Raw genomic sequence first — 57,671 nt, 5'->3', positions numbered from 1 at the left:
AGGCCAACCAGATCTTCGGCGTCCGGCTCAACGTCTGGACCGCCGCACTGGTCTTCCTCGGCGCCCTGATCTACTTCGTACGGGTGCGTGGCCCTCGGGACTACCTGATCCCACTCGGCCCGGCGGGGACGACGACCCCGCCCCCCACGTCCGACCTGTCCCAGGTCGACCTCTCCGAGCGGGAGACCCCCACGCGGGCCGCCGCGCCGGAGGGCTACCGGGTGGTGAGCGAGGAGCAGTACGCGGCCTGGCAGGACACCGGCGTCGTACCGCCGGCGGACGACGATGACTCCGGGCCGGATGACGGCGAGCCGTCCGGCGACGCGGTCGCCGACGACGTCGCGCCGAGCGACGACGAGCCGGCGGACGCGCCGTCCGCCGTTCGCACCGACCGGGCCGACGCCACTGGCGCGCGTCCCGCCGACCGGGACAGCTGAGCGGCACCGATGCGAAGCGCGGTGGTGGTCGGCGCAGGGGTCGGTGGCCTCGCGGTGGCCGGCGCGCTGGCGCGTTCCGGCTGGCAGGTCACAGTGTTGGAACGCGCTGAACGGGTCCGGCCCGAGCCGACCGCTGTGGTGCTCTGGCCCAACGGTGTCCGCGCGCTCCAGGCCCTCGGCCTCGGCGCCGGCCTGGCCGCCATCGCCACCCCGTTGCCCGACGGTGGGGTCCGTCGCCCGGACGGGCACTGGCTCGTGCAGCCCCGGCCCGTTCCGGCCGACCGGATGCCGGTCGTGGTGCACCGGGAGGATCTGCACGACGCGCTGATCGCCGGCCTCGGCGAGCGGGTCGAGTTGCGGACCGGTGTGACGGTTCGCCACGTCCGGGTCGAGCCGGGCGAGCGGCCGGGCGTCAGCGACGGGCGGCACACCATCGAGGCCGATCTGGTGGTGGCCGCCGACGGCACTGACAGCGGCATCCGTCGCCAACTCGCGCCCGAGTCCCGGGTGGTCAGCTCCGGATGCGCCGCCTGGCGGGCGGTCATCCCCTGGTACCAGGCACCTCGGCTCCCCGACGATCAGCCGTTGGCCGGCGAGATTCTCGGCGCGGGTTACCGGTTCGTGGCCGCGTCGCTGGGCGAGCGGGGCTCCTCGGGCGGGTCCACCCGGGGCGGCATCTACTGGGTGGCCACCGCCGCCGGCGCGCCCCGCCCGGAACCACCGGAGACCCAGCTCGCCCTGCTGCGTCGCTGGTACGCGGGTTGGCCCGCGCCGGTCGGCGCGCTGCTCGACGCCACCAACCCGGCCGACCTGGTCCAACAGGAGGTTCGCGAGCTGCGCCCGTTGCCCCGGGCGTACGGCTTTCCGGTCGGGCCCGGTGGGGTGGTGCTGCTCGGCGACGCGGCGCACGCCATGCCGCCGCACCTCGGGCAGGGCGCCTGCCTCGCGTTCGAGGATGCCGCGACGCTCGCGTCGCTGCTGCGGGAGGCTCGGCTGCCCGACGCCGTCCAGACGTACGACCGGGTGCGCCGCCCCCGGGCAGCGACAGTGGTCCGGCAGACCCGGCGGATGTCGGCGGTGCTCCAGACCCGGGGCCGGTTGGCGCTGCGCGCCCGGGACGCCGCACTGGGCACGATCAACTCCCGACTGCTCTCCAGCGCCGCCGCCTCCGCCGCCCAGTGGCGCCCACCGACCTGACCTCGGCCGCGACGCGGGTCGGTGGAGCGGGGCAGCTCAGGGGATGAGGGCGGCGGGTTCGGCGATGCAGGCGGTGCCGATTCGGCGGAAGCCGACCCGCAGGTAGACCCGCGCGATCTCCTCGCTGCCCGCGGAGAGAAAGACCAGCTCGGTGCCGGCGGCGAGGAGTTCCCGGGCCAGGGTGGCGGTGAGCGCGGCGCCCAGCCCGCGTCGTCGGGCGGACGGCAGGGTGGCCACCCCGGCGACCTCCGCGACGTCGTCCACCCGCATCGCCATGCCGCTGGCCAGCGCGCCCTCGGTCGGCGTGCCGGCCAGCGCGGAGATCCGTCGCCCGTCGGCGATCCGGACGCGCTCCTCCTCGAGTGCGGCCAGTTCGAGTTCGGTGACGGCGGCGTCGCGTTCGGCCGGACCCGCCTCGCCGGGAGCGGTGCCGGCGGCGGCGAACGCCACCGCTGCCACGGCACGCCGTGCGGCGACATCGGCGGCAAAACCGGGGGAGTCAGCGGCCAGCACCCGCACCGCCGCGTCGGAGAGCGTCGCCGGGTCGGGCAGCGCGCTCGGGTCGAGCACCATCAGCGGCGCCTCCAGCACGCTGAGCCCCGCCGAGCGGGCCACCGCCAGCAGCTCCGGGGTCGTCTCGTGCACCCACTCGAAGGCCTCCGGCAGGCCCAGCTTCCGCTGGCGCTCGCGGACCGAGACCACGTCGGCCAGCGACGGCGGCTCGGTGGCGTCGATCCGGGGGCGGGCATAGAACGGCCAACCGGCGCCTTCGCGGACGAACAGCACCAACGCGCCATGCTCCTCCGCACCGGCGACGTCGCGGGGCACCGCGTCGTAGAAGCGTTCCAACCGGTCGAAGACGTGCCTGTGTCGCGGATCCACCGCGCGAGACTACACGTCCCAGCCTGTGGACGGTGTGATCAATCTCGGGTGGCCGTGCGACCCCGGCCCTAACGTAGACTCAATAGACCCACGGGCCGACGTCGTCCCCACCATGATCCAACCTGAGTGACGACAGGAGGCCCGGTGGCTCAGCCGTACGCGGACACAGAACAGCCGCACCCGCACAGCCCGCAGGCGTCCCCGACGCCCCACCCCCGTCCGCCCGCCCAGGGTCTCTACGACCCCGCGCAGGAGCACGACGCCTGCGGCGTGGCCTTCGTGGCGGACCTGCACGGCCGGCGTTCACACTCGGTCGTCGCCAACGGGCTCGGCGCGCTCTGTCGGCTGGACCACCGGGGCGCCCGGGGCGCGGAGCCGAACACCGGCGACGGCGCCGGCATCATGATCCAGGTGCCCGACGCGTTCCTGCGCGCGGTGGCCGACGTCGCGCTTCCCCCAGCGGGCGAGTACGCCACCGGGCTGGTCTTCCTTCCCGACGACGATGCCGCCGAGGCGCGTGCCCGCCGGGTCGTCGAGAAGTACGCACTGGTCGAGGGCGCCGATCTGCTCGGTTGGCGGGACGTGCCGATCGACCCGAGTGACCTGGGTGAGACCGCCCTGGCGGCGATGCCCCGGGTCCGGCAGCTCTTCCTGGCGGCGCACCGTCTCACCGACACACCCGACGGGCCGGCCGGCTCCCCGCTGCGCGGCCTCGAGCTGGACCGGGTGGCGTTCTGTCTGCGTAAGCAGGCCGAGCGGGAGACCGCCGAGCGTGGCGTTCCGGCGTACTTCCCGTCGTTGTCCAGCCGCACCATGGTCTACAAGGGCATGCTCACGCCCGACCAGTTGCCGGCGTTCTACCCGGACCTGCGCGACGAGCGGGTGGACAGCGCCATCGCGCTGGTGCACTCCCGCTTCTCCACGAACACCTTCCCGTCCTGGCCGCTGGCGCACCCGTACCGGTTCATCGCCCACAACGGCGAGATCAACACGATCCGGGGCAACCGCAACTGGATGCAGGCCCGCGAGGCGCTCCTGCGCTCGCCGAACGTGCCGGGCAACATCCGGCGGGTCTTCCCGGTCTGCACACCCGCGGCCTCCGACTCGGCGAACTTCGACGAGGTCCTGGAGTTGCTGCACCTGGCCGGGCGGAGCCTGCCGCACGCGGTGCTCATGATGATCCCCGAGGCGTGGGAGAACGACCCGGGGATGGACCCGGCCAAGCGCGCCTTCTACCGCTTCCACGCCAGCCTCATGGAGCCGTGGGACGGCCCGGCGTCGGTGGCCTTCACCGACGGTGAGATCGTCGGCGCGGTGCTGGACCGTAACGGGCTGCGTCCGGGGCGCTGGTGGCAGACCGACGACGGGCTCGTGGTGCTCGGCTCCGAGGCGGGCGTGCTCGACCTCGACCCGGCCCACGTGGTCGCCAAGGGGCGGCTCCAGCCGGGCCGGATGTTCCTGGTCGACACCGTGGCCGGGCGGATCGTGCACGACGAGGAGATCAAGTCCGAGTTGGCCGCCGCCCAGCCGTACGCCGAGTGGCTGCACGCCGGGCTGATCGAGCTGAACGACCTGCCGCCGCGCGAGCACACCGTCTACACGCACGACTCGGTGCGCCGCCGGCAGCAGACCTTCGGCTACACGCAGGAGGAGCTGAAGATCCTGCTGGGGCCGATGGCCCGCACCGGCGCCGAGCCGCTCGGCTCGATGGGTACGGACACCCCGATCGCGCCGCTGTCCACCCGACCGCGGCTGCTCTACGACTACTTCCACCAGCTCTTCGCCCAGGTCACCAACCCGCCGTTGGACGCCATCCGCGAGGAGTTGGTGACCAGCCTGGCGTCGACGATCGGGCCGGAGGGCAACCTGCTCGACCCGGGCGCCGCGAGCTGCCGTCAGATCGTGCTCCCGCACCCGATCCTCGACAACGACGAGCTGGCGAAGATCCTCTCCATCGACGAGGACGGCGACCTGCCCGGCTTCAAGGCGGTCCGGGTCTCCGGGCTGTACCGGATCCGGGAGGGCGCCGCCGGGATCAAGGCGCGGCTGACCGAGATCTGCCGGCACGTCTCCGAGGCGATCGAGGACGGGGTGCGCATCCTGGTGCTCTCCGACCGGGACTCCAACGCCGACCTGGCGCCGATCCCGTCGCTGCTGCTCACCGCCGCCGTGCACCAGCACCTGGTCCGCGAGCAGACCCGTACGCGGGCGGCGCTGATCGTCGAGTCCGGGGACTGCCGGGAGGTGCACCACGCGGCGGTCCTGATCGGCTACGGCGCGGCGGCGGTCAACCCGTACCTGGCGTTCGAGTCGGTCGAGGACATGATCGCCACGGGCGCTCTCGCCGGGGTGGAGCCCGCCGCCGCGGTGCGCAACTACGCGAAGGCGCTCGGCAAGGGCGTCCTGAAGATCATGTCCAAGATGGGCATCTCGACGGTGTCCTCGTACTGCGGTGCGCAGGTCTTCGAGGCGGTCGGCCTGGACAGCCGGCTGGTCGAGCGCTACTTCCGGGGCACCCCCAGCCGCATCGGCGGGGTGGGTCTCGCGGGCGTGCACACCGAGGTGGCCGCCCGGCACGCGCTGGCCTGGCCGCCGGCCGGCACCGCCACCTCCGACCGGTTGGAGGTCGGTGGCGAGTACCAGTGGCGCCGCGAGGGTGAGTTGCACCTGTTCAACCCCGAGACGGTGTTCCTGCTGCAACACGCCACCCGCAGCCGGCAGTACGACGTCTTCCGGCAGTACACCGCAAAGGTCGACGCGCTCGCCGCGCAGGCCGGCTCGCTGCGTGGGTTGTTCACAGTGCGCACCGGCGTCCGTCCGGCGGTGCCGATCGAGGAGGTCGAGCCGGCCACCGAGATCGTCAAGCGGTTCGCCACCGGCGCCATGTCGTACGGGTCGATCTCGGCGGAGGCGCACGAGACGCTCGCCATCGCCATGAACCGGCTCGGCGGCAAGTCCAACACCGGTGAGGGCGGCGAGGACGTCGAGCGGCTGCACGACCCGGCCCGCCGTTCGGCGGTCAAGCAGATCGCCAGCGGCCGCTTCGGTGTGACCAGCGAGTACCTGGTCAACGCGGACGACCTCCAGATCAAGATGGCCCAGGGCGCCAAGCCGGGCGAGGGCGGTCAGCTGCCCGGTAACAAGGTCTGGCCGTGGATCGCCCGGACCCGGCACGCCACTCCCGGCGTGGGTCTGATCTCCCCGCCGCCGCACCACGACATCTACTCCATCGAGGACCTCGCCCAGTTGGTGCACGACCTGAAGTGCGTCAACCCGGCGGCCCGGGTGCACGTCAAGCTGGTCAGCGAGGTCGGTGTCGGCACCGTCGCCGCCGGGGTGGCGAAGCTCAAGGCGGACGTCATCCTGATCTCCGGCCACGACGGCGGCACGGGCGCCTCCCCGATGAACTCGCTGAAGCATGCCGGCACCCCGTGGGAGCTGGGGCTGGCCGAGGCGCAGCAGACGCTGTTGCTCAACAAGCTGCGCGACCGGGTCACGGTGCAGGTCGACGGCCAGCTCAAGACCGGCCGGGACGTCCTGGTCGCGGCGCTGCTCGGCGCGGAGGAGTTCGGCTTCGCGACCGCGCCGCTGATCGTCGAGGGTTGCGTGATGATGCGGGTCTGCCACCTGGACACCTGCCCGGTCGGCATCGCCACGCAGAATCCGGTGCTGCGGGAGCGTTTCACCGGCAAGCCGGAGTTCGTGGAGAACTTCTTCCTCTTCCTCGCCGAGGAGGTCCGGGAGTACCTGGCCGAGCTGGGTTTCTCCTCGATCGAGGAAGCGATCGGGCAGTCCGAGCTGCTCGACGTGGCCCCGGCGCTGACGCACTGGAAGGCGCACGGGTTGGACCTGGCGCCCGTCCTGCACCTGCCGGAGCTGCCCGCCGACGCGGCCCGACGCGGGGTTCGCGCTCAGGATCACGGCCTGGAGCAGGCGCTCGACAACGAGCTGATCGCGTTGGCGCGTCCGGCTCTGACGGACGGTGCGCCGGTGCGGGTCGAGGTGGCGGTGCGCAACGAGCACCGCAGCGTCGGCGCGATGCTCGGTGGTGAGGTGACCCGTCGTTTCGGTGGCGCCGGCCTTCCCGAGGACACCGTCGAGTTCGTGCTGCACGGCACGGCTGGGCAGTCGTTCGGCGCGTTCCTGCCGCGCGGCGTGACCCTGCGCCTGCACGGCGACGCCAACGACTACGTGGGCAAGGGCCTCTCCGGGGGTCGGCTCATCGTCCATCCGGACGCCGCCGCGCCGTTCCTCGACCCGGACGCCGAGCCGGGGCAACGGGCCGAGGATCAGATCATCGCCGGCAACACCATCCTGTACGGGGCCACGGCGGGCGAGGTCTTCCTGCGCGGGCGGGTGGGTGAGCGGTTCGCGGTACGCAACTCGGGCGCTGTCGCCGTGGTCGAGGGTGTTGGTGACCACGGCTGCGAGTACATGACCGGCGGCACTGTGGTGGTGCTGGGCGCGACCGGCCGGAACTTCGCGGCGGGCATGTCCGGCGGCACGGCGTTCGTGCACCACCTGGATCGGGCCCGGGTCAACGCGGAACTGGTCGACCTGCTGCCGGTGGGCGAGCAGGAGCAGTCGCTCCTGCACGACCTGGTCCAACGGCACGTGGCCGAGACCGGGTCGGCGGTCGCCGAGGAGCTGCTCAAGCGGTGGCCGGAGGCGGTGGCCGAGTTCACCGCCGTGGTACCCCGCGACTACCGCCGGGTGCTGGAGATCATGCGGGCCGCCGAAGCAGCCGGCCGCGACGTCGACGACGCGGTGATGGGCGCGCTGAGCGCGCCGGCCGCGCCGGTGCCGCCCGCCCCGCGGGTGGCTGCCCAGGAGGTGGCACGTGCCTGACCCGAACGGTTTCCTGCGCTACGACCGGCGGCTGCCGGCCCGCCGCCCGGTGCCGGTGCGGATCAGCGACTGGCGGGAGGTGTACCCGCCGGCCGGCGAGGAGTTGGTCCGTGAGCAGGCCACCCGATGCATGGACTGCGGCATCCCGTTCTGCCACGACGGCTGCCCGCTGGGCAATCGCATCCCGGACTGGAACGACCTCGTGCGTACCGGCAACTGGGACGCCGCGGTGGAGTCGCTGCACGCCACCAACAACTTCCCGGAATTCACCGGCCGGCTCTGCCCCGCGCCCTGCGAGGCGGCCTGCGTGCTCGGCATCTCCGGCGGTCAACCGGTGACCATCAAGCAGGTCGAGGTGGAGATCGCCGACGCCGCCGCGGCGCGCGGGTTCACCCCCCGCCCGGTGCCGGCGCCGTCGGGCCGGTCGGTCGCCGTCGTCGGCTCCGGGCCCGCCGGGCTCGCCGCGGCCCAGCAGCTGGCCCGTGCCGGTCACGCGGTGACGGTGTACGAGCGCGACGACGCGATCGGCGGCCTGCTCCGGTACGGCATTCCCGACTTCAAGTTGGAGAAGCGGCACATCGATGCCCGGTTGGCCCAGCTCACCGCCGAGGGGGTGCGTTTCCGCACCGGCGTGAACGTCGGCGTGGACGTCACCGCCGAGCAGTTGCGCGCCGAGCACGACGCGGTGCTGCTGGCCTGTGGGGCGTTGCAGGGCCGGGACACCCCGGAGACCCCGGGGCGGGCGCTTCGGGGCGTACACCAGGCGATGGCGCACCTGGTCGCGGCGAATCGCGCGGTCGCCACGGCGGCCACCGACCAGGCCGGCGTGGTGGCCACCGCCGAGCGTCGGCTGGCGCCCGCGGTGTTGCCCGACGGCACGCCGATCGACGCGGCCGGCAAGCACGTGGTGATCATCGGCGGAGGTGACACGGCGGCCGACTGTCTCGGCGTCGCGCACCGCCAGGGCGCCGCGGGCGTGCACCAGCTCGACCTGTACCCGCAGCCGCCGCAGGAGCGCGACGAGGCACGGGATCCGTGGCCGACCTGGCCGTGGGTGCTGCGTAGCTACCCGGCGCACGAGGAGGGTGGCGAGCGGGTCTTCGCCGTGGCGGTGCAGGAGTTCGTGGACGACGGCACCGGCCAGGTGCGGGCGGTGCGGATCGCCGAGGTGACAGTGGAGAAGCGCGACGGCCGGCGGGTCGTCACTGTGGTGCCGGGCTCCGAGCGGGAGTTGCCGGCCGATCTGGTGCTGTTGGCGATCGGTTTCGAGGGCACCGAGCAGCAGCCGCTGCTGGCCCAGTTCGGCGTGGCCCGCAACCCGCGGGGCGCCATCGACGCCCGCGACGACTGGCAGACCGACGCCGACGGGGTGTTCGTGGCTGGTGACATGCACCGGGGCGCTTCGCTGATCGTCTGGGCCATCGCCGAGGGGCGGGCGGTCGCTGCGGCCATCCACGGCTATCTGGGCGGTGTCGGTGCGTTGCCGGCCCCGGTGGGCCCGGCCGCGCAGGCTCTCGCCGCTCGCTGAGGTGCGGGCGTCCGGTCGGTGCGGCAGGTCCGCCGCCGCATCGGCCGGGCATTCCCGCTGGTGAAGCCGCTCACAAATGTGGGCAAAAAGGTTTAAGCCGGCAAGACTTGCCGGCTGCCGAACCGCGCCGCGATCGGTGTGAATGATCATGCTGCCGATCGCTGGAGGTTCGTCGTGGCCAGAGGTGCCACCTTCGCCGCGTTGCGCCACCGCAACTACCGGATCTGGGCGCTCGCCGGCTTCGTCTCCGTCATCGGCACCTGGATGCAGGTCCTCGGGGTCAACTGGTACGTCCTGAAGGAGACCGGCTCCGCGACCTCAATGGGCTTCGCCGTGCTGCTCCAGGCGGCGCCCACCCTGCTGCTCAGCGTCTGGGGTGGCGTGCTGGCCGACCGGCTGCCCGCCCGCCCGTTGCTGATCGCCGCCCAGTGCGCCCACGCGGTGCTCGCCGCCGGACTGGCGGCGGTCGCCCTGACCGGGGTCGGCGGCCTGCCGATGATCTTCGCGATCTCGCTGGCCACCGGTGTCGTCTCGGCGATCGAAGGCCCGGTGATGGGACGCTGGGCCGCCAGCCTCGTCGACCGGGAGACGCTGGGCAACGCGCTGGCGCTCGGCTCGCTCAGCAACTCCGCCGGCCGCATCCTCGGCATGAGCCTCGGCGCCGTGGTGGTGGCCGCCGTCGGACCCGCCCTGCTGTTCGGCATCAACGCGGTCAGCTTCGCCGCCGTGGTGGTGGCGCTGTTCGCCGTACGCCCGGCAGGCGTGCCCGGCCTCCCGGTCCCGGACGCCGGCCGGACGCGGGGCGGTGTCCGCGCCGGGTTCGCCTACCTGCGCGGGCAGCCGGTGCTGCTCCTCGCGCTCGCCCTGTCGTTCGTGCTCGGCAGCCTGGGCCGCAACTACCAGGTGACCATGGCCGCGATGAGCGACGGGCCGCTGGACGCCGGTGCCTCCGGGTACGGCCTGCTGTCGACGGTGTTCGCGGTCGGCACCGTGGTGGGCGCGCTCGTCGCGGCCCGGCGGCGTTCCCTGGGTTACCGGACGCTCGTCGTCGCGGGCCTGTTCGCCAGCGGGTTGCAGATCGTCGCCGGCCTCGCGCCCGGCACCTGGAGCTTCGCCGCGGTGATCCTGCCGATCGCCGCCGCCGCGGTGGTCATCGACACCACCGTCGGCACCCGCGCCCAGCTCGACACCGACGGCGCGATGCGGGGCCGGGTGCTCGCCGCCCTGGCGGTCACCGGCTCGGTCTCCGCCGCGGTCGGCGCCCCGCTGCTCGGCTGGCTCGCCGAACATGCCGGGCCCCGGCAGACGCTCGTCCTCGCCGGAGCCGTAGCGGCGATCGCCACGACGGCGGCGGGCGTCGCCCTCGATCGGCAGCGCGGCCGCGCGGCGACCCTCGCGCTCGTCGTTCCGCGACCCCGCCATCCGGTACGACGAGCGGCGTTCCGGGCCGCCCGCATCGTGCGGCCCACCGGTGCGGTCTGCGTCATCGTGCCCGCCGAGGCCGGTGCGGTGCGGTCGGGCGGGGTCCGACTCCGGGAGTTGGCCACCGCCGGGCCGGTGGCGAACCGCTGAGACAGCGGTCACCCTCGGTGGCCCGCTTCCGGGACAGGGCAGACTGAAGATCATCGTTACGCTGCGATCATGGACAATGAGGAGCGGCTACGGCGAACCCGCCGATGGCTGTGGGTCGTGCTGATCGGGCTCTTCCTGAGTGGTGTCACAGCGTTTCCGCTGGAGATCGAGGTGCGCTGGCTGCTGCGCGTACTGGATCCGCTCGCCGGCCAACTGCCCGCGCTGGTCGCCTGGATCGAGCGGGTGCACACCGGGCTCGTGACGGCCGGCGAGGACTACCCGTTCCTGCTCTACGGCACCGACTGGCTGGCCTTCGCCCACCTGGTGCTGGCAGTGGCCTTCTGGGGGCCGCTGCGCGACCCGGTGCGCAACGTCTGGGTGGTGCAGGTCGGCATGATCGCCTGCGCCGGCATCGTTCCGCTGGCGCTGATCTGCGGCCCGATCCGGGACATCCTCTGGTTCTGGACGCTCGTCGACCTGTCCTTCGCGGTCGGGGCGTTCCCACCGCTCTGGTTCGCGTACCGGCACATCCGCGCCGTAGAAGCCTCAACCCCGTAACCCCGTAACCCCGTAACCCCGGGCCGCGCGACCCCCGCCGGTCGATCATGGAGTTGTGGTGGGCAGAAGATACGCCCTTGCCTGATATGTCAGGCACCACAACTCCATGATCGACGTGGCGGGGTGGGGGTGGGGTGGGGTGGGGTGGGGGTTAGTGGGACATCAGCTCGTGGGACTCGCGGATCTTGGCCCAGGATCTGGGCTCGGTCGGTGGGGCGGCCTTGCGGGCGGCGCTGGCCACCTCGGGTCGGCCGGCGGTGAACAGCCAGGTGGTGAACAGGTCGTCCAGGTCCAGTCCGGAGACCCGCTCGGCCAGGGCCTGGAACTGCTCGATGGTGCCGTTGCCGTACCGGTGCTCGGCGGTCCAGGTCGGCAGGATCTCGAAGAACGCGTCGTCACCGACGGCCAGCCGCAGCTGGTGCAGGGCCATCGCACCCCGGTCGTAGACGGCGTTGTCGAAGACCCGGGCAGCGCCCGGGTCGCCGGGCAGCACCTGCCAGAACCCGTCGTCAGCCGGGTAACTGGCGTAGGTGAAGTCGAAGACCTCCTGGGCGGTGCCCTCGCCCTGCTCCTCCGACCAGAGCCACTCGGCGTACGAGGCGAAGCCCTCGTTGAGCCAGATGTTGCGCCAGTCGGCCACCGAGACCGAGTCGCCGAACCACTGGTGGGCCAGCTCGTGCGTCACCACGTAGGTGTTGGCGCCGCGTCGCCAGAAGCCCGGCCCGTACACCGGGCGGGTCTGCGTCTCCAGGGCGAAGCTGATGCCGTCGATCGGCCCTGCCACACCGCCCTGCGCCTCGAACGGGTACGGGCCGAAGATCCCGCTCTCCCAGTCGACGATCTCGGCGGTCCGCTCGATGCTGGCCCGTGCGGCCGGCCCGAGTGCGCCCAGCGACGTGCTGTACGCGTTGATCACCGGCTGGCCGCCCGGGGTGGTGTCGGTGACGATGTCGTACTGGCCGATGGCCATGAAGGCCAGGTAGGTGGTGGTGGGGGAGGTGGTCCGCCAGATCCACCGGGTGCGGTTGCCGGCCTCGGCCAGCGGCGGCCTCGGCTGCACGCCGTTGCTGATCACCTCGACGCCGGTGGGCACCGAGACCGAGATGTCGTAGGTGGCCTTGTCCAGCGGGTGGTCGTTGCTCGGGAACCACCACCACGCCGACTCGGGCTCGTTGACGGCGAGGGCGCCGTCGTCGGTACGCGTCCAGCCGGTGTAGCCGTTGACCAGGGCCTCCGACGGGACACCGGAGTACCGCACGACGATGGTGAGCTGTTGGCCCCGGCTCACCGTGCGGGCCGGGGTGACCACCAACTCGTGCGCCCCAGCGGTGGTGCTGCTCGCCGCCCAACCGTTGACCCGGACCGACTCGACGTCGAGCAGGAAGTCCAGATTGAACGTCGAGAGGTCCTCAGTGGCGGTGGCGAGGATCGTGGTGGTGCCGGTGAGCAGGTCGGTGGCCGGTTCGTAGCGCAGCCGGACGTCGTAGTGCTCGACGTCGTAGCCGCCGTTGCCGTAGTCGGGGAAGTAACTGTCGCCCAGTCCGGGCGCGCCGGGTTGCGGCGCCGCGGAGACGACCGGACGGCCCCAGCCCGTCGGGGCGGCCTGGGCGGGGGTGCCGGCGAGCATGGTGCCGGCGGTGGTGAGGGTCAGGGCGGTGGTGGCCGCCGTGAGGACTCGTCGCACGGGGTGGACTCCCTCCATCGGGTGTTCGCCAGGTCAACCTAATCGACAAGTGTGAACGTCGCTGGCCGCCACACCCATCGGCGGTCGTCGTCCTCTGGCGTGCGTTGCACCGCAAGGTCACACTGTGTTGATCGGAGGTGACACGTGCGGCGCTCGGAGGTACCCAGGCGGGAGTTGACCGGCCAACGACAGTCGACAGCTGGTCGGGAACGCCTGCCGGCCGGCGGCTTGGAGTTGTTCACGCTGCTCGCCCGACTGTTTCGGCGACCCCGCCGCGGCGAGCGCCGGCTGCCCCTGCTGTGGCTGGTCCGCTCCGACACCGCGGATCTGATGGTGCCGCTGCGTCGGTTCCTCGGCCAGGGCCCCCGGCGGCGGGTGCCGCACGCCGTGCTGGACGCCGAAGCGCCGCCCGGCGCCGGGGACGTGCCGGCGCTGCTGCGCGAGCTGCACCGGCAGCTCTCCCTGGAGGCCTTCGGTGCCGCCCGGCTGCGCTTCCGGCACTATCCGCTCGCCGACTGGCTGATGCAGCAGAGCCTCAACCTGGGCATCGACGCCGACGACAGCCGCGCGGCCCTGGTCCGCCGGCTGCGCGACCGCAGGGGCCCGCGCACGCCGGAGGCGCTGCCCTCCGGCGGCGACGCGGTCAGCATCGTCTCGCAGGTGCTGCTCTGGCTGGTCCGTCGCGCCGTGCCGGGGGTGGTCTTCCGGGCTGCCGTCTCCGGTCGGGTGCCGGTGCTCGGGCGGCACTACAACTGGTTCATGCGCCAGCAGTATCTGGCACCCCGGCAATCGGTCACCTTCCTCGGTTTCGCCGAGCGCCTCACCGCCGGCTGGCGCGACGGGGAGCAACCCGACCAGGTCAACAAGCTGCTGCTGCACGCGTTCCTGGAGGACCTGCGGCAGGCGTACCGGCGTCGGCCGTGGCGTCCGTCGGACTGGCGGCGCACCGCGTACCCGGCTCTGCTGATCGATCACGTCGCCCCCGGCAACGTCGGCGGGGAACTCGTCCGCCTGATCGGTGACGTTCGCACCGAGACCGGCCGCAACGACCCGCTGCTGATCGTCGCGTCCGGTGGGCAACCCCCACCGGACCTGCCCGAACCGCACCCGTTGACCGAGGCCGACGAGGCGTACGACGAGTGGGCCGGTGCGCTGCCGGAGATGCGGCGGCTGCGCCGCCCAGCCACCTGGCTGGTGGCCCTGCGCCCCGACGAGACCGACACCGGCCCACCGTCGCGTGGCGGGCTGCGGCCCTTCTCCGCGCCCGACCCGCCGTGGTGGTCGCGACGCTTCCTGCCGACGGCGCTCTGCCTGGTGCTGGTGGCGGTGCTCGGCCTGTGGGTGGCCAGCCGGTGGGGGCCGGGCTGTCACCCCTCGCTCACCGGCCAGGTGTCGGTCGAGGTGGCCGGCAGCGGCGAGTGTGTCGGCTACAGCGACAGCGCTGCCCAGGTGTTCAACAACGACCCCGGACAGGAGGGCCTGCGAAAGATCCAGCAGCGCATCTTCGCGCAGAACCGCGCCGCCGAGGAGGTCTGGCAGCGCAGCGACCGGCGGCGGCCCATCCTCACGCTGGTCTACCTCGGCACCCTCACCGGCAACCGGACCCGCGCGGACGAGGAGTCGTACGTCTCCGAGCGCGAGGAGCTCGAAGGGATGGCCACCGCCCAGTACGCGTTGCTGAAGGAGTCGGCCGGCGCCGACGGCGCCGCGCTGCTGCGGATCGTGGTCGCCAACGCCGGCCGCCAGATGATCTACGCCGACCGGGCGGTGGCGATGCTGGCCGAACTGGCCCGGGACGACCCCACAGTGCTCGGGGTGGTCGGGCTGGTGGAGAGCCGCACCAGCACCGCCCGCGCGCTGCGCGAGCTGAACCAGGTCGGGCTGCCGGTGCTGGCGCCCACCCTCTCCGCCGACAAGATGGACGCCAACTCCCGCCTCTACCTCCAGATCTCCGCACCGAACAAGGACCAGGTGAAGCTGGTCGACGCGTACGCCAAGCAGGTGCTGAAGGTCGCCGAGGCACACGTCTTCTACACCACCCTGGAGGGCAGCACGCTCACCGAGGACCTCTACGTGGGCACCCTCGTCGACGGGCTCCGACAACAGTTCGGCCCCCGCATCACCCGCCTCGACGAGTGGAGCACCGGGCAGCGGCTGACCGACGAGTGCGGCTACCCCGGGCTGCTCTTCTACGCCGGCCGGTGGTCGGAGTTCGACGGTTTCCTGCGGGCGCTGCGCGAGTGCGGCGGCAACCCGCCCCGACACCTCGTCGCCGACGACTCGGCCAACCGGTACATGGCCAACCCGGGGCTGCGCGCGGCCGCCCCCGGCAACCTGCCCGTCACGTACGTCTCCAAGGCGGCCCTGGCCACCTGCGCGGCGCTGCGGGCCGCCCAGGACCGGCGCGACGACGCCCGGGCGACCTTCCTGGCCTGGATCCAGTCCGACGACCTGCTCGACCCGCCGCGCTGCCGACCCGACTCCGAAGAACAGGTCGGTGAGCGGGTCAGTCTCGCCTACGACGCGTCGATGATGCTCATCCGGGCCGTGGAGAGTCTCGCCGCCCGGCTGCACCACGCCGACCCGCGGCAACGCTGGGAACCGGACTCGGTCAACCCGGTGGCCGTGCACGCGGAGGTGCTCCGGCAGAACGCCGGGCAGGGCTACCCGGGGGTGGCCGGGCTGATCCGGTTCACGCCCGACTCGGGAGAGCCGGTCGACAAGCGACTGGCCCTGATGCGGGTCGAGCAGGTGCCCGACGTGGCGAAGGCGCCGGTGGAGGTGTTCCGCTGCGGGGCGGCCGACGGGTCCAGCCCGCCGACGTGCGGCCCCGCCTGACCGGTCCGGCGTGACACGTCCTCGCAGGACTGTCCGGGTGCCACCGGTGTCCGTTAGGGTTCCTGGGACCAGGCGGCCGTGGCGTTGGGGGCAGAGGGTGGGCAGGCTCGCGTCGGCGTACGGGCAGGCGGTCAACTCCCACCGGGCGGCTCGCGCGCATCTGGACACCGCCCGCAACGCCCTGGGGGCGGCACCGACCGCCGTCGCGCCCACCGGCGTCGACGACCTGGTGACCCGCCTCGCCCGCCTCGGCGGTGCCCTGGCAACCCCCGCCCCGGGCGTCACCCCGCTGACCGACGAGCCGGCCGCGGTGCGGATCGGCGAGGCGTCCACAGCGAACGGCGGCTTTCCGGTGCTGGTCCCGCTCGGCGGTGGCCACCACCTCGCCCTGGACACCGACGCCCGGGACCCGCAGGTCGCCGGGCTGCTGCGGGCGCTGGTGCTGCGGTTGGTCGCCACCGCGCCGCCCGGCCAGGTCCGCGTCGCCGGCATCGACACGGCCGCGCTCGGCGCCACCTTCGGCCCGCTGCGACCACTGCTCGACGCCGGGGTGCTCGACCCGCCGGCCACCGGCGAGGCCGAGGTGGCCGCGCTGCTGGACGCCGCCGAGCAGCACGCCCGCGCCGCGCAGCACGGCCAGCCCGCGGCCCGTCGTCTGTTGGTGGTGGTCGCCACCGCTGCGCCGCCGCCCCGCGAGCTGGCTCGGCTCGCCGCGCTCACCCACGCCGGCCCGGCCGCCGCCGTGTGCGTGCTGCTCGCCGGCCACCCGTCCCGGCTGCCCGGCGAGACCGCGCCCCCGCTGGGCGGCACCACAGCCGTGCGGCTCAACCAGGGGTACGCGCACGTCGGCGACCCACCCGGCACCCCGTTCAGCGCCGACGGCAGCGGGCTCGCCGCACCCGTCCTGCTCGACGGCGACCCACCGCCGGCGTCGGTCCGCGCGCTCGCCGAGCACCTCGGCACCGCCACCCGTCGCGCCGACGCGTTGCCCTTCACCGACCTGCTGCCCGAACGGCGCTGGGCCGAGTCCGCCGGCAACGGCCTGCGGACGGTGGTCGGCCGGGCCGGCGGCGCTGCCGCCTTCGACACCCCGCTGACGCTCGCCTTCGACGACGCCACCCCGCACTGGCTGGTCGGCGGGCGCACCGGCGCCGGCAAGACCGTCTTCCTCCTCGACGTCCTCTACGGGTTGGCCGCCCGCTACTCGCCGGCCGAGTTGCAGCTCTACCTGCTCGACTTCAAGGAGGGCGTGAGCTTCACCGAGTTCGTGCCCACCGACCGGGACCCGTCCTGGTTGCCGCACGCCCGTGCCGTCGGCATCGAGTCCGACCGCGAGTACGGTCTCGCCGTGCTGCGCGAGCTGCGCCGGGAGGCGCAGCGCCGGGCCACCGCGCTCAAGCGGCACGGCGTCACCAAGCTCGCCGACCTGCCCCGCGACAATCCGCTGCCGCGCATCGTGGCGGTCGTCGACGAGTTCCACGTGCTGCTCGCCGGCAACGACGCGCTGGCCCGGGAGGCCGTCGACCTGCTGGAGGACCTGGCCCGCAAGGGTCGCTCGTACGGCATCCACCTGGTGCTCGCCAGCCAGAGCATGACCGGCATCGAAGCCCTCTACGGGCGGGCCGAGGCGATCTTCGGGCAGTTCGCGTTGCGGGTGGCGCTGCCCGGCGGGGGTGGGGTGCTCGACCAGCTCAACGACGCCGCGGCGGCCCTGCCGGTCGGCTCCGCCGTGGTCAACACCGCCGCCGGCGCGGTCGGCGCCGACACCGTGCTGCGCTTCCCCGACGCGCACGCCGCCACGGCGGACCTCGCCGCGTTACGCCACGACCTGTGGCAGGCCCGCCCGCCGGGCTCGCGGGCCCCAGCGGTCTTCAAGGGGTACGAGGCCGCGCGGGTCGAGGACGACAGCACGTTCGCCGGGTTGCGCCCCGGTGGTCGACGCCCGATGGCACTGGTCGGCCGGACCGTCGACGTGCACGGCACCACAGCACTGTTCCTGATGGACACCACCCCCGGTCGGCACCTCGCCGTGGTGGGCACCGCGCCGACCGGCGCGGACGTGCTGCGGGCCGCGACGCTCAGCCTGGCCCGCCAGCACACCCCCGGCGACGCCCGGTTCGAGCTGGCCTGCCTGGTCGGCGCCGCCGACGCGGTAGCCGACGACACCGAAGCCGTCCTGCGCGCCGCCGGCCACCCGGTCGGACGCCTCGACGCGGCCGGGCTGCGCGACCGGATCGCCGCGCTGGCCGCCGAACCCACCGGCCGCGAATACCTGGTGGTGTTCGGCATGGACGCCGCCGCGCCCGTCCTCGGTGCCACCGACCCCGGCACGTTCCGTTCCGGGCTGGACGACCTGCGCACCGTCCTGCGCCAGGGCCCCGGGCAGGGAGTGCACCTGCTCGGTTGGTGGAGAGGGCTGCGCCGGCTCGGCGACGACCTCGGCGGCACCCAGAACCGCGACGACGTCGCCTGCCTGGTAGCGCTCAACGTGCCCGGCGCCGAACTGGCCCTGCACCTCGGAGCGCACGACCTGACCTACACGCCCCGCCCCGACCGGGCACTGCTGATCGACAGGCACGACCAGCGCACCCGGCTGATCGTCCCGTTCGTCGGTGACGGGCACGACCCGGACGGGGAGCGCTGACAGTGTCCTTCGAGGAGTACGCGGCCCTGGCCCGGCAACTCTCCGCCCAGCACCGCGCCGGGGAACAGCACGCCGCCGCCGAGTCCGCGCGCCGCCGCGACCTGCACGCCGCCGTCGACTACCTCCAGCAGCGGCTCACGGCCCAGGGGCAGCGCCTCGACCAGCTCGGCCGAGCCATCGGCGTCGACCAACCACCCGCCGCCCCCGCCGCAGGTCCAGGCCCAGGTCCAGGCCCAGGCCCAGGTCCAGCCGCGGGCCCGGGCCCAATGGCGCCGGGTGAGGCCGCCGCGTGGCCCAGCCCACCGTCCGGCGCCGGGTCGCCCTCCGGCACTGGCAGCGGTCCGTCTTCCGCTGCCGGCTCCGGCCTGCCCGCCGGTTCCGGCTCACCCACCGCACCCGGAACCGGGAACGGTGGACCCGCCGGCGCAGCCGGCGCGCCGGGGCGGGCGGAGGTCGGGGCGTACCCCCAGCTGCCGGCGGGGGAGGCGCGGCTGGCGCTGCCGACGGCGGTGAGCCCGGCGGGCGGCGGGGTGCCCGCGCAGCGCGCGGCCACGGCGGACCCGGCGATGGAGTTGGAGCTGGCCCGGCGGATGGCCGACGAGGCCGACCGGCACGGGCAGCAGGCGGAGTTGCTGGCCCAGCGGCCGGCGCTGCTGCCGACGTGGTCGCCGCTGGCGAGAGCGGTCGCCGTCTACGCCGGGTGCGGCGCGGCGGCCGGGGTGCTCGTGCTGATGCTGGTGCTCGCCTCCGGGGTCGGCCTGGTGGACGGGTTCACCCTTGGCGCGTGGATCTGCGCGGGGTTGCCGGCGGTGGCGTTCTTCGGCGGCTACCTGGTGCTGGGCCGCTGGGGGCGGCCGGCCATGGTCGCCGGCACCCCGCCGCGATATCTGCCGCTCGGGTTCCTGATCTGTTTCCTGGTGGTGCCGATGGCCTACTGCGCGTATCTGTTGCTGGTCCGCGGTCTGCGCTGACGATCGACCTGGAGTGGCGACTGGTCGTCACCACGCAGGGGCGCCGACTGTTGGGCACGGATCAGTCCAGGTGGTAGATGACGCCGCCTGCGTCGCTGAACTGCTGCTCGGTGCCGCTGGTCGAAGGGCTGAAGACGCGGCAGGAGCAGTCGTCGGCGGGAGGCCCCGCCGACGCCTCGGCGTAGTACCAGACCTGACCCACCTCGGCCCTGAACGTGCGACTGCTGGCCCGTCCCACCTCGATCGCCCGGTGCGGTTCACACTGAGCGTCGAAAATCCACAGCACGTACGGCTCACTGCTCGTCGAGGCAGTGCCCCGCAGCGGTTCTCCCCACCGGCTTTCGGGGATCTCCCGTCGGAAGTAGACCAACGCGTCATCGCCATGGATCTTGGCGATGCAGGACCGGTAGAGCGCTGCCCGAGACGCCGGGGTCGGACTGGGCGCGGCTGTTGCGGACGACGATGACTGAAGGCTGCTGAGGATGCTCTGCCCGTCGCCGGTCGCGACGGAGACGACAAGCAGGAGGGCGAGAAGCCCGAGGAGAGCCCCGGACAGCCCAATGACGCGAGCCCGGCGACCACGACCAGCCGATGTCGTGTCTGTCCTCTGAACCGTCAAACCCCGTCACTCCCTCAGCAAGCTGTCACCGAGTCTAGGAGGCGTCGCACTCGGGCGTGGTCCCCGAGCTTGGCTCCAGTGGGCAAACTCCGTCAGAGTGACCAGCGTGGGCGACAATGCCCACGGTGACGCGGGAGCGGGCGGCCGGTCGCGCTGGGTACGCGAATCTCGTACGCTCCCATGTGGTCTCTGCCGGTGCGGTGGTGGAGGCGATGGTCGATCACGGGGAGGTGCGCGTGAGCGCAGCACAGATCATCGCGAGGTTGGCGGCGGCGTCGCAGAAGCTGGACGAGGCGAAGGCCAAGACCGCAGCGGCAGCACAGGACGCCGCCGAGGCGCGAGCACTCGTCGCCGGCGCGCTGGAGGGTGTGGCCGCCGGTCCGCTGGTCGGCATGATCGATTCGTACCGTCAGGCGCTCGCGCAGGCGACGCAGGGTGGCGACCCGGCCAAGCAGCACGTGCAGGAGACGATCGCCAAGGTACGAGCGCTGGGAAACTGACCACGGGTGGTGGCGCTCACGAACGCGGCAGGTAGCACTTCCTGCGGTCTTCTGCGTTGCGGGGTGGGGGTGCCGCAGAACGCACGAAGGGCTCGCTCAGGAGGTGGGTGGGGCGCTGCCGCGCCCGTGCCGGGTGTTGCGTGGAGATCGTGCGATAGTGGCGACGGTTACTCGAATATCCGAAAGTTGTCGAACTCGAAGACTCCGGTGCTCGCCGCGATGACTCCGATGTTCCCGTAGGGGAAGTCGGTGGCGTCGACTGTTTTTACCAGCGCTCCATTGATGTAGAGATCAAGCTGGTCGTCCCTGCCGGCAATCGCCAGAGTGTTCCAACCGTCGGGAATTATCCGCTCGGAGCGCTCCGTGAGTCGGTAGGAGAATCCGAGCCCATCGCTGCGCGCGACGAACGAGTATGTGCCGTCCCCGGAGAGCAGAAAGGCGTAGTAGGTCTTGGGTTTGTCCGACCACCTGTACATCAGTCCGGCCGCACTGGTCGACAGCAAGCGCTTGGATAGGCGCACGTCGACAGCGATCGGCCGGTTGGTTAAGTTGACGGGCACCAGATCTCCGCCGTTGGTGGCGCTGAGCCAGCGATAACGCACCGCGTTCGGGTCAGCCTGGTTCGACAGTCGAAACAGGCCCGCAGCGGTGTCGACCTCGGTCGTCCACACGTCGTCGTCACTACCGTCGGTCGCAGCGTCGAGCCACATGGCGAATCTCTTCCGAACATCGACGGGATCGCGGTTGGCTGACGTGAACGGCTCTGTGAATACGGCCTTCTCGAACGGGTTGGGCCTGGCCTCTTCCGGAGTCTGCGTCGGCTTGGTCCTATCCGGAATCAATGGCGCGATGGCGGGGACGAGCCCGGCCAGCCCGGCAATGATTCCGACCAGTCCGGCGACAACGGCGATCATTCCTGGGGCCGAACTCAGCGCGCGGCGGATCCCCGTCCACGCGGATCGGTGCTGATCCTGAGTTCCGGCCCCAGATGCGTCGGTCAACGGAAATCCGGCCTGCTCTGCACCGCTCCGAAGGTCATCCTGATCGAATCGCGGAAAGGCACCTGAAACTGCGGCGTCGCCCGGCGCTCCTTCAGACGTTGGCGCGCTTTCCCGCCGAGGCACGCCCTCGTTCGTCTGGGGAGGTTGTTCGCCTGCCATGGGCGATTGTCCTTTCCGGTCAGTGCCGCTACCCACATTGAGAGAGGGCCGCGGGTCGCCTCGAGAGCGATCCATCCAATCCTACCGCGCGTCGTCGATGCGTTACTTTTGGTGACCATTGCCGCGCTGCTTGCCCAGCCGCCCCTCCGCGGACATCCGCCCCGTGACGATGGCGGGCTCGCGTTCGATGACGATGACCGCGATCTCGCGGTCGTACGTGGATCTCCGGACTGGAGTCGGCGCTCAGGTTCAGTGGCGTGCTGCCGATGCGCCTGGTCGCGGCACTCCGGTCGAGTTCAGTAACGCGTGTGATGCCGGTGAGTCATCAGGATGACTCACCGGCATCGCGCTCTCAGGGGACACCGCCTCCGAGGCGTAAGCAACACGGCGGCGAGGGAATGTCAGCTACGCGAGCGGGGCAGGCAGCACTTCTTGTACTTGGCGCCGGAGCCGCACCAGCAGGTGTCGTTGCGGCCGGGTGGCCAGGCGGTCACGCCGGCTTCGTCGAGGCTGTCGGCGTACTCGTCGAGGGTTTCCTCGTCGGTGGGGTCGCTGCCGGTGCGTTCGGCGAAGGCCGCCAGACCGTCGACGGTGCCGGCGACCACGCCCAGGTCGGCGCCGCCCATCGCGGACGCGTCGACGAGGGCGCGTTCGAGTTGGGCGCGGTGCTCGTCCCAGGTGGGCGGGTAGCTGTCGGCCAGCGCCGGCCAGCGCACCAGCAGGGCGTCGAATTCCGCCTGCGGCCAGAAGAGCAGCGTCGCCGGGCCGTCGTCGACGGCGTCGAGCGCGTGGGTGCTCGCGGCGCGCAGCCGGTCGGCGAGGTTGTCGTACTCGTCGTGGGGGAGGCCTGCCTCTTCGCGGAGGTCGTGTCGCCGCTGGGCCAGGCCGTAGATCATGGCCGCGGCCTCGTCCTGGGCGTCCTCGGACGCGTGCTGCTGGGTGCGGGTCCTCTCCAGGATCGCGTCGAGCGCCCCGGTGAGCCAGTCCAACGCCGTGTCGGCGCGGTCGGACTCGGCCAGCTCGTCAACGAGGTAGGAGGCTGCGGGGTCGGTTTCGAGCAGCGGACGCAGGGCGGTCAGCTCGGCCATGCCCTCGTCCGAGCGGCCGAGGCGCAGCAGCAGACCGCCGCGCACCGCTCGGGCGTACGCGTTGTCGTCCGGTTGCTCGGCGATGGCGCGGGTGGCCAGGGCGAGCGCGTCGGCCAGGTCGCCGGCCTGTTCCAGGATGTCCGCGGCGACCAGCAGGGCGTACCCGGTGTCGTCGGGGTCCGCTACCCGCCCCTCGTCGACGGCGCCCACCAGTTCGGCGACGAACGCGGCCGGGTCGGGGCTCTTGAGGCCCAGGGCGCCGATCTCGTCGATGCGGTCGGCGGTCAGCAACTCGGGCATGGGCGCTTCCTGAGGAACGACGGATGGGGAGCGGTCAGCGTACTCCGGAATGCGTCGCGGCCCGGGCGGCGAACCGCCCGGGCCGCGACGCGAACCGTCAGCGGGTTGCCGGCATGGTGGCGAACTCGCCGGCTAGCTCGGACTCGACGATCGTCGCGGCGGACGGCCGGCGACCGGCCGACGCCCGCCGGGCGGACGGGACGGCGAGGGCCGCGAGCGCGGCGGCCAGGGCGATCGCCGTGAGGACGAGAAACCCCGTCGTGAAGCCGGCCTCCCGGGGCAGACCGTTGGCCTGGGGGTGCGCGGTGATCACGCCGCTGACCACTGCCGCGCCGATCGCGCCGCCGATGGTGCGGATGTTGGCGTTCATGCCGGTCGCCACGCCGGTCTGGCTGGCGGGCACGCTGGCGACGATCAGGTTGGCCATCGAGGCGAAGGCCAGGCCGATGCCGAGGCCGACCAGGCCACCGGCGATGGCGACCTCCCAGCGGGTGTCGTGCGCGGTGGCGAGCATCGCGGAGGCGGCCACGTTGAACGTGGCACCGGTGGCGAGTTGCGCCTTGGCGCTGAAGACGGCTTGGAGCCGCCCGGCGATGACGCCGGCGACGAACATCGCGCTGACCATCGGGAGCATGAGCAGACCGGCCTGGCTGATGCTCGCCCCGAAGCCGTAACCGGCGGCGGTCGGGGTCTGCAGGAACTGCGGGAGGAACGCGTACATGGAGAACATCGACGCGCCGTAGAGCAGGGCGACCAGGTTGGTGGTCCAGACACCGGGAAGGCGCATCATCCGCATGTCGATCAGCGGGTTGCTGGAACGCAGCTCGGTGACCAGCCAGCCGACCAGCAGCACCACGGCGAGGGCGAGCAGGCCGAGTACCCGGGTGGAGGTCCAGCCCCAGGCGGCACCCTGGCTGATCGGCAGCAGCAACGCGACAAGCCAGCCGGAGAGCAGCAGTGTGGCGCGCCAGTCGATGCGACCGGGGGTGCGGACCGGCGACTCGGGCACGAACAGGTGCGCGGCCACGGCGGTCAGTCCGACCACGATCATCGGGATCCAGAACAGCCAGCGGTAGTCCAGGGTGCTGACGATCGGGCCGGCCAGCACGATGCCCAGGCCACCGCCGACGGCGACGATGGCCGAGATGGCGGCCACCGCTGTGGAGACCCGGGCGGCCGGGAACTCGTCGCGGATGATGCCGAAGGACAGCGGGAAGACCGCCCCGCCGATGCCCTGCACGACCCGGGCGATGATGAGGACGCTGATGTTCGGCGCGATGGCGGCCAGCAGGCAGCCGAGGGCGAGGGCGGCGAGCGAGACGACAAGCATCCGCTCCTTGCCGACCATGTCGCCGACGCGTCCGAGGATCGGCGTGAAGATCGACGCGCTGAGCAGGTAGGCGGTCAGGACCCAGGTCACTGTGTTCTGGGTGGTGTGCAGGTCCTGCTGGATGGTCGGCAGCACCGGGGTGATCAGCGACTGGAGCATCGCGAAGAACCCGGCGCCGGCCGCGAGCACGGTGAAGGTGAGCCGACGCGAGCTGCGCCGGGAGGTCACTGCCACGAGAGAAAACTCCCTGATTACGTACGGGAATGAAGGCTTGTCACCCGTCGTCCGTGACGGGGTGGTCTGTCGGGGTCCGGGCGATCGGGGTGGCCAGGCGGCGATCGGGCGGGTCCCGAGGTAGAGTAACCGGAGGCAGGCCTCCGGGATTCCGGAGGGGTGCCTCCGCTAAGCTAGCGGAGGGCGTCCTCCGGATGCAAATAGAGTGAGGTGACGCACGTCATGACCAGCCCGGGGCAGGCGCCCGAGGTCTTCGCCCAGCGGCCCAAGCGGGCCGACGCGCGGCGTAACTACGACGCCCTGATCGCGGCTGCGCGCGAGGCGTTCGCCGAGAACGGCGCCGCCGCCTCCCTGGAGGACGTGGCCCGCCGGGCCGGCGTGGGCATCGGTACGCTCTACCGCAACTTCCCGACCCGCCGGCACCTGTTCGAGGCCGTCTACGTCGAGGAGGTCCGGGCGCTGTGTCACTCCGCCGAGGGTCTGGCCGAGCTGCCACCCTGGGACGCGCTCGTCGCCTGGCTGCACCGCTTCGTCGCGTACGTCGCCACCAAGCGGGCGCTCGCCGAGCAACTGCTGCACGACTCCGAGATCTTCACCAGCTGCCGGGCGGAGATCTTCTCCGCCGGTGAGCCGCTGATGCATCGCGCGCAGGTCGCCGGTGTGGTCCGTGACGACATCGGCTTCGACGACGTGGTGCGGCTGATCAGTGGCCTGACCATGGCCCAGTTCCCGTCACCCGAGCAGCGTGACCGGGTCCTCGGCGTGGCCCTGGACGGCCTGCGCCCGCCCGCCACACCGCGCTGACGCTCTGTCCGACCGCGCCGCGCTGAACGCCCCACCCCCGGTAGCGCGGCGCTGAACGCCGCGTCCGCCCGCGCGGCGCTGACCGCCCGCCCCGCCGATCAGCGGTCGACCAGCAGCAGCCACTCGTCGTCGAGGCGCTCCACTGTCGTCCCCGCCGGCCAGCGGTGGCCACTGTCGGCCACCGCCCGGGCCTGCTCGACCTGCGGCGGCCGGCTGAATTCGGCGTCGCGGAAGCTGACCATGCTGTGGAACCGGGCCCGGCCGAAGTTCGCGGCGTCGACGAAGCGGGCCCTGTCGAACAGCGCCTCCGCGCCGAACACCGTCCAGCGGAACAGCGCCATGTTCGTGAAGCGGACGGCGTGGAAGCTTGCCGACCGGCCGAACTCGGTGTGCTCCATCGACAGGGCGCCCTCGAAGACGGCCTCCCGGAACGAGGTGACGTCCTCGAAGCGGGTCGCGTCGAAGCTGGTCGGCTGGCCGAACGTCACCCGGCTGAACGAGGTCGGGCCGGTGAAGCCGGCTCGCCGGCAGGACAGACCGCCGGGAAAGGCGGCACCGTCGAAGCTGGCCTCGCGGCCGACGCGAATGCCGTCGAGGACGACTTCGCCGCCGGCCGCGAGCCCGTCGAAGACCACCTCGTCGAAGGTCGCCGCACCGAACAGCAGCCGCCCCCGCGACGTCGCGCCCGCGAAGGTGGTCGTGCCGGTGAGCACCGCCTCGGTGAAGTTGGCGTCGACGAGCGTGCAGCCGGCGGCGTCGAAGTCGACGAGCGTGGCGCCGGCCAGGTCGAGCGTCAGCTCCGGCCAGTGTGCGGCGTCGTCCGCGCGCAGGTGCCGGGTCAGCACGCGCTGCGCGCTGCGCCGGACCTCCGTCTCGCGCGGCTCGCCGTCAGGCGCCGGCATCCGCAGGTACGCGCACAGCACCGCCGCGATGGTCGGGCGCTGCCCCGGGTTGTCCTGGCCGAGGCGTTCCAGCGCGTGCAGGCCGCCGAGGCGTACCGCCGCGCTGTCGTTGCCGAGCAGTTCGACCGCCCGGGTGTAGAGCTCGGTCAGTCGACGCTCCGCCGCGTCGTGCTCGGCGGCCCCGGACTGCCGGTCCTGGTGGCGCTGCGCGGCGTCGGCCACCGCTTCGGCGTGCGCCTGCACCCGGTCCCGGTGCACCTGGTCGCGTGCGGCGACGCTCTCCTGGTGCCGTTGCGCGCGTTCGGCGATCCACTGGCGGCGGGCGGCGAGCAGCAGCGCGAGCCCTCCGCCGGTGCCGGCGACGACGGTCAGGCCGGTGCGGATCGCGTCGATGCGCAGTGTGGCGCGGGTGTCCGGTTGGCTGGCCCGGTCGGCCTCGCTGAGCAGCAGATCCAGCACCAGCCAGCCCAGGGCGATGGCGACCAGCAGGCCGACCAGGACCAGCCACCACGGCATCACCCGCAGCTCGCGCTCGGTGGGTTCGTCGACAGCCACGGCCACAGCATGCCAGCGACCGCCGGTGTCCGATATGGAGCGGAGCGGTATGACCGTTTACGCCCCCGCCGGAACAACGGGTTACCGGCGCGTAACAAGTCATTGACGTTTCTAAATTGTTGCGGGCATGATCGTCGCACGGTCGACCGGACACCCCCACCCACCTGCCCGGTTCGCCGGGTGCCTCCCCCCGGAGGTGCAGCCATGCTGCTCCGAAAGACCGCCCTCGTCCTGGCCCTCGCCACCGGCGCGCTGCTCGCGTCCACCGCCACGGCGACCGCCGCCCCCGCTTCCACCACCGCCGCCAGCACGACGCCCTTCGCCGCCGCGGCGGCCAACCCAGTGATCGTGGTCGGCGGGCTCAGCGGCGTCGCCGTCGCGTACGAGCCGATCGCCGCCCGGCTGCGCGCCGACGGCTACCGCACCTTCATCTACCAGCTACCCGGGCTGGGCCTCGGTGACATCCCCACCTCGGCGCGCGCGTTCGCCAACTACGTCGACCAGGTACGCGCCACCACCGGCGCGGCGAGCGTGGACGTCGTCGCCCACTCCGAAGGGGGCCTGGTCAGCAGGTACTACCTCAAGCGGCTCGGCGGCACCGCCACCGTCGGTCGCTACGTCAGCCTGGGCACACCCCAGTACGGCACGTACGTCGCCAACATCGTGGCGTTTCTGGGCCTGGGCAGCTGCGCCGGTGTCGTGGCCTGCCAACAGATGACAATCGGCTCGGCGTTCCTCGCCGACCTCAACGCCGGCGACGACACCCCGGGCGCGGTGCGCTACACCACCATCCGCACCCTGCAGGACGAGTTGGTCCGTCCGACCGGAAACGCCGCCGTCAACGACGGCGCGACGAACGTGCTGATCCAGTCGTACTGTCCACTGCGGGTGGTGGGGCACCTCGGCCTGGTGCTCGACGGCACGGCGTACACCATCGTGCGCGGCGCCCTGGTCGACGGCCCGGTGCGACCCAACTGCCTCGCCCTCTGAACGATCAGTGTGGGTGGTCCCCACCGGGACCACCCACACTGCAACTGCGGCTCAGCTCGCCTTGGCGAGCGCCTCGAACTCGTCGTCGGTGAGCCGCACGTCGGCGGCGGCCACGTTCTCCTCCAGGTGCGCCACCGAGGACGTGCCGGGGATCGGCAGCATCACCGGCGAGCGGCGCAGCAGCCAGGCCAGCGCGAGCTGCGCGGGCGACGCGCCGTGCGCGTTGGAGATGGCGTCCAGTGGGCCGCCCGGGCGGGCCAGCTCACCGGTCGCGATCGGGAACCACGGGATGAACGCGAGGTCGTTGCGCTCGCAGAACTCCAGTACGTCCTCGGCGCTGCGGTTGGCGAGGTTGTACAGGTTCTGCACCGACGCGATAGTGGTGATCGCCCGGGACTCCTCGATCTGCGCGACGCTGACCTCGGACAGCCCGATGTGCTGGATCTTGCCTTCATCCCGCAGCAGCGCCAGCTCACCGAGCTGATCGGCGAGCGGCACCTTCGGGTCGATCCGGTGCAGCTGGTACAGCGGGATGCTGTCCAGGCCGAGGTGACGCAGGCTCAGCTCGCACTGCTGGCGCAGGTACTCCGGGCGGCCCAGCGCACGCCAGTCGCCGGGGCCGGAGCGGCTCAGCCCGGCCTTGGTCGCGATCACCAGGTCATCGGCGTACGGGTGCAGCGCCTCCCGGATCAACATCTCCGAGACGAACGGCCCGTACGAGTCGGCGGTGTCGATGAACGTCACGCCCAGCTCGACCGCACGGCGCAGCACGCGAACCGCCTCGGCCGGGTCCTTCGGGTCACCCCAGACACCCGGGCCGGTGATCTGCATGGCCCCGTAGCCGAGCCGGTTGACTGTGACATCGCCACCGATCCGGTACGTGCCGGACGCCTTCGCGGGCTGCTCACTGATATTTGTCGCCATTGCCCGATCCCCAATCGTCTCGTCGTGGCGGGCCTGGACAGCGCGGGCGTGAAGAGCCCACCCGCCACCGATGGATCATCCCCCGGAACCCTCCCGCCATGCCGCCGGTCGGCCGAGTGTGGGCGCGGACACGCCGTCAGCGCGCCGAAGCGAGTTGCCGGGAAGCGCCCGGTACGACCGGGGTGTCCGTGCGACGCTGGCCGGAGCCGGTGCGTTCCGGCGTGACGGCGGAGGGAGCACCCATGGGAGTGCCGCAGGTCAACTTCGCGCTCGACACGTACGAGTGCATCGTGATCTATCCCGGCGCGGCTGGGCGGGCCCTGCCCCCGGAGACCGTGCAACGGTTGCAGGCCGAGCACGCCGAACACATGCAGGCGTTGCAGCGACGCGGCATCGTCCTGGTCGCCGGCTCGGTGGACGGGCCGGCGCGCGAGCCGGATCCGCCGATCGGCTTCGGTCTGGCCCGTACCGGCAGCGTCGAGGATGTCCGCAGCGTGCTGGAGGCCGACCCGGCGGTGCAGGCCGGGCTGTACCGGGTGGAGGTGCTGACCTTCCTCTGCCCGGCCGGTTCCCTGGAGTTCCCGCTGGTCAAGGCGGACAGCTGAGCCGCCGGTCCATCGGTGGCTGTCGTGATGGTGACGGCGCTCGACCGCCTGCCGGTGCTACGGTCGCGCCCAGCGCGGGCCGCCGCCGGGGCGTACCCGGTGTCGTGGGTCGGCCCCGGTCGAGGAGTCGCCATGGTCTCCGCCGCCACCCCCGATGTCGCGTCGGCCTCCGCCCGACTGCGTGCCCTGCTCGGCGACCGGCTGCACGAGCCGGGCGATCCCGGTTACGCCGTCACCACTCGGCTCTGGAACGGCGCTGTGACGCGCACGCCCGCGCTGGTCGCCGCAGTTCAGGACTCCGACGAGGTGGCCGAGGCGGTCCGCATCGCCACCCGGTGTCACCTGCCCCTCTCGGTCCGATCCGGAGGCCACGACTGGGCCGGCCGGGCGCTGCGCGACGGCGCTCTGGCGCTCGATCTGACCGGGCTGCGCGCCGTCCGGGTCGACCCGGACGCGGCCACTGTGACCATCGGCGGCGGCGTCACGGCGGCCGAGCTGCTCGCCGCCGCCCGCGAGTACGACCTGGTGGTCCCCACCGGCGTGGTCGGCGCCGTGGGGATGGCCGGGCTCACCCTCGCCGGCGGGTACGGCCCACTGTGTGGCCGGTTCGGTCTGGCCCTGGACAACCTGCTCGGCGCGGAGGTGGTTCTCGCCGACGGCCGCCGGGTCACCGCCGACTCCCGGCACGACGCCGAGCTGTACTGGGCGTTGCGGGGCGGCGGTGGCAACCTCGGCATCGTCACCGAGCTGCGCTTCCGCGCGCACCGGCTGCCCGGCGTGCTGGCCGGGATGATCATGTTCGCGCTCTCCGAGGCGCCGGCCGTGCTGCGCGGCTATGGCGCGCTGGTCGCCGAGGCTCCGGACGAGCTGACCGTGATGGCCGGCTTCCTGCCCGGCCCGGCCGGCGAGCCGGTGATCTTCGTCTGCCCGTTCTACAGCGGCTCCGACCTGGACGCCGGGGCGCCGTGGATGGACCGGCTCCGCGCGCTGGGCACCCCGCTGGTCGACCAGATCGGCCCGATGCCGTACGCGGACGCGCTGCGGATGTTCGACGGTGGAATGGTCGACGGCAACCACTACCTGCTGCGGACCCGGTGGTTGCCCGCGCTCACCGACGGTGCTGTGGACACGCTCGTCGACGCGGCCCGGCAGGTCACCTCGCCGTTCTCCGCGCTGGCCGTGCACCACTTCCACGGCGCGGCCACCCGGGTCCGATCCGCCGACACGGCGTTCGGGCTGCGCACCGATCACCTGATGGCCGAGATCATCGCGGTGTGGGCGCCCGGCGATGACGCCGGTCCGCACCGCGAGTGGGCCGAGCGGACCTCCGCGGCGCTCGCCCCGCACGCCCTGCCCGGCGGTTACCCCAACCTGCTCGCCCCGGAGGAGACCGACCGGGTCCGGCTCGCGTACGGCGCGAACTGGGCACGGCTGCGCCGGGCCAAGCGCCGCTACGACCCCCGCCACCTGCTGCACGCGGTGCCCACCCTGCCACCCCCGGAGCACCCCGAATGAGCAGCCGCCCGCGGTATCCCGAGGTACCCGGAATGGGCCGCCGCCTGCCGCCCCCGGGGCACCCGGAATGAGCCGCCGCCGGGAGCACCCCGACAGCGCACGCCGCCGGAGGCGTACGATTCCCGGCGCGCGGTCGCTGATGCCCGTCGCCACAACGTTCCCGGTGCGGTTCCGCCCGCCGGCCCGACGCGCGCCGCGCGTCGTTGGACAACTGTTCCGCTGCCTGCAAGGGGTCGGCCCCGAGTCCGACCTGAAGGAGAGACTAGCCTGATGGGCGTGACACGCCGCGTAAAGATCGTCTGCACTCTGGGTCCCGCCACCTCGTCCCCGGAGCGCATCCGGGGTCTTGTCGAGGCCGGCATGAACGTGGCGAGGCTCAACTTCAGCCACGGCAGCCACGCCGACCACGAGGCGGTCTACCGACTGGTCCGGGAGGCGTCGGAGGCAACGGGTAAGCCGGTCGCCGTGCTCGCCGACCTGCAGGGCCCCAAGATCCGGCTCGGCAAGTTCGCCGACGGCCCGCACGAGTGGCGCACCGGTGACACCGTCGTGATCACCGGCGACGACGTCATCGGCACCAAGGAGCGGGTTTCCTGCACCTACACCAAGCTGCCGCACGAGGTGAAGCCCGGTGACCGGCTGCTGATCGACGACGGTCGGGTCGCCGTCGAGGTCACCGACGTCACCGGCAACGACATCCGCTGCCTCGTCACCGAGGGCGGCCCGGTCTCCAACAACAAGGGCGTGTCGCTGCCCAACGTGGCGGTCAGCGTGCCCGCCATGTCGGACAAGGACGCCGAGGACCTGCGTTTCTCCCTCGGTCTCGGCGTCGACCTGGTCGCGCTGTCCTTCGTCCGCTCGGCCGAGGACATCAAGCTCGTCCACAACATCATGGCCGAGGAAGGCGTGTTCCGGCCGGTGCTCGCCAAGGTCGAAAAGCCGGAGGCGGTCGAGCACCTGGAGGCCATCGTGCTGGCCTTCGACGGCGTCATGGTCGCCCGCGGTGACCTCGGTGTCGAGATGCCGCTGGACGAGGTCCCGCTGGTGCAGAAGCGCGCCGTGCAGCTGTGCCGGGAGAACGCCAAGCCGGTCATCGTGGCCACCCAGATGCTCGACTCCATGATCGAGAACTCCCGCCCCACCCGCGCGGAGGCCTCCGACGTCGCCAACGCGGTGCTCGACGGCGCGGACGCGGTCATGCTCTCCGGCGAGACCAGCGTCGGCAAGTACCCGGTGCTCACCGTCAGCACCATGGCCAAGATCGTGACGACCACCGAAGCCGGTTCCATCGGGGTGCCGCGCCTGCAGCACGACCCACGTACCCACGGTGGCGCCCTCACGGTGGCCGCCTCGTCGATCGCCCGGGCCATCAACGCCAAGGCGCTCGTCGCGTTCTCGCAGACCGGCGACACCGTGCGACGGCTGTCCCGCCTGCACTGCGACCTGCCGCTGCTGGCCTTCACGCCGGTCCCCGAGGTGCGCGACCAGCTCGCCCTCACCTGGGGTGTGGAGACCTTCCTGATGCCGTTCGTGCAGCACACCGACGACATGTTCCGCCAGGTCGACCAGGCGCTGCTCGGCCTCGACCGGGCCAACCCCGGTGACTACGTGGTCATCGTGGCGGGTAGCCCGCCCGGCACCCCCGGTTCGACCAACACGCTGCGCGTACACCAGCTCGGCTCGCTGGTCGACGCCGCGTCGGCGCGGGCCCTGCAGTGAGCGACGGTCGGGTCGCGGTCGGCCAGGCGGCGGTTGACCAGCTGCTGGAAGTGCTGGACCTCGACCCGACCGGCGAGATGACCTTCCGGGGGATGAGCCCCCAGGTCGGCCCACAACGGGTGTACGGCGGCCAGGTCGCCGGTCAGGCACTGGTCGCCGCCGGCCGCACCGTCGACCCGGAGCGGTTCGTGCACTCGCTGCACGGCTACTTCGTCCGCCCCGGCGACCCGGTCGAACCGATCGCGTACGAGGTGGAGAACATCCGCGACGGCCGGTCCTTCTCGGTCCGCCGCGCGGTGGCCCTCCAGCACGGCAAGCCGATCTTCTTCATGTCGGCGTCGTTCCAGCGGGCCGAGGAGGGGCTGGACCACCAGGCCACGTCCCCGCTGGACGTACCCCTGCCGCAGGACGTGCCGACGATGACCGACCGGCTCTCCCGCTACCCGGAGCGGCTGGGCATCTGGGGCCAGATTCCACGACCGATCGACGTGCGCTACGTGGGTGAGCCCGGCTGGGTCCGCCCCGGCGACCGGCCCGCCGACCCGCACCAGCGCGTCTGGATGCGCATCGACGGCAAACTGCCCGACGACCCCCTGCTGCACGCCTGCGCGCTCACCTACGCCTCGGACCTCACCCTGCTGGACTCGGTGCTCTCCGCGCACGGCGAGGTGTGGGGGCCGGGCGGGTTGGTCGGCGCGAGCCTGGACCACGCGCTGTGGTTCCACCGGCCGTTCCGGGCCGACGAGTGGTTCCTCTACGACTGCCTGAGCCCGTCGGCGTCCGGGGCGCGCGGGCTGGCCACCGGCCGGATGTTCACCACGGACGGCCGGCAGATCGCCAGCGCCGTCCAGGAGGGTCTGCTGCGCCGCGTCGGCGCCTGACGCTGTCGCTCGACCTCGCCAGGTGGTTGTCGCTCGATCCCGTCGCTCGTCCCCGCCAGGCAACTGGCGGGGATGACGTGTTTCAGGCCTGGTAGATGGCCTCGCCGGCGATCTCGATCTGCACCGTCTTGCCGACCAGCACCCCGCCGCTCTCCAGGACGACATTCCAGAGCAGACCGTAGTCCTCACGGTTCATCTCGGCCGTCGCGCTGAATCCGAAGATGTTCTGCCCGTACGGATCCTGACGGGCACCACCAAAATTCACCACCAGGTCGACGGGCCGGGTGATCCCCTTCACTGTCAACTCACCGGTGAGGACGAATCGTCCGGGAATGCCGTCGGACTGCGGCGGAACAATGTGACTTCGGCCTCGCCCGCCCAACCGGTGGTTGCGCAGACGCGCCCACTGGAATATAGGGTCCTCGTTGCCCTGCCACTTAATGCCGGTGCTTCGATATTCGAGCGTGGGAAAACGCTCCACGTCGAGGAAGTCGGCACTCTTCAGATGCGTGTCCCGGTCGACACTTCCGGTGGTGATGCTGGCCGACATGATGGTGGCCGTCACCGAGGAGAGCAGCGGGTCCTCCGCCACGAAGATCTCCGCCGTGGCCTCGGCGAACTCGCCGCGCACCGGGCTGACCATCATGTGCCGGGACAGAAAACCGATCCGCTTGTGCGCCTGATCGAGAAGATAGGTGCCGGCCACCGGGATGGTCATGCCGTCCCAGGTGCGTGTGGCGATATCGGTCATCGTGTTGCCTTCCCCCCGAGCGCACCCGGGTGTTTATCAATATGTTGCTGGCGGCCGGGTAAACGGCCAGACATTCGTACTCACGCCCAGCATAGGGACGCTCCGGAACGGCATTTTCGCCGCCACCGCACGGTGGATCATGACGGACTTCAGCAGTCCCGACCGGCGGCCGTCCAACGGTCCCGGCCGGGTGCCAGCGGCGCTACTTCCCATCGATGCGTGGCCGATCGGCCCAGGGTCGCCCGCCCGCCCGGTTGACCAGCGACTAACCTTGCCGACATGCGCCTCTCCGCTCGGGTCGACTACGCCCTCCGCGCGGCCGCCGAACTCGCCGCGACGGCCAGCGGCCCCGGGCGCGGCCGGCCGGTGACGGCCGACCAGATCGCCCGCGCCCAGGAGATCCCGCCGAAGTTCCTGGAGAGCATCCTTCTCCAGCTGCGCCGCGGCGGCATCGTGCACGCCCAGCGTGGCCCGGAGGGCGGCTATTGGCTGGCCCGCCCCGCTGAGGAGATCTCCCTCGCCGAGGTCATCCGGGTGATCGACGGGCCCCTCGCCCACGTACGCGGGCAACGCCCCGAGCAGCTCGGCTACCACGGCCCGGCACAGGCCCTCCAGGAAGTCTGGATCGCGCTACGGGCAAGCGAGCGGGAGATCCTGGAACTGGTCAGCGTCGCTGACGTCGCCGCCGGCAACCTGCCCGCGCGGGTCACCGAGCTGGCCGCCGACCCGCGCGCCTGGATCTGAGCGCCGGCTCACCTCCGGCCACACGTCACCTGATCCCTGCCCCTGGTGCCCGGACTGCCGCCGCTCGGTTGCCGGCCTTGCGCCACGGGTCGCTGACCAGGCGCACCGTCCGGTCGCGTCCCATCCACCGATCGGGGGCTTGACCCCGGCTGCCCCATCCCGCATTGTCGACCAAGTCGATAGGAGATGCCGAAAAGTCTGGGGGCGCTCGTGCGCAAGCTGTTGGTCCTCGCTCTGGTCGGGCTCGTCGCGCAACTGATCGATGGTTCGCTCGGCATGGCATACGGCTTGACCTCGTCCACTCTGCTGCTGGTCGCCGGGGTCGCCCCGGCCGCCGCCTCGGCCTCGGTGCACCTGGCCGAGATTGGCACCACGCTCGCCGCCGGGGTAGCGCACTGGCGGTTCGGCAACGTCGACTGGCGGGTGGTGACCCGCATCGCCCTACCCGGCGCTGTCGGCGCCTTCGCCGGAGCCACCGTGCTCAGCTCGATCTCCACCGAGGCCGCCGGACCGTGGATGGCCGGCATCCTCTTCACGCTCGGCGCGTACCTCCTGATCCGCTTCGCCCGACCACTGCGCACCGACCGGGTGGGCGGACGGCTCCGCGGTCGTTTCCTCGGCCCCCTGGGCCTGGTCGCCGGCTTCGTCGACGCGACCGGCGGCGGCGGTTGGGGCCCGGTGGCCACCCCCGCGCTGCTGGTCTCCGGCCGGATGGAACCCCGCAAGGTGATCGGCTCCGTGGACACCGCCGAGTTCGTCGTGGCCGGCGCGGCCAGCATCGGCTTCCTGATCGGGCTGGGCTCGGAGGGATTCCTGCTCCCCACCGTCGCCGCACTGCTCATCGGCGGCCTCATCGCCGCCCCGCTGGCCGCCTGGCTGGTGCGAATCGTGCCCGCCCAACTGCTCGGCGCGGCAGTCGGCGGCGTGATCGTGCTGACCAACGCCCGCACCCTGATCCGCTCCGCCGAACTGGACGGTCCGGCCCGCCCCGCCCTGTACGCCCTGCTGGCTGCCGGCTGGCTGGCCGCCCTGGTGTTGGCCGTCCGTGCCCTACGCCGTACCCGCCGCGCCCGCGCCGAAGCCGCCGCCGCTCCCGCCACCGCCGCCGCTCCCGCCATCGCTGTCGGTGTTCCCGCCGAGGCCTCCGACGCTGCATCCGTCGGCGAGGTCCCTGCCGGTCTGGCCGCAACGGGTACGCCCACCCCACGCTGAACCGCGCGTTGCGCCCATCCACCCGCCGATGCCGGCTCGAACGTCGTCATTGGCGCGGCTGAGTCACCAAGATCGCGCAACATCCTGGATGTAGTGGCATCCCAGCTCGTCGTGGCCACTACATCCAGGATCGAGCGTGACCTTGACGGCGGTGGGCGCACTAATCCTGGCCCCGGTCGGTCGGGCACGGTGTCCGTCCCCAAGATCCGCACAACATCAGGGATGTTGCTGCCTCTCGCGCTGCGGAGGCAGCAACATCGGCGAAGTTGCGCAGATCTTGGCGCGGGGCGCGGGGCGCGGGCGCGGGCGCGGGCGGGTGCGGGGCGTGGGCGGGGGAGCGCGGCGCGGGCGGGGGAGCGCTTGGGGCGATGGCGGGTCAGGGGGTGAGCAGGGTGGTGGCCGTCTCGGAGAGCAGGGTCCAGGCTTCGTCGGTGTGCGCTTCGGTGGTCTGGGGCGAGCCGACCGCCAGCCGCAGCGTGTAGCGGCCGGCGACCCGGGTGTGCGTGAGGTGCACGCGTCCGGTGGCGTTCACCGAGGCCAGCAACGCCGCGTTGGTGTCGTCGTCGGCCCGCAGTCGGAAGCAGACCAGTGAGAACGGGTGCGCTGCGACCACCTCGAACCGGTCGTCGGCGCGGACCCGCTCGGCGAACCGTTCGGCCAGCGCCACCCCGGAGCGGATGTGCGCCCGCAGGCCTTCGGCGCCGTACCAGCGCAGCACGAACCACAGCTTGAGGGACCGGAACCGCCGGCCGAGCGGCACCTGCCAGTCCCGGTAGTCGATCACCGCGCCGGATTCGGAGGCCGCGTTGCGCAGGAACTCCGGCAGTACGGTCAGCGCCTCGATCAGTTCGGCCCGGTCGGCCACCCAGAACGCGTCGCAGTCGAAGCCGGTGAGCAGCCACTTGTGCGGGTCGAAGCAGTAGGAGTCGGCGTACTCCAGGCCGGCGTGCGTCCACCGCAGTTCGGGGCAGACGGCGGCGGCGCCCGCGTACGCGGCGTCCACGTGCAGCCAGATCCCGTACTCGGCGCAGATGGCTCCGATTTCCGGCAGCGGGTCGATGGCGGTGGTGGAGGTGGTGCCGATGGTCGCCACCACGATGGCCGGCACGTCACCGGCGGCCAGGTCGGCTTCGATGGCGGCCCGCAGCGCGCCTGGCAGCATCGCCTCGGTGTCCGGGTCCACCTCGACCGACCGGGTTCCGTCGCTGCCCAGCCCGGCGATCCGCACCGCCTTCTCGATGGACGAGTGCCCGTGGATGGAGGTGTAGGCGCGGTAGCGCCGGTCGATGCCGGTGTGCCGCCAGCGTCCGCCGCTGGCCCGGTGCAGTGCGGTCAGGGTGGCGACCAGCGTCGCCGAGGACGCCGAGTCCTGGATGACCCCACCGCCGGCGCCGGTGGAGCGGAACCGCTGTGGCAGGTCCATCAGGTGGGCCAGCCAGTCCATCATCACCGTTTCCAGCTCGGTGCAGGCCGGGCTGGAGGCCCAGAGCATGCCCTGTACGCCAAGCCCGGAGCTGACCAGGTCGCCGAGCACGCTCGGGCCGGAGGTGTTGGCAGGGAAGTAGCCGAAGAAGCCCGGGTGCTGCCAGTGGGTCAGCCCCGGTACGACGATCGAGTCAAGGTCGGCGAGGATCGCCTCGACAGGTTCGCCGCCGGTGGTGGGGGGCTCACTGGGCAGGGCGGCGGCCACTGTGCCCGGGGGGTCGGCCGGGGCGACCGGTCGTTGCTCCACTGTCGCCCAGTAGTCGGCGATCCAGTCGACGACGGCGTGGCCGGCGCGACGGAACTCGGCAGGGTCCATGTGGTGAACGCTCACCCGGACGAGTTGATCAGGCATCCATCAACGAGGCAAGGGCGAGACGCCACCGAGGCAGGAGCGAGACGCCACCGAGGCAGGCGCGGATCTCGCAACCGAGCGACGCTGATCGATGTTGCGTGTCGGAAAGCGCTTGCCATACGATGCGCGGTGAGTCGGATCCGTGAGTTCCAGGGCGTTCCACCCCGATCAGATCGCCGTCCGCCGTCATCGCGGTGGGTTGGTCCACTGTGCTTCCCGGGCAGGGCCGGTGGGTCGTGGCGATCATCACCGGATCCCCGGAGGCAGCGCATGCACCCGTCCAGACATCGGCTGATCCTGCTCGCCGCCACGACGGCGGCCACCGTCGTGGCCGGCACCCTCGGCGCGGTCGTCGCCTCGGCCGCCGCCGTCGGCTGCCGGGTCGACTATCAGATCACCAACCAGTGGCAGGGCGGCTTCGGCGCCAACGTCACAGTCACCAACCTCGGCGACCCCGTCAACGGGTGGGCCGTCACCTGGTCGTACGCCGCGGGCCAGCAGGTCACCCAGGCGTGGAACGTCGCCGTCACCCAGTCCGGCGCCCAGGTGACCGCGCGCAATGTCGACCACAACACCGCCATCGCCACGAACGGCAGCGCGTCGTTCGGCTTCAACGGTTCGTGGACCGGCAGTAACCCGGTGCCGGGCAGCTTCGCGCTCAACGGCGCCACCTGCACCGGAGCCCCACCCACCGACGAGCCGACCACACCGCCACCGACCACCCCACCCCCGACCACCCCGCCACCCACCACCCCACCCCCGACCACGCCTCCGCCGTCGGCAGGGGTGGTGCAGATGGAGAAGCTGGACCGAGGGCTGGTCAGCGTCCGCTCCGGCAGCGCCAACCTGGTCTCCTGGCGGCTGCTCGGCACCGAGACCACCGGGGTGGAGTTCAACCTCTACCGGGGAGCCACCAAGGTCAACGCCACCCCGATCACCGGTGCCACCAACTATCTCGACAGCGGGGCGGCGGCCGGCTCGGCGTACACGGTGCGGGCTGTGGTGGGCGGCGTCGAGCAGGCGGCGTCGGCGCCGGCGTTGCAGTTCGGCGTGGGCTACCTGGACGTGCCGTTGCAGGTCCCGGCCGGGGGCACCACCCCGAGCGGGGAGAGCTACTCGTACAGCGCCAACGACGCCTCGGTGGGTGACCTCAACGGCGACGGCAGCTACGAGATCGTGCTCAAGTGGGACCCGTCGAACGCCAAGGACAACTCCCAGTCGGGCTACACCGGCAACGTCTACGTCGACGCGTACACGCTCACCGGCACCCGGTTATGGCGCATCGACCTGGGCCGCAACATCCGGGCCGGCGCCCACTACACCCAGTTCCAGGTGTACGACTACGACGGCGACGGCCGTGCCGAAGTGGCCATGAAGACCGCCGACGGCACCCGCTCCGGCACCGGTCAGCTCATCGGTTCGTCGTCGGCGGACCACCGCAACTCCAGCGGGTACGTGCTCAGTGGCCCGGAGTACCTGACCATGTTCAACGGGCAGACCGGCGCGATCGCCTCCACCGTCAGCTACGACCCGCCGCGCGGCACCGTGTCGTCCTGGGGCGACTCGTACGGCAACCGGGTGGACCGGTTCCTCGCCGGCACGGCGTACCTGGATGGGCAGCGCCCCTCGCTGATCATGGCTCGGGGCTACTACACGCGCGCGGTGATCGCCGCCTGGGACTTCCGCAACGGCACGCTGACCAGGCGCTGGACGTTCGACTCGAACTCCTCCGGCAACGGCGCCGCAGCGGGTCAGGGCAACCACCAACTCTCCGTGGCCGACGTCGACGCCGACGGTCGCCAGGAGATCGTGTACGGGGCCGCCACCATCGACGACAACGGCCGGCTGCTCCACTCGACCGGCAACGGCCACGGCGACGCCATGCACGTGGGGGACCTGGACCCGGGCCGCGCCGGCCTGGAGGTGTTCAAGGTCGACGAGGACGCCAGCAAGCCCAGCTCGTACTTCGCCGACGCCCGAACCGGTCAGGTCCTCTGGTCCACGCCCGCGTCCGGCGACAACGGCCGGGGCGTCTCCGCGGACATCTGGGCCGGCAGCCCCGGCGCGGAGTCGTGGTCGTCAGCGGTCGCCGGACTGGCCAACACCAGAGGGCAGAATGTGGGACGCAAGCCGTCCTCGGCCAACTTCCTCGCCTGGTGGGACGGCGACCCGGTGCGGGAACTGCTCGACGGCACGAAGATCGACAAGTACGGCACCGGCGGTGAGACCCGGCTGCTCGACGGCAGTGCTGTGGCGTCCAACAACGGCACCAAGTCCACGCCGGCGCTCTCCGGCGACATCCTGGGCGACTGGCGCGAGGAGGTGATCTGGCGGACCACCGACAGTCGGGCGCTGCGCATCTACAGCACACCCACCCCGACCAGCACCCGCATCTACACCCTGATGCACGACCCGCAGTATCGGGTGGCGATCGCGTGGCAGAACACCGCCTACAACCAACCGCCGCACCCGGGGTTCTTCATCGGCAACGGAATGAACACGCCACCCACGCCGGACATTCACCTACGTTGATGAAAACCCTGGCGGTCCCGAGCGGGGTCGCCTAGGGTGGCAGGCACCGGGCCGCAGCCGCGGAATCCGCTCAGCTCCGGCCCGGTGCGCCACACCGCGGCATTCCCAACCCGTCCCGACCGGGAATGCCGTACCACCACCGGCACCAACATTAGGCACCGTCGGGGTCGGCGGGGTGACGCTGACGTGAAGATCGTGTTTCACGCGCCCTGGCGTAGACCGCCCGCCACCTGCTCGGCGATCAATTCGTACGACCGCACCCGGTCCTGCACGTCGTACACCAGCGTGGTCAGCATCAGCTCGTCCGCGCCAGTGCGCTCCACCAGCTCGGTCAGCTGCCGACGCACCGTCTCCGGCGAGCCCATCGCCTGGCCGTCACGGCGCGACACGACGAACTCCCGCTCGATCTCCGAGTACGGGTAGGCCGCCGCCTCGTCGGGCGTGGACAGCGGCTCCGGCCGCCCGGAGCGCAACTTCAGGAACGACAGGGCGCTCGGCCCGGCCAACCACTCGGCCCGCTCGTCGGTCTCCGCGCACACCGCGTTGACCGCCACCATCGCGTACGGCTTGTCCAGCCACTGCGACGGCCGGAAGTTCTGCCGGTACAGGGCCAACGCCGGCAGGGTGTTCTGGGAGCTGAAGTGGTGCGCGAAGGAGAACGGCAGACCGAGCAGACCGGCGAGCTGGGCGCTGAAACCGCTGGAGCCCAACAGCCACACGGCCGGCTGCTCACCGCGACCCGGCGTGGCGATGATCTGCCCCGGCTTCTCCCCGCTGAAGTAGTTCATCAGGTCCGTCAGCTCGCGCGGGAAACCCTCCGCCGACAGGCCCTCCATGGTGCGCCGCAACGCCAGCGCGGTCACCTGGTCGGTGCCCGGCGCCCTCCCGATGCCCAGGTCGATCCGACCCGGGTGCAGCGCCTCCAGGGTGCCGAACTGCTCGGCCACCACCAGCGGCGCGTGGTTGGGCAGCATCACCCCACCCGAGCCCAGCCGGATCGTCGAGGTGTTCGCCGCCAGGTGCGCCAGCAGCACCGCGGGGGCGGAGCTGGCGATCGCCGGCATGTTGTGGTGCTCGGCCACCCAGAACCGGTGGTAGCCCAACTCCTCGGTGCGGCGGGCCAACTCGGTGGTGGCCTGCAGCGCCGCGCCAACGGTGGTGCCCTTGGCGACCGGGGCAAGATCAAGAACAGACAACGGTACGGTGATCACACGGTCAGCCAACCCGCCACCGACCGGCTTTGTTCCACCATGCGGGTTTTCGTCGGCCACCTCACCCGCCGCTCAGCCCATCCCGCGCGCCTGCTCGAAGATCAGACTGGTCTGCGTGTGCTGCACCACCGGGTCCACCGCCAGATGGTCCAGCACGAAGTCCCGCAACGCGTCACCGGACGCCGCCCGCACGTGCAGCACGTAGTCCTCCGCGCCGGCCACGTGGAACACCGACACCACCCCCGGCAGCCGCACCGACCGGGCCCGGAACCCGTCCACCGCCGCCCGCTCATGCGCGGTCAACCGCACCGACACCAACGCCTGCAACGGCAGACCGAGCGCCGCCGGATCCACCTCGGCGTGAAAACCACGGATCGCGCCGCGATCACGCAGCGCCCGGGTACGCGTCAGACACGTCGACGGCGCCACACCCACCCGCTCGGCGAGGGCATTGTTCGGCAGCCGGCCGTCCGCCGCCAACTCGGTCAGGATCGCGCGGTCCACCTCGTCCACCGCCGAATACGGCCGCAGATCATTCGGTTCAAGGGGCATGACGCCATCCTCGCCCGAACCCAACGCGGAAACCAACCCGATTCACAGAATGATATGCCAATCTATTGCTTGTCACTCGGCAGATATTCGACGCTACCGACCATGACACCGATGGACACCCGGGCCGTACACGCCGGCCGCGACGACCTCCGCACCCTCGGCGTGCACGTACCACCCATCGACCTGTCGACCACCAACCCGCTGCCCTCCGTCGACGACGGCGGCGCCGCGTACGAGCAACTCGCCACCGGCGGCACGCTCCCCGCCGACGGCGGCGCCGTCTACCAACGGCTCTGGAACCCCACCGTCGCCCGCTTCGAAACCGCCCTCGCCGAGCTGGAAGGCACCACCCAGGCCGTCGCCTTCGCCAGCGGAATGGCCGCCCTCACCGCCACCCTGCTCGCCGCCACCCGCGACGACCGCCGCCACGTCGTCGCCGTCCGACCCCTCTACGGCGGCACCGACCACGTCCTCGCCACCGGCCTGCTCGGCACCACCGTCACCTGGACGCGCCCCGACGAGGTCGCCACCGCCATCCGCCCCGACACCGCACTGGTCATCGTCGAGACACCCGCCAATCCCACAGTCGACCTGGTCGACATCGCCGCCCTCGCCGCCGCGGCCGGCGACATCCCACTGCTGGTCGACAACACCGTCGCCACCCCCGTCCTGCAACAACCCGCCCGGCACGGCGCCACCCTCGTCCTGCACAGCGCCACCAAGAGCATCGGCGGACACGGCGACGTCCTCGCCGGCGTCGTCGCCTGCGACGACACCTGGGCCGTGCGCCTACGCCAGGTCCGCGCGGTCACCGGCGCGATCCTGCACCCCCTCGGCGGCTACCTGCTGCACCGCGGCCTGCAAACCCTGCCGCTGCGGGTCCGCGCCCAACAGGCCACCGCCGAGAAACTCGCCGGCTGGCTCGCCGACCACCCCGCCGTACACCGGGTGCACCACCCCTCGGTGGACGACCCGGCGGCGCTGGTCGGGCGGCAGATGTCCGGACCCGGCAGCCTGCTCGCCTTCGAGGTACGCGGCGGCGCGCCCGCCGCCGCCGCCGTCGCCGGTGCCTGCCGGCTCATCACCCACGCGGTGTCCCTCGGCGGCGTCGACACCCTCATCCAGCACCCCGCCTCACTCACCCACCGGCCGGTCGAAGGCGACGCCAAACCCGCCGCCGCGCTGCTGCGCCTCTCGGTTGGCCTCGAAGACCCCGAAGACCTGCGCGCCGACCTGGCCCAGGCCCTCGACACGATCGCCTGACCGTCAGCGCAGCTCGCGGTTGCCCAACACCCGAACCGGCGAACCCTGCCGAGCCACCCGCAACATCGCCCGACCGATTCCGTCGGTGGTGGTGACCTGGTTGGGCAGCAACCGACGCAGCACCGGAAACAGCGGGCGGGTGACCGCATACCCGAGCCGGTACCACCGCGTCTTCGACACCGCCCCGTACGTCGGCTGGATGAACCCCGGCCGCGCCGCGTAACCGTTGGGCAGCAGATCCATGATCGCGTTCTCGGCACGCCCCTTGACCCGCGCCCACATCACCCGACCCTGACCCGACGAGTCGGTCCCCTGCCCCGAGACGTAGACGAAGGTGACCTGCGGGCTCACCTCGGCCAACAACCGTGCCGCAGCGAGGGGGTAGTCGTAGCTGACCCGGGTGTACGCGGCCTCGTCCAGACCCAGTGAGGACACCCCGAGGCAGTAGAAACACGCGTCGACACCTGTCAACTCAGCCCGCACCGCGTCCAACTCGCCCACGTCCGCGACCGTCAACTCCCGCAGCTTCGGGTCCCGCGCACCAGTCGGCCGCCGACCGACAGTCAGCACCTCGCGCACATCATCGGCGAGCAGGCACTCGCGCAACACACCCTGACCGACCATCCCGGTCGCACCGAACACAACCACCCGCATCAGATCGCACCCCTGTCGCCGCCACCGCCACCGGCCGTCCGGAGGCGCGTCGACCAGGCTGCCACGGTCGGCGTGATGTGCGCGGTGCCGGTCAGGACTTGGGACCGACGTGCCGGTCCAGCGTGGCGACGGCGTCGCGCCGGGCCACCGACAGCGAGTTGCGTCGGTTCATCCGCCAGGTGACGCCGAGCAGGTCGAGGCTCCACTGGCAGAGCCGCATGATGTCGGCCGACTCGTTGACGAACATGTAGCGCGGGTAGATGTACGTCTTGCCGCGCACTGTCACCCGGTTGGCGAACCGACAACCGTCGGAGTGGAACAGCCCGCGCAGGAAGTCGCCCGGTTGTGCCGTCACGAGATCGCGTTGCCAGTCAGCCAAGATGATCGGACGTTCGTGCTTCTTGCCACGGCCATGCTGGGGGAGCAGACAGGGCCAATGCTTGCCGGAACTTTGCACGCTGACGCAACCGGCCTGCTGGACATGCTGCACCTTCGCGGCGAGCACTTCCCGCATAGCGGCGTCACACGCCTTGATCAGGCCTGGCCAGCTGTCGCTGCAGGCGATGCGCAGCACCGGGACGCGGGCGGACGTGACGAGGTGACCGTCGCCCAGGTACAGGCCGAGCAGGTATAGGTACGCAGAGGGGTCTGTCTGAATGTCGACGCCAGGCCGGCAGCGGAAACAACGGGACTCAGTGCCCTGCTGTCGTGGCTCAGCCTGCTTCCTGCACCAGCCTCGGACGGTTGGATAGGGAAGGCTCAGGCGTCGGGCGACCTCGGCGACCGTGCTGCCGGCAAGGTGCTGCTGCCGCGCCTGCAGGCGCAGTTCAGGTGGGTGCACAGCGCAATTTTGGAACAGCCGTACGACACTTTTGGTGCCCCCGGTGGGATTCGAACCCACACTGTCGGAGGTTTGAGCTCCGCTTCTCTGCCGGTTGGAATACGGGGACGCTTGGCCGAATGCTCTGGTGGCCTTCCATAGGTTACCTACTACGCTGAGGGCGGCGACACCCGGTCGGGTTGGTGTCGGCTTATGACTGGTGGGGGTAGGGCTGGTGGCTGAGACGCCGACGGATGCCGAGCGTAGGCGCGTACTGATCGCCGAGGACGAGGCGCTGATCCGGCTGGACCTCGCCGAGATGCTCGTCGAAGAGGGTTACGAGGTGGTGGGGGAGGCCGGTGACGGCGAGACTGCCGTACGCCTCGCCGAGGAGCTGAAGCCCGACCTCGTCATCCTCGACATCAAGATGCCGATCATGGATGGGTTGGCCGCCGCCGAGCGTATCGCCGGCGCCCGGATCGCCCCGGTGATCATCCTGACCGCGTTCAGCCAGCGCGATCTGGTGGAGCGGGCGCGGGCGGCGGGCGCGATGGCGTACCTGGTGAAGCCTTTCCAGAAGAGCGACCTGGTCCCGGCGGTGGAGATCGCGCTGTCGCGTTACTCGGAGGTCGCGGCCCTGGAGGCGGAGGTCGCGAGCCTGACCGACCGCCTGGAGATCCGTAAGTCGGTGGAGCGCGCCAAGGGTGCGCTGATGACCACGTACGGGATGACCGAGCCGCAGGCGTTCAAGTGGATCCAGCGCACGGCGATGGACCACCGGATGACCATGAAAGAGGTTGCCGAGCGGATCCTCGCGGAGACCGCCGGCGGCGAGGTGACACTGCCGGCACCCTGACCGGGGTCGACCCGTGTCGAGGCGGATGGGGGCGGTGCTCGGCGTTCTCGCCGTGCTGGTGGCCGCCTGTCAGGCCTCGGCTTGTCCCGACTGCGAGGAGCCGCCGCGACCGGTCCGGCCGGCCTGGCAGTCGGTGGTCCTGCCGGAGACACCGGGTGTGCCGGGTCGACCGGTGCTGCGCGACGCCACCGCCTGTGCCGGTCGGTGGTACGTGGTCGGCGGCGTGGTCGATCTGGCCGGGGAGACCCACCCGGCCGCCTGGACCAGCCCGGACGCCAGTTCCTGGGTGCCGCTGCCGACGGCGTCGGTGACGTTCTACGGCCGACAGCACGTGCTCTCCGCTGCGGCCTGCCGAGACGGACGGTTGGCGGCGGTCGGGGCGAAGAACGGGGGTGCGCACGGCAATCCCCGCACCGGCACCTGGAGGCAGGCGTCGGACGGCACGCTGCACGAGGTGGATGCGCCCTTCGAGCGGTACGCCGGGCCGCGAGCGGTCAGCGTGGCCCGGTTGGCGGCGGGGCCGCGGGGCTGGTTGATCGCCGGTAGTCGGATCGACGGTGCGGCGGTCTGGATCTCCCCGGACGCGGCCGCGTTCGCGCTGGTGGAGGGCGCGCCGGAGCTGGCCGGTGACGAGCGGGGGCGGACGGCGGCGTACGACGCTGTCGCCGTGCCGTCGGGCTGGCTGATGGTGGGGTCGTTGCTGCCGCCCGGGGGTACGGCGCTGGTGCCGCTGGCCTGGTCCTCGGCGGACGGCCGGAGTTGGCGACGGGCCGCCCTGCCGGTGGTGGATGGGCGGGGGCAGGCGCAACGGGTGGCGGTGGCTGGCGGCGTGCCGGTGGCGGTCGGGCCGGTGCGGGCTGGATTCGGCAGTTGGCGGCTGACGACGCAGGGCTGGCGGCCGGCGGGCGGGTTCGGGGCGGTCGGACCAGGTGTGGCGTCGGCGGCCGGGCTGGTGGCCGTCGGGCAGAGGTTGGTGGCGGTGACGAGGGACGGGGACCGTCACGCACTGTGGCTCTCGGTCGATATGGGCGAGTCATGGCGGGCGGTGAGCATGCCGCGGCCCGTACCGGACAGCGGAGATACTGCGGTCTCGGTGACCTCGACTGGAGATCGACTGCTGTTGGTGGCCGACGATGGGAAAACGTCGCGTGCCTGGTGGGCCGGGGTGTCGGACCTTGATCGGTAGCTGATGGAAGCCCTTTGGCCGGCGCCGACGAAACGAAGGTGAAAAAGCTTCACAACCGAAGGTTCTTACAGGGATCGTTTCCAATCCGCCACGGCGTGTAACGGTTCGGTCAACCCGCTCGCTTGGGGCTTACGTCACAGCTCCACGGTGGGATAACGTCCGGCCCCAGACCGGCGACGACGGTCTGGTTCGTCCGCCCCCGCAAGGGCCAATAGCCAGCGGGTGGTTCGGACCATGGGACGAGGAGGGTTCGGGCCTTGAGGCAAAAGCTCGCGCGCGTTATCGGTGGGGTCGCCATGGTGGCGCTCGTCGCCGGCGGAACCGCATGCTCCAGTGGCGACGATTCGGCAGGCGGCGGCGGTGACGCCTGCGGCAGCAAGATCGCGTTCTTCGGCGCGCTGACCGGCAGCTCGGCCGCGCTCGGCATCAACGAGAACAACGGTGTCAAGCTCGCCGTCGACAAGTACAACAAGGAAAACGCCGACTGCAAGGTCGAGCTGGCCGCCCTGGACTCGCAGGGCAGCCCCGACCAGGCGCCTGGTCTGGCGCAGAAGGCGATCGACGACACCAAGATCCTTGGCATCGTCGGCCCGGCGTACTCGGGTGAGTCCGAGGCGGCCGGCCCGCTGTTCAACGAGGCCGGCCTGGTGACCATCACCCCGTCCGCGACCCGGCCCAGCCTGGCCGACCAGAAGTGGAAGACCTTCTTCCGCGCGGTCGGCAACGACTTCAGCCAGGGCCCGGCGGCCGGCAACTACATTAAGAACGTGATGAAGGCCGACAAGGTCTACGTCATCGATGACCAGTCCGCGTACGGTGCCGGCCTGGCCGACGAGGTCAAGAAGGTCCTCGGCTCGGCGGTCGTCGGCTCGGACAAGGTCCAGGGCGAGGGCAAGCAGGTCGAGTTCTCCGGTGTGGTCACCAAGGTCAAGGCCGCCAACGTGAAGGCGATCTTCTACGGCGGTTACTACCAGGAGGCCGGCCTGATCCGTAAGCAGCTCACCGCTGCCGGGGTCACCGCGCCGCTGGTCGCCGGCGACGGCGTCAACGACGGTGCGTACATCACCTCCGCCGGTCAAGCGGCAGCCGAGGGCACCATCCTCACCTGCCCGTGCCAGCCGGCCGCCGAGGCCCGGGGCACGTTCGTGCAGGAGTTCAAGGCGCTCCACGGCACCGACCCGGGCACCTACAGCGACACCGCCTACGACGCGGCGAACATCCTGCTGGCCGGCATCAAGGCTGGCAAGACCACCCGTGAGGGCCTGCTGGAGTTCGTGAAGGGCTACAGCGGCGAGGGTGTCGCGGCGAGCTACAAGTTCACCGAGACCGGCGAGCTGGACCCGGCACAGGTCAAGGTCTGGGCCTTCAAGGTCACGGGCGGCAAGGTTGTCCCGGACCAGGAGATCCCCAAGTCCTGATGTTGGTCGCTGCTACGGCGATTGAGTTGTGATCGCGGGTGCGGCCGGGAGCTGCTCGCTCCCGGCCGCGCCCCATTTTTCTCTCCAGACGTGATGGAGCGTCCCTCCCTTGGACTTCAATGGACTGTTCTCCAACTTCGGAGAACTCACCACGACCGGCCTGACCCAGGGCGCGATCTACGCCCTGGTCGCGCTCGGCTACACGCTGGTCTACGGCGTGCTGAGACTCATCAACTTCGCTCACTCCGAGGTCTTCATCGCCGGCGCGTTCGCAGCGATCTGGACCTGGAACGGCTTTGGACTCGACCAGAACTCACAGGTCAGCGGGATCGGCTCGATCCTGTTCTACCTGCTGGTGGCGATGATCGTCGCCGCCATCGCTTCGGCGGGCACCGCGACGGTGATCGAGCGGGTGGCGTACCGGCCGTTGCGTAAGCGCAACGCCCCGCCGCTGGCCTTCCTGATCACCGCGATCGGCGCCTCGATCGCGATCTCCGAGGCCTTCGGCATCTGGACCCGACGACTGCCGGAGGGCGCGCCCAGCCTGGTGAGCAGCAAGCCGCTGTTCCACCTCTTCGGCGTGCCGATCGACTCGGTGCAACTGCTGACGGTCGGCGCGGCGCTGCTGATGATGGTCCTGCTGGACCTCTTCATCAACCGCAGCCGTACCGGCCGGGGCATCCGGGCCGTGGCCCAGGACGCCAACACCGCCGCCCTGATGGGTGTGAACAAGGACCGGATCATCCTGATGGTCTTCATCACCGGTGGTGCCATGGCCGGCGTGGCCGGTCTGCTCTACGACGTGCGAATCCAGACCCTGACCTACAGCGTCGGTTTCCTGCTGGGGCTCAAGGCCTTCACCGCCGCGGTGCTGGGTGGTATCGGTAACCTGCGCGGCGCGCTGATCGGTGGCCTGCTGCTGGGCGTGGTGGAGAACTACGCCGCAGGTCTGTTCGGCAGTCAGTGGAAGGACTTCGCTGCCTTCGCGGTGTTGGTGGTGCTGCTGATGTTCCGGCCGACCGGTCTGCTGGGCGAATCGCTGGGGAGGGCACGGGCATGACGACCGTCCTGGAGAGGGTGCGTTCCGGCCGCGAGGCGGCCGGAGAACGGTGGCGTGGCGCGCCGCGCTGGGTGCGCTGGGCGCTGCTGGTCGCGGTGATCGCGTTCTTCTACGCGCTGCCGAACAGGGAGTTCTACCAGTATCTCGGGCCGATCCCGACCCCCGGTGCGAACTTCACGCAGGTGCTGTTCACCGTCTCGATCTACGTGCTGCTGGCCGTCGGGTTGAACATCGTGGTCGGTTTCGCCGGCCTGCTCGACCTGGGCTACTTCGGCTTCTTCGCCGTCGGCGCGTACACCGTCGCGGTGCTGACGTCGCCGAGCAGCAACCTCAAGACGCTCTGGCCGTGGCTGCTCGTGGTGCCGCTGGCGATCGGGCTGACGATGCTCTCGGGTGTGATGCTCGGTACGCCGACGCTGCGTCTGCGCGGTGACTACCTGGCGATCGTGACGCTCGGCTTCGCCGAGATGATCCGGATCGCCGCGGTCAGCTCTGAGTTCCTCAAGGGACAGCGGGGCTTCAACCAGATCCCGCACCCGCCCGGCAAGTACGCCGACGGCAAGCCGTTCTTCGGCGTGCTGGACGCCCGGCCGTACTACTGGCTGGTGCTCACGCTGATCATCCTGGTGGTGATCGGTGTGCGGAACCTGACGAACAGTCGGGTCGGTCGGGCCTGGATCTCGATCCGGGAGGACGAGGACGCCGCGCAGCTGATGGGTGTGCCGACGTTCAAGTTCAAGCTCTGGGCGTTCGCCTCGGGTGCCGCGATCGCCGGCCTGGCCGGCGCGCTCTTCGCGGGTAAGCAGAACTTCGTCAACTCGCAGAACTTCGAGCTGCTCAACTCGATCATCATCCTGGCGGCGGTGATCTTCGGTGGTTCGGGCAACATCGTCGGCGCGATCGTCGGTGGTGGCCTGGTGGCGTACATGATCGAGCGGTTCCGCGGCATCGAGCTGTTCGGCGTGGAGCTGTACGAGTACCGGTTCCTGATCTTCGGTCTGGTCCTCGTGGTGATGATGATCTTCCGGCCGGAAGGCCTGATTCCGAACCGACGACGGGCGGCGGAGTTCAAAGACCGTCGCAAGGAGGTGATCGTCGGTGAGTGACACCGATCAGACGCCGGCTGTTCCGGCGCAGGCCGGCGCGCCGGCGGTGGAGGCGGTCCCCAACCGGGAGCCGCTGCTGGAGGTCGACGGCGTCACGCTGCGCTTCGGCGGCGTGGTCGCGCTCGACAACGTCAACTTCACCCTCTACAAGGGGGAGATCCTCGGGCTGATCGGCCCGAACGGCGCTGGCAAGACCACCTGCTTCAACGCGATGACCGGCATCTACCAGCCCACCAAGGGTGAGATCCGGTTCCGTGGCGGCAAGATCAGCGGGAAGAAGCGCCACCAGATCACCCAGATGGGTATGGCCCGGACGTTCCAGAACATCCGCCTGTTCCCGGAGATGACCGCCCTGGAGAACGTCCAGGTCGGCGCGGACGCGCACCACAAGACCAGCGTGATCTCCGCTCTGTTCCGGTTGCCTCGGCACCGGCGCGAGGAGCGTGAGGGACGGGAGAAGGCCGAGCGGCTGCTGGAGTTCGTCGGCATCCGGCACCGGCTGCACGAGTTCGCCCGCAACCTCTCCTACGGGGAGCAGCGGCGGCTGGAGATCGCCCGGGCGCTGGCCACCGATCCGGTGCTGCTCTGCCTGGACGAGCCGGCCGCCGGCTTCAACCCGGCGGAGAAGGAGGAGCTGCTCCAGCTCATCCGGCAGGTCCGGGACACCGGCGTGACCGTGCTGCTGATCGAGCACGACATGCGCCTGGTCATGGGCGTCACTGACCGGATCGTCGTGCTGGAGTTCGGAAAGAAGATCGCCGAAGGGCTGCCCGCCGAGGTGCGGGACAACCCGAAGGTGGTCGCGGCGTACCTGGGGGTGCCGGACGATGTTGCTTGAGATCGACGATGTGAGCCTGCTCTACGGGCGGATCCAGGCGTTGCACGGCATCAGCCTGACCGTGGCCGAGGGTGAGATCGTCGCGCTGATCGGCGCCAACGGCGCCGGGAAGTCGACCACCATGCGGGCTATCTCCGGGATTCGGCCGATCGCCACCGGCAGCATCCGCTTCGAGGGTGAGGACATCTCCAAGCTCCGAGCCGACCTGCGGGTCCGGCGAGGGCTCTGCCAGGCACCCGAGGGTCGGGGGATCTTCCCCGGCATGTCGGTGCTCGAGAATCTGGACATGGGGGCGTACACCCGGCGCGACCGCGCCGGGATCGCCGAGGACCTGGCCCGGGTGCTCGACCTCTTCCCCCGGCTGGCGGAGCGACGTAAGCAGGCCGGCGGTACCCTGTCCGGCGGCGAGCAGCAGATGCTGGCCGTCGGCAGGGCGTTGATGAGCCGGCCCAAGCTGCTGTTGCTCGACGAGCCCTCGATGGGTTTGGCGCCGATGCTGATCCAGCAGATCTTCGACATCATCAAGGAGATCAACGAGCAGGGCACCACCGTCCTGCTGGTGGAGCAGAACGCGCAGCAGGCGCTGGCCCGAGCGCACCGGGCGTACGTGCTCGAGACCGGCAGGATCGTCAAGACCGGAACCGGTGCCGAGCTGCTGCACGACCCGGCGGTCAAAGAGGCATACCTCGGCGTGGCCTGAGCGGCCGTCACACCCCTCACGCAAGGAGTGCAGAAATGTTCATTACCAACGGTGCCCGGCGGGCGGCGCTCGGCGCCGCCAGTGCGGCGCTGATCGCCCTCTCGCTGACGGCGTGTGGGGAGAAGGAGAACAGCGGCTCACCCGGTGCCGGCCCGACCGTCACGGCGGCGGCCGACTCGGCGCTGGCCGGGAAGGTGCCCGACGCCATCAAGTCCGACGGTGTGATCAAGGTCGGCACCGACTCGACGTACGCCCCGGCGGAGTTCCTCGACGCCGACGGCAAGACGGTGGTCGGCTTCGACGTCGAGCTGTTCAACGCGGTGGCGCAGAAGCTCGGTCTCAAGGCCGAGTACGAGTCGTCGCCGTTCGATGCGATCCTGCCCGGTGTCGACTCCGGCAAGTACGAGATCGGCGTGTCGTCGTTCACGATCAACGCCGAGCGTCTCAAGAGCGTCAACATGGTGAGCTACTTCTCCGCCGGCACTCAGTGGGTGACCAAGGCCGGCAACGCGGCCAAGATCGACATTGACAACGCCTGCGGCAAGAAGATCGCCGTGCAGACCGGCACCGTGCAGTTCGACGACATCACCGCCCGGTCGAAGAAGTGCACCACCGGCGGCAAGCCGGCGATCGCCATCGACCAGTACCAGGCGCAGAGCGACGCCACGGCCGCAGTGTTCAGCGGCAAGAACGACGCCATGCTGGCCGACTCGCCGGTCGGGGCGTACGCGGTGAAGCAGAGCAACGGCTCGCTGGAGCTGATCGGCGACATCTACGAGTCCGCCCCGTACGGCTACGCCGTCAAGAAGGACCAGACCGCCTTCGCCGAGGTGCTCAAGGAAGCCGTCCAAGCGGTCATCGCTGACGGCTCGTACCAGACCGCGTTGAAGAAGTGGGGCGTCGAGGGCGGCGCCATCACTTCCTCGGCGCTGAACCCCGCCAGCTGACGCATGTCGTCGGAAACGGACACAACCGAACGGGCACGGCCGGAACCCATCCAGGCCGTGCCCGTCCGGCATCCCGGGCGTTGGGTAGCGGTCGCCGTGATCGGGGTGCTGGTGGCCATGTTCGTCCACCTGCTGGTGACGAACAAGGCGTTCAACTGGGCGTTCATGGTCGACGAGATGTTCCGGCCGCCGATCATGGAGGGTCTGCGCGGCACGCTCGCGCTGACCGTGCTCGCGATGCTGATCGGCGTCAGTCTCGGCGTTGTCGTCGCCATCATGCGGTTGTCGGAGAACCCGATCCTGCGGGGCGTCTCCTGGGCGTACACCTGGTTCTTCCGGGCCGTGCCCCGGCTGGTGCTGGCGATCCTCTTCGGCAACCTCGGCATCCTCTGGGCCCGGATCGAGTTCGGCCTGCCGTTCGATCGGCAGATCGGCGCGCTCTTCGGCGTCGACGACTTCGAGGCACGTCTGTTCGGCTTCTCCGCGCTGGAGATCCTCACGGGATTCGTCGCCGGCATGCTGGCGCTCGGGCTCTCCGAGGCGGCGTACATGGCCGAGATCGTCCGGGCCGGGATCCAGTCGGTCGACGAGGGGCAGACCGAGGCGGCGCAGGCGCTGGGCCTGAGCCGTACCCAGATCCTGCGCCGGATCGTTCTGCCGCAGGCGATGCGGGTGATCATCCCGCCGACCGGCAACGAGACCATCGCGATGCTCAAGGACACCTCGCTGGTGGCCTTCGTGCCGGTCTCCACCGAGTTGTTCTTCCAGCTCAAGGCCGTCGGTAACAGGACTTTCCAGGTCTTCCCGATGTACGTGGCGGCCTGCCTGTGGTACCTGCTGCTGACCAGCGTGCTGCTCGTCGGGCAGTACTACCTGGAGCGACACTTCTCCAGGGGGTTCGGCAGGAGCGCCCAAGCGAAGATCAGACTGCGCGGGATCACCGCTGAGGCCGGCGGCAGCGCGAGCGAGGCGGGTCGGTGATGACGCAGGTGACGACATCGGCGGAGGCCGCGGAGACGGCCGCCGACGGCGTGATGGTCCGCGCCGAGCAGGTGCACAAGTCGTTCGGTCCGGTGGAGGTGCTCAAGGGCATCGACCTGGAGGTGCGCAGCGGCGAGGTCTGTTGTCTGCTCGGGCCCTCCGGCTCGGGCAAGTCGACGTTCCTGCGCTGCATCAACCATCTGGAGAAGATCAACGCCGGTCGGATCCGGGTGGACGGCGACCTGATCGGCTACCGGGAACGCGGTGGCAAGCTGCACGAGATGCGGGAGAAGGAGATCGCCGCCCAGCGCCGCGCGATCGGCATGGTGTTCCAGCGGTTCAACCTCTTCCCGCACATGACCGCCCTGCAGAACGTCGCCGAGGCGCCGGTGCTGTTGGGCCGGGAGCGCAAGGCGGCCGCCCGGGAGCGGGCCGCCGCGCTGCTCGAGCGGGTCGGGCTCGGCGACAAGCTGGGCAACTACCCTGGGCAGCTCTCCGGCGGGCAGCAGCAGCGCGTCGCCATCGCCCGGGCGTTGGCGATGCAGCCGAAGCTGATGCTCTTCGACGAGCCCACCAGCGCGCTGGACCCGGAGCTGGTCGGCGAGGTGCTCGACGTGATGAAGGACCTTGCCCGCGACGGCATGACGATGATCGTGGTGACCCATGAGATCGGCTTCGCCCGGGAGGTCGGCGACTCGCTGGTGTTCATGGACGACGGTGTGGTGGTGGAGTCCGGCGCGCCGCGCGAGGTGATCGCCAACCCCCGGCACGACCGGACCAAGGCGTTCCTGGCCAAGGTGCTCTGAGTCGGTGCCCGGCGCGGCCGCTCCGAATGGCCGCGCCGGGCGTCGTGCCGGTGTCCCGTCCTGTCGTAGCGGCGGACTAGAGTCGCTGCCGTGACAGCTACGACGCCGCGCCTGCTTCTCGTTGACGGACATTCCATGGCATATCGGGCGTTCTTCGCCCTGCCCGTGGAAAACTTCTCCACCACGACGGGGCAGCCGACCAACGCGGTGTACGGCTTCACCTCGATGCTGATCAACGTGCTGCGCGACGAGCAACCCACCCACATCGTGGTGGCCTTCGACGTCTCCCGCCACTCCTTCCGCACCGACAGGTACGCGGAGTACAAGGCCGGCCGCAGCGAGACCCCGACCGACTTCAAGGGCCAGGTCAGCCTGGTCAAGGAGGTCCTGGCCGCGCTGCAGATCCCCGTGGTGGAGAAAGAGGGCTTCGAGGCCGACGACGTCATCGCCACGCTCGCCTGCCAGGCCCGCGACCAGGGCATGTCGGTGCTGATCAGCAGCGGGGACCGCGATGCGTTCCAGCTGGTCGACGATCAGATCACCGTCCTCTACCCGCGCAAGGGCGTCTCCGACCTGGCCCGGATGGACCCCGCGGCGATCGAGGCGAAGTACGGCGTCACGCCACAGCAGTACCGGGACCTCGCCGCGCTGGTCGGCGAGACCAGTGACAACCTGCCCGGCATCCCGGGCGTCGGCCCGAAGACCGCCGCCAAGTGGATCACCACGTACGGCGGGGTGGAAGGCGTCATCGCCCGGGCCGACGAGATCAAAGGCAAGGCCGGCGACAGCCTGCGGGAGCGGCTCGCCGACGTGATCCGCAACTACGAGATCAACCGGCTCGTCTCCGACCTGGAGCTGCCGCTGCGCCCGGAGGACAGCCGCTGGACGGGTTGGGACCGGGAGGCGGTGCACCAGGTCTTCGACACCCTGGAGTTCCGCATCCTGCGCGACCGCCTCTACCAGTACCTGGAGGCGGTCGAGCCGGAGGCCGAGTCCGGCTTCGACCTCACCGGCGAGGTGCTCACCGAGCCCGGCGCGCTGGCCGGGTGGCTGACCACGCACGTCCCGACCGGCACCCCGGTCGGGTTGGCGGTCAAACTCGACACCGGCCCCAACCGCCGGCACACCGCCTCGATCACCGGTCTCGCGCTGGCCACTGCCGGCGGCGCGGCGGTCTGGCTCGACCCGGCAAGGCTCGACCCGACCGACGAGGGTGCCCTGGCCAGCTGGTTGGCCGACGAGCAGCGCCCCAAGGTGCTGCACGACAGCAAGCCGGCCGTGCTGGCCTGCGCCGCGCACGGCTGGCAGCTCGCCGGCATCGTCCGGGACACCCAGATCGCCGCGTACCTGGCCCGCCCCGATCAGCGGTCCTACGACCTGACCGACCTGGCGCTGCGCTACCTGCACCGCGAGCTGCGGGTGGACGTCCCGGAGTCCGGCCAGCTCACCCTCGACGGCCTCGGGGACGAAGGGGTGGTCGAGCAGAACCTGATGCTCCAGGCCCGCGCCACCCTCGACCTGGCCGACGCGATCGACGCCGAGCTGTCCCGCGACGGCGAGCAGTCGGCCCGGCTGATGGCCGGCGTGGAGCTGCCGCTGATGCGGGTGCTGGCCACCATGGAGAGCACCGGCATCGCCGCCGACACCAACTATCTCTCCGAGCTGGAGGCCCACTTCGCCGCCGAGGTGAAGGCCGCCGCGCAGGGCGCGTACGAGGCGGTGGGTCGGGAGTTCAACCTCGGCTCGCCCAAGCAGTTGCAGGAGATCCTCTTCACCGAACTGGGTCTGCCGAAGACCAAGAAGATCAAGACGGGCTACACCACCGACGCCGACGCTCTGCAGTGGCTCTACGCGCAGCAGCCGCACCCGGTGCTGGCCCACCTGCTGCGTCACCGGGACGTTGCCAAGCTCAAGTCGACAGTCGACGGGCTACTCAAGTCGGTCTCCGACGACGGCCGGATCCACACCACCTTCAACCAGACCGTGGCGGCCACCGGTCGGCTCTCCTCCACCGAGCCCAACCTGCAGAACATCCCGATCCGCACCGAGGAGGGCCGTCGGATCCGTCGGGCCTTCGTGGTGGGAGACGGCTACGAGTCTCTGCTCACCGCCGACTACAGCCAGATCGAGATGCGCATCATGGCGCACCTCAGCTCGGACGACGCGCTGATCGACGCGTTCAACTCCGGCGCCGACTTCCACGCCGCCACCGCCTCGTCGGTCTTCGGGGTGCCGCTCGGCGAGGTCACCCCCGACCAGCGCCGCAAGATCAAGGCCATGAACTACGGCCTGGCGTACGGCCTGAGCGCCTTCGGCCTCTCCCAACAGCTCAGCATCAGCACCGAAGAGGCGCGCGGGCTGATGGAGAACTACTTCGCCGGCTTCGGTGGGGTGCGCGACTACCTCCAGCAGGTGGTCGCCCGGGCCCGCCAGGACGGCTACACCTCCACCATCCTCGGTCGACGCCGCTACCTGCCCGACCTGGTCAGCGACAACCGGCAGCGCCGTGACATCGCGGAGCGGATGGCGCTCAACGCCCCCATCCAGGGCTCCGCCGCCGACATCATCAAGGTGGCGATGCTGCACGTCGACACCGCGCTCCGCGAGGCTGGGCTGGGCTCACGGATGCTGTTGCAGGTGCACGACGAGTTGGTCTTCGAGGTCGCGCCGGGTGAGCGGGAGGCGTTGGAGGCTCTGGTCCGGCGGGAGATGGGCGAGGCTCACCCGTTGTCGGTGCCGCTGGAGGTGTCAGTCGGTCTGGGCCGGGACTGGAACAGTGCCGATCACTGATCTTTGTGCTTGCGGTGGTGGGGGTTGCGGTGTGGGGTTCCGGGGCAGCCCGACCCACTCCGGGCGGTCAGGCTTGATCCCTGCGTGGGTCGGGCACCGTCGGAAACTCGCCGTGCAGCCGA

The 57,671-nt window shown here is 71.2% G+C and carries 45 protein-coding genes and 1 tRNA gene (1 of these 46 running past the window's edge); 31 read left to right on the top strand and 15 right to left on the bottom strand.

From position 1 onward, the window contains the following. Positions 1-437, top strand: the final stretch of a protein-coding gene (gene lgt, locus ABZU43_RS17985) for a prolipoprotein diacylglyceryl transferase (protein ID WP_355007633.1). 745 nt of this gene lie to the left of the window's left edge; 437 of the gene's 1,182 nt are visible here — the last part of the coding sequence; the start codon falls outside the window, past its left edge; it ends in the stop codon at positions 435-437. Between the two features lie 9 nt (positions 438-446). Further along, positions 447-1,634: an NAD(P)/FAD-dependent oxidoreductase gene (locus ABZU43_RS17980; RefSeq protein ID WP_355007632.1), complete on the top strand. Its 1,188-nt coding sequence runs from the start codon at positions 447-449 to the stop codon at positions 1,632-1,634. Positions 1,635-1,670: 36 nt separating this feature from the next. On the opposite strand, the gene ABZU43_RS17975 is transcribed toward ABZU43_RS17980, so the two are convergent. Continuing rightward, positions 1,671-2,516, bottom strand: a complete 846-nt coding sequence (locus tag ABZU43_RS17975; RefSeq protein ID WP_355007631.1) for a GNAT family N-acetyltransferase — start codon at positions 2,514-2,516, stop codon at positions 1,671-1,673. Positions 2,517-2,660: 144 nt separating this feature from the next. Here ABZU43_RS17975 and gltB point away from each other — a divergent pair, with 144 nt between their 5' ends. From gltB to ABZU43_RS17955, 4 genes are all read left to right on the top strand, one after another. Continuing rightward, the gene (gene gltB / locus ABZU43_RS17970) at positions 2,661-7,364 is read left to right on the top strand and encodes a glutamate synthase large subunit (protein ID WP_355007630.1); all 4,704 of its coding nucleotides are present in this window, start codon (positions 2,661-2,663) and stop codon (positions 7,362-7,364) included. Beyond that, positions 7,357-8,892, top strand: a complete 1,536-nt coding sequence (locus ABZU43_RS17965) for a glutamate synthase subunit beta (RefSeq protein WP_355007629.1) — start codon at positions 7,357-7,359, stop codon at positions 8,890-8,892. Before gltB ends, ABZU43_RS17965 begins: the two co-directional genes overlap by 8 nt. Before the next feature lie 174 nt (positions 8,893-9,066). Beyond that, the gene (locus ABZU43_RS17960) at positions 9,067-10,464 is read left to right on the top strand and encodes an MFS transporter (protein WP_355007628.1); all 1,398 of its coding nucleotides are present in this window, start codon (positions 9,067-9,069) and stop codon (positions 10,462-10,464) included. A gap of 69 nt (positions 10,465-10,533) precedes the next feature. Next, positions 10,534-11,022 (top strand): hypothetical protein, encoded by a 489-nt coding sequence (locus ABZU43_RS17955; RefSeq protein ID WP_355007627.1) that lies wholly within the window; start codon positions 10,534-10,536, stop codon positions 11,020-11,022. A 151-nt stretch (positions 11,023-11,173) separates the two neighbouring features. Here ABZU43_RS17955 and ABZU43_RS17950 read toward each other — a convergent pair whose 3' ends face one another. Then, positions 11,174-12,706: a M1 family metallopeptidase gene (locus ABZU43_RS17950; protein WP_355007626.1), complete on the bottom strand. Its 1,533-nt coding sequence runs from the start codon at positions 12,704-12,706 to the stop codon at positions 11,174-11,176. A 144-nt stretch (positions 12,707-12,850) separates the two neighbouring features. On the opposite strand from ABZU43_RS17950, the gene ABZU43_RS17945 reads away from it, so the two are divergent. The 3 genes from ABZU43_RS17945 (at position 12,851) to ABZU43_RS17935 (ending at position 19,159) form a co-directional block, all read left to right on the top strand. Continuing rightward, positions 12,851-15,544 (top strand): hypothetical protein, encoded by a 2,694-nt coding sequence (locus ABZU43_RS17945; RefSeq protein ID WP_355007625.1) that lies wholly within the window; start codon positions 12,851-12,853, stop codon positions 15,542-15,544. A 97-nt stretch (positions 15,545-15,641) separates the two neighbouring features. Next, the gene (locus tag ABZU43_RS17940) at positions 15,642-18,188 is read left to right on the top strand and encodes an FtsK/SpoIIIE domain-containing protein (RefSeq protein WP_355007624.1); all 2,547 of its coding nucleotides are present in this window, start codon (positions 15,642-15,644) and stop codon (positions 18,186-18,188) included. Positions 18,189-18,190: 2 nt separating this feature from the next. Next, positions 18,191-19,159 (top strand): hypothetical protein, encoded by a 969-nt coding sequence (locus tag ABZU43_RS17935; protein WP_355007623.1) that lies wholly within the window; start codon positions 18,191-18,193, stop codon positions 19,157-19,159. 61 nt (positions 19,160-19,220) lie between these two features. On the opposite strand, the gene ABZU43_RS17930 is transcribed toward ABZU43_RS17935, so the two are convergent. Then, entirely contained in the window at positions 19,221-19,529 is a 309-nt protein-coding gene (locus ABZU43_RS17930; protein ID WP_355007622.1) for a hypothetical protein, read from the bottom strand. A 485-nt stretch (positions 19,530-20,014) separates the two neighbouring features. On the opposite strand from ABZU43_RS17930, the gene ABZU43_RS17925 reads away from it, so the two are divergent. After that, positions 20,015-20,278, top strand: a complete 264-nt coding sequence (locus ABZU43_RS17925) for a DUF6244 family protein (RefSeq protein WP_355007621.1) — start codon at positions 20,015-20,017, stop codon at positions 20,276-20,278. A gap of 167 nt (positions 20,279-20,445) precedes the next feature. On the opposite strand, the gene ABZU43_RS17920 is transcribed toward ABZU43_RS17925, so the two are convergent. The 3 genes from ABZU43_RS17920 to ABZU43_RS17910 all read right to left on the bottom strand — a co-directional run bounded on the left by ABZU43_RS17920 (position 20,446) and on the right by ABZU43_RS17910 (position 24,390). Further along, positions 20,446-21,438: a hypothetical protein gene (locus tag ABZU43_RS17920; protein ID WP_355007620.1), complete on the bottom strand. Its 993-nt coding sequence runs from the start codon at positions 21,436-21,438 to the stop codon at positions 20,446-20,448. Between the two features lie 401 nt (positions 21,439-21,839). After that, positions 21,840-22,826, bottom strand: coding sequence for an SEC-C domain-containing protein (locus tag ABZU43_RS17915; protein WP_355007619.1), 987 nt, complete (start codon positions 22,824-22,826; stop codon positions 21,840-21,842). A 97-nt stretch (positions 22,827-22,923) separates the two neighbouring features. Continuing rightward, positions 22,924-24,390, bottom strand: coding sequence for an MFS transporter (locus ABZU43_RS17910; protein ID WP_355007618.1), 1,467 nt, complete (start codon positions 24,388-24,390; stop codon positions 22,924-22,926). Between the two features lie 222 nt (positions 24,391-24,612). On the opposite strand from ABZU43_RS17910, the gene ABZU43_RS17905 reads away from it, so the two are divergent. Continuing rightward, positions 24,613-25,194 (top strand): helix-turn-helix domain-containing protein, encoded by a 582-nt coding sequence (locus ABZU43_RS17905; protein ID WP_355007617.1) that lies wholly within the window; start codon positions 24,613-24,615, stop codon positions 25,192-25,194. A 98-nt stretch (positions 25,195-25,292) separates the two neighbouring features. On the opposite strand, the gene ABZU43_RS17900 is transcribed toward ABZU43_RS17905, so the two are convergent. Beyond that, positions 25,293-26,651, bottom strand: a complete 1,359-nt coding sequence (locus tag ABZU43_RS17900) for a pentapeptide repeat-containing protein (protein ID WP_355007616.1) — start codon at positions 26,649-26,651, stop codon at positions 25,293-25,295. Between the two features lie 204 nt (positions 26,652-26,855). Between ABZU43_RS17900 and ABZU43_RS17895 the strand changes: the two genes are divergently transcribed. Further along, positions 26,856-27,641 (top strand): alpha/beta fold hydrolase, encoded by a 786-nt coding sequence (locus ABZU43_RS17895; protein ID WP_355007615.1) that lies wholly within the window; start codon positions 26,856-26,858, stop codon positions 27,639-27,641. Between the two features lie 51 nt (positions 27,642-27,692). On the opposite strand, the gene ABZU43_RS17890 is transcribed toward ABZU43_RS17895, so the two are convergent. Next, positions 27,693-28,565 (bottom strand): aldo/keto reductase, encoded by an 873-nt coding sequence (locus tag ABZU43_RS17890; protein ID WP_355007614.1) that lies wholly within the window; start codon positions 28,563-28,565, stop codon positions 27,693-27,695. Positions 28,566-28,807: 242 nt separating this feature from the next. On the opposite strand from ABZU43_RS17890, the gene ABZU43_RS17885 reads away from it, so the two are divergent. From ABZU43_RS17885 to ABZU43_RS17870, 4 genes are all read left to right on the top strand, one after another. After that, the gene (locus tag ABZU43_RS17885; protein WP_355007613.1) at positions 28,808-29,170 is read left to right on the top strand and encodes a YciI family protein; all 363 of its coding nucleotides are present in this window, start codon (positions 28,808-28,810) and stop codon (positions 29,168-29,170) included. 132 nt (positions 29,171-29,302) lie between these two features. Continuing rightward, entirely contained in the window at positions 29,303-30,685 is a 1,383-nt protein-coding gene (locus tag ABZU43_RS17880) for an FAD-binding oxidoreductase (RefSeq protein ID WP_355007612.1), read from the top strand. Positions 30,686-30,955: 270 nt separating this feature from the next. After that, positions 30,956-32,404: a pyruvate kinase gene (gene pyk / locus ABZU43_RS17875; RefSeq protein ID WP_355007611.1), complete on the top strand. Its 1,449-nt coding sequence runs from the start codon at positions 30,956-30,958 to the stop codon at positions 32,402-32,404. Then, on the top strand, positions 32,401-33,285 hold the full coding sequence (locus ABZU43_RS17870) for an acyl-CoA thioesterase II (protein WP_355007610.1): 885 nt from the start codon (positions 32,401-32,403) through the stop codon (positions 33,283-33,285). Before pyk ends, ABZU43_RS17870 begins: the two co-directional genes overlap by 4 nt. Positions 33,286-33,367: 82 nt before the next feature. Here the strand turns inward: ABZU43_RS17870 and ABZU43_RS17865 are convergent, their stop codons facing one another. Then, complete coding sequence (locus ABZU43_RS17865) at positions 33,368-34,036, bottom strand: YceI family protein (protein ID WP_355007609.1); 669 nt, start codon at positions 34,034-34,036, stop codon at positions 33,368-33,370. A gap of 279 nt (positions 34,037-34,315) precedes the next feature. Here ABZU43_RS17865 and ABZU43_RS17860 point away from each other — a divergent pair, with 279 nt between their 5' ends. Both ABZU43_RS17860 and ABZU43_RS17855 read left to right on the top strand, forming a co-directional pair. Next, positions 34,316-34,780, top strand: coding sequence for an Rrf2 family transcriptional regulator (locus tag ABZU43_RS17860; protein WP_355007608.1), 465 nt, complete (start codon positions 34,316-34,318; stop codon positions 34,778-34,780). Positions 34,781-34,990: 210 nt separating this feature from the next. After that, complete coding sequence (locus ABZU43_RS17855; protein WP_355007795.1) at positions 34,991-35,992, top strand: sulfite exporter TauE/SafE family protein; 1,002 nt, start codon at positions 34,991-34,993, stop codon at positions 35,990-35,992. 376 nt (positions 35,993-36,368) lie between these two features. On the opposite strand, the gene ABZU43_RS17850 is transcribed toward ABZU43_RS17855, so the two are convergent. Beyond that, positions 36,369-37,793, bottom strand: a complete 1,425-nt coding sequence (locus tag ABZU43_RS17850) for a pyridoxal-dependent decarboxylase (protein ID WP_355007607.1) — start codon at positions 37,791-37,793, stop codon at positions 36,369-36,371. A gap of 306 nt (positions 37,794-38,099) precedes the next feature. Between ABZU43_RS17850 and ABZU43_RS17845 the strand changes: the two genes are divergently transcribed. Beyond that, on the top strand, positions 38,100-40,361 hold the full coding sequence (locus tag ABZU43_RS17845; protein WP_355007606.1) for a cellulose binding domain-containing protein: 2,262 nt from the start codon (positions 38,100-38,102) through the stop codon (positions 40,359-40,361). 200 nt (positions 40,362-40,561) lie between these two features. On the opposite strand, the gene ABZU43_RS17840 is transcribed toward ABZU43_RS17845, so the two are convergent. Both ABZU43_RS17840 and ABZU43_RS17835 read right to left on the bottom strand, forming a co-directional pair. Then, positions 40,562-41,572: an LLM class flavin-dependent oxidoreductase gene (locus ABZU43_RS17840; protein ID WP_355007605.1), complete on the bottom strand. Its 1,011-nt coding sequence runs from the start codon at positions 41,570-41,572 to the stop codon at positions 40,562-40,564. A gap of 72 nt (positions 41,573-41,644) precedes the next feature. Further along, positions 41,645-42,124: an Lrp/AsnC family transcriptional regulator gene (locus ABZU43_RS17835; RefSeq protein WP_355007604.1), complete on the bottom strand. Its 480-nt coding sequence runs from the start codon at positions 42,122-42,124 to the stop codon at positions 41,645-41,647. A 111-nt stretch (positions 42,125-42,235) separates the two neighbouring features. Between ABZU43_RS17835 and ABZU43_RS17830 the strand changes: the two genes are divergently transcribed. Beyond that, entirely contained in the window at positions 42,236-43,387 is a 1,152-nt protein-coding gene (locus ABZU43_RS17830; protein ID WP_355007794.1) for an aminotransferase class I/II-fold pyridoxal phosphate-dependent enzyme, read from the top strand. A gap of 3 nt (positions 43,388-43,390) precedes the next feature. On the opposite strand, the gene ABZU43_RS17825 is transcribed toward ABZU43_RS17830, so the two are convergent. From ABZU43_RS17825 to ABZU43_RS17815, 3 genes are all read right to left on the bottom strand, one after another. After that, positions 43,391-44,041 carry an NAD-dependent epimerase/dehydratase family protein gene (locus tag ABZU43_RS17825; protein WP_355007603.1) on the bottom strand — a complete coding sequence of 217 codons (651 nt, stop codon included), beginning with the start codon at positions 44,039-44,041 and terminating at the stop codon, positions 43,391-43,393. 91 nt (positions 44,042-44,132) lie between these two features. After that, on the bottom strand, positions 44,133-44,882 hold the full coding sequence (locus ABZU43_RS17820; RefSeq protein ID WP_355007602.1) for a transcriptional regulator: 750 nt from the start codon (positions 44,880-44,882) through the stop codon (positions 44,133-44,135). A 32-nt stretch (positions 44,883-44,914) separates the two neighbouring features. Next, a tRNA-Leu gene (locus ABZU43_RS17815) sits at positions 44,915-44,991 on the bottom strand. A gap of 105 nt (positions 44,992-45,096) precedes the next feature. Here ABZU43_RS17815 and ABZU43_RS17810 point away from each other — a divergent pair. The 11 genes from ABZU43_RS17810 (at position 45,097) to polA (ending at position 57,549) form a co-directional block, all read left to right on the top strand. After that, on the top strand, positions 45,097-45,717 hold the full coding sequence (locus ABZU43_RS17810) for a response regulator (RefSeq protein ID WP_091408093.1): 621 nt from the start codon (positions 45,097-45,099) through the stop codon (positions 45,715-45,717). A gap of 13 nt (positions 45,718-45,730) precedes the next feature. Beyond that, entirely contained in the window at positions 45,731-46,903 is a 1,173-nt protein-coding gene (locus ABZU43_RS17805; RefSeq protein WP_355007601.1) for a hypothetical protein, read from the top strand. Positions 46,904-47,160: 257 nt separating this feature from the next. Beyond that, positions 47,161-48,321 (top strand): branched-chain amino acid ABC transporter substrate-binding protein, encoded by a 1,161-nt coding sequence (locus ABZU43_RS17800; RefSeq protein ID WP_355007600.1) that lies wholly within the window; start codon positions 47,161-47,163, stop codon positions 48,319-48,321. Between the two features lie 109 nt (positions 48,322-48,430). Next, positions 48,431-49,381: a branched-chain amino acid ABC transporter permease gene (locus ABZU43_RS17795; RefSeq protein WP_355007599.1), complete on the top strand. Its 951-nt coding sequence runs from the start codon at positions 48,431-48,433 to the stop codon at positions 49,379-49,381. Continuing rightward, positions 49,378-50,487: a branched-chain amino acid ABC transporter permease gene (locus ABZU43_RS17790; protein WP_355007598.1), complete on the top strand. Its 1,110-nt coding sequence runs from the start codon at positions 49,378-49,380 to the stop codon at positions 50,485-50,487. Before ABZU43_RS17795 ends, ABZU43_RS17790 begins: the two co-directional genes overlap by 4 nt. Before the next feature lie 46 nt (positions 50,488-50,533). Then, the gene (locus ABZU43_RS17785; RefSeq protein WP_355007793.1) at positions 50,534-51,325 is read left to right on the top strand and encodes an ABC transporter ATP-binding protein; all 792 of its coding nucleotides are present in this window, start codon (positions 50,534-50,536) and stop codon (positions 51,323-51,325) included. Next, positions 51,315-52,025, top strand: coding sequence for an ABC transporter ATP-binding protein (locus ABZU43_RS17780; protein ID WP_355007597.1), 711 nt, complete (start codon positions 51,315-51,317; stop codon positions 52,023-52,025). Before ABZU43_RS17785 ends, ABZU43_RS17780 begins: the two co-directional genes overlap by 11 nt. A gap of 35 nt (positions 52,026-52,060) precedes the next feature. Next, on the top strand, positions 52,061-52,972 hold the full coding sequence (locus ABZU43_RS17775) for an ABC transporter substrate-binding protein (protein WP_355007596.1): 912 nt from the start codon (positions 52,061-52,063) through the stop codon (positions 52,970-52,972). 3 nt (positions 52,973-52,975) lie between these two features. Next, positions 52,976-53,953, top strand: coding sequence for an amino acid ABC transporter permease (locus ABZU43_RS17770; RefSeq protein WP_355007595.1), 978 nt, complete (start codon positions 52,976-52,978; stop codon positions 53,951-53,953). Beyond that, positions 53,953-54,759 (top strand): amino acid ABC transporter ATP-binding protein, encoded by an 807-nt coding sequence (locus ABZU43_RS17765; RefSeq protein ID WP_355007594.1) that lies wholly within the window; start codon positions 53,953-53,955, stop codon positions 54,757-54,759. The genes ABZU43_RS17770 and ABZU43_RS17765 overlap by 1 nt, the downstream gene beginning before the upstream one ends. 90 nt (positions 54,760-54,849) lie before the next feature. Then, a complete protein-coding gene (gene polA, locus ABZU43_RS17760; protein WP_355007593.1) occupies positions 54,850-57,549 on the top strand; it encodes a DNA polymerase I in 2,700 nt (899 codons plus the stop codon). Positions 57,550-57,671: the final 122 nt, after the last annotated feature.

The sequence above is a fragment of the Micromonospora sp. NPDC005205 genome (assembly GCF_040608275.1).
Taxonomy (GTDB): Bacteria; Actinomycetota; Actinomycetes; order Mycobacteriales; family Micromonosporaceae; genus Micromonospora.
Note: the sequence above shows the minus strand (reverse complement) of the source record. Positions and strands in the feature narration are given on the sequence as shown.

What these genes read in the sequence shown, in the direction of transcription:
- ABZU43_RS17980 (WP_355007632.1), top strand. Translation starts at nt 447, where the DNA reads ATGCGAAGCGCGGTGGTGGTCGGCGCAGGGGTCGGTGGCCTCGCGGTG.
- ABZU43_RS17955 (WP_355007627.1), top strand. Translation starts at nt 10,534, where the DNA reads ATGGACAATGAGGAGCGGCTACGGCGAACCCGCCGATGGCTGTGGGTC.
- ABZU43_RS17920 (WP_355007620.1), bottom strand. Translation starts at nt 21,438, where the DNA reads ATGGCAGGCGAACAACCTCCCCAGACGAACGAGGGCGTGCCTCGGCGG.
- ABZU43_RS17915 (WP_355007619.1), bottom strand. Translation starts at nt 22,826, where the DNA reads ATGCCCGAGTTGCTGACCGCCGACCGCATCGACGAGATCGGCGCCCTG.
- ABZU43_RS17905 (WP_355007617.1), top strand. Translation starts at nt 24,613, where the DNA reads ATGACCAGCCCGGGGCAGGCGCCCGAGGTCTTCGCCCAGCGGCCCAAG.
- ABZU43_RS17895 (WP_355007615.1), top strand. Translation starts at nt 26,856, where the DNA reads ATGCTGCTCCGAAAGACCGCCCTCGTCCTGGCCCTCGCCACCGGCGCG.
- ABZU43_RS17890 (WP_355007614.1), bottom strand. Translation starts at nt 28,565, where the DNA reads ATGGCGACAAATATCAGTGAGCAGCCCGCGAAGGCGTCCGGCACGTAC.
- ABZU43_RS17885 (WP_355007613.1), top strand. Translation starts at nt 28,808, where the DNA reads ATGGGAGTGCCGCAGGTCAACTTCGCGCTCGACACGTACGAGTGCATC.
- ABZU43_RS17880 (WP_355007612.1), top strand. Translation starts at nt 29,303, where the DNA reads ATGGTCTCCGCCGCCACCCCCGATGTCGCGTCGGCCTCCGCCCGACTG.
- pyk (WP_355007611.1), top strand. Translation starts at nt 30,956, where the DNA reads ATGGGCGTGACACGCCGCGTAAAGATCGTCTGCACTCTGGGTCCCGCC.
- ABZU43_RS17865 (WP_355007609.1), bottom strand. Translation starts at nt 34,036, where the DNA reads ATGACCGATATCGCCACACGCACCTGGGACGGCATGACCATCCCGGTG.
- ABZU43_RS17860 (WP_355007608.1), top strand. Translation starts at nt 34,316, where the DNA reads ATGCGCCTCTCCGCTCGGGTCGACTACGCCCTCCGCGCGGCCGCCGAA.
- ABZU43_RS17850 (WP_355007607.1), bottom strand. Translation starts at nt 37,793, where the DNA reads ATGGACCCTGCCGAGTTCCGTCGCGCCGGCCACGCCGTCGTCGACTGG.
- ABZU43_RS17845 (WP_355007606.1), top strand. Translation starts at nt 38,100, where the DNA reads ATGCACCCGTCCAGACATCGGCTGATCCTGCTCGCCGCCACGACGGCG.
- ABZU43_RS17835 (WP_355007604.1), bottom strand. Translation starts at nt 42,124, where the DNA reads ATGCCCCTTGAACCGAATGATCTGCGGCCGTATTCGGCGGTGGACGAG.
- ABZU43_RS17830 (WP_355007794.1), top strand. Translation starts at nt 42,236, where the DNA reads ATGGACACCCGGGCCGTACACGCCGGCCGCGACGACCTCCGCACCCTC.
- ABZU43_RS17825 (WP_355007603.1), bottom strand. Translation starts at nt 44,041, where the DNA reads ATGCGGGTGGTTGTGTTCGGTGCGACCGGGATGGTCGGTCAGGGTGTG.
- ABZU43_RS17790 (WP_355007598.1), top strand. Translation starts at nt 49,378, where the DNA reads ATGACGACCGTCCTGGAGAGGGTGCGTTCCGGCCGCGAGGCGGCCGGA.
- ABZU43_RS17780 (WP_355007597.1), top strand. Translation starts at nt 51,315, where the DNA reads ATGTTGCTTGAGATCGACGATGTGAGCCTGCTCTACGGGCGGATCCAG.
- ABZU43_RS17775 (WP_355007596.1), top strand. Translation starts at nt 52,061, where the DNA reads ATGTTCATTACCAACGGTGCCCGGCGGGCGGCGCTCGGCGCCGCCAGT.
- ABZU43_RS17770 (WP_355007595.1), top strand. Translation starts at nt 52,976, where the DNA reads ATGTCGTCGGAAACGGACACAACCGAACGGGCACGGCCGGAACCCATC.
- ABZU43_RS17765 (WP_355007594.1), top strand. Translation starts at nt 53,953, where the DNA reads ATGACGCAGGTGACGACATCGGCGGAGGCCGCGGAGACGGCCGCCGAC.